Annotated in this window: 52 protein-coding genes (2 of these 52 only partly in view); 15 read left to right on the plus strand and 37 right to left on the minus strand. The window is 62.9% G+C overall.

What is annotated here, in order from left to right; translation table 11 throughout:
* The 4 genes in view from ATY77_RS31705 to ATY77_RS31720 are tightly spaced (at most 38 nt apart) and all read left to right on the plus strand, a layout consistent with a single transcriptional unit that may run on beyond the window.
* Positions 1-1251, plus strand: the 3' portion of a protein-coding gene (locus tag ATY77_RS31705) for an LLM class flavin-dependent oxidoreductase (RefSeq protein ID WP_088690367.1). It extends 102 nt beyond the left edge of the window; the window shows 1251 of its 1353 coding nt (coding positions 103-1353); its start codon lies beyond the left edge, outside the window; the stop codon is at positions 1249-1251.
* Between the two features lie 10 nt (positions 1252-1261).
* On the plus strand, positions 1262-2113 hold the full coding sequence (locus ATY77_RS31710) for an ABC transporter permease (protein ID WP_088690368.1): 852 nt from the start codon (positions 1262-1264) through the stop codon (positions 2111-2113).
* 38 nt (positions 2114-2151) lie between these two features.
* Positions 2152-3135: an ABC transporter substrate-binding protein gene (locus ATY77_RS31715; protein ID WP_088690369.1), complete on the plus strand. Its 984-nt coding sequence runs from the start codon at positions 2152-2154 to the stop codon at positions 3133-3135.
* 9 nt (positions 3136-3144) lie between these two features.
* A complete protein-coding gene (locus ATY77_RS31720) occupies positions 3145-3915 on the plus strand; it encodes an ABC transporter ATP-binding protein (RefSeq protein ID WP_088690477.1) in 771 nt (256 codons plus the stop codon).
* Positions 3916-3939: 24 nt separating this feature from the next.
* Here ATY77_RS31720 and ATY77_RS31725 read toward each other — a convergent pair whose 3' ends face one another.
* The 3 genes from ATY77_RS31725 to ATY77_RS31735 all read right to left on the minus strand — a co-directional run bounded on the left by ATY77_RS31725 (position 3940) and on the right by ATY77_RS31735 (position 6510).
* Positions 3940-4362 carry a type II toxin-antitoxin system VapC family toxin gene (locus tag ATY77_RS31725; protein ID WP_088690370.1) on the minus strand — a complete coding sequence of 141 codons (423 nt, stop codon included), beginning with the start codon at positions 4360-4362 and terminating at the stop codon, positions 3940-3942.
* The gene (locus ATY77_RS31730) at positions 4359-4625 is read right to left on the minus strand and encodes a type II toxin-antitoxin system Phd/YefM family antitoxin (protein ID WP_064826046.1); all 267 of its coding nucleotides are present in this window, start codon (positions 4623-4625) and stop codon (positions 4359-4361) included. Before ATY77_RS31730 ends, ATY77_RS31725 begins: the two co-directional genes overlap by 4 nt.
* Positions 4626-4698: 73 nt before the next feature.
* A complete protein-coding gene (locus tag ATY77_RS31735) occupies positions 4699-6510 on the minus strand; it encodes a chloride channel protein (protein ID WP_088690371.1) in 1812 nt (603 codons plus the stop codon).
* A gap of 210 nt (positions 6511-6720) precedes the next feature.
* Between ATY77_RS31735 and ATY77_RS31740 the strand changes: the two genes are divergently transcribed.
* Positions 6721-7158 carry a MarR family transcriptional regulator gene (locus ATY77_RS31740; RefSeq protein ID WP_088690372.1) on the plus strand — a complete coding sequence of 146 codons (438 nt, stop codon included), beginning with the start codon at positions 6721-6723 and terminating at the stop codon, positions 7156-7158.
* 21 nt (positions 7159-7179) lie between these two features.
* Here ATY77_RS31740 and ATY77_RS31745 read toward each other — a convergent pair whose 3' ends face one another.
* The 8 genes from ATY77_RS31745 to ATY77_RS31780 form a co-directional block, all read right to left on the minus strand.
* A complete protein-coding gene (locus tag ATY77_RS31745; RefSeq protein ID WP_088690373.1) occupies positions 7180-7968 on the minus strand; it encodes an ABC transporter ATP-binding protein in 789 nt (262 codons plus the stop codon).
* Entirely contained in the window at positions 7965-9017 is a 1053-nt protein-coding gene (locus tag ATY77_RS31750) for an iron ABC transporter permease (RefSeq protein WP_088690374.1), read from the minus strand. The genes ATY77_RS31745 and ATY77_RS31750 overlap by 4 nt, the downstream gene beginning before the upstream one ends.
* A 69-nt stretch (positions 9018-9086) precedes the next feature.
* Positions 9087-10205: an ABC transporter substrate-binding protein gene (locus ATY77_RS31755; protein ID WP_088690375.1), complete on the minus strand. Its 1119-nt coding sequence runs from the start codon at positions 10203-10205 to the stop codon at positions 9087-9089.
* 112 nt (positions 10206-10317) lie between these two features.
* Positions 10318-11226 (minus strand): homocysteine S-methyltransferase family protein, encoded by a 909-nt coding sequence (locus ATY77_RS31760; protein WP_088690376.1) that lies wholly within the window; start codon positions 11224-11226, stop codon positions 10318-10320.
* Positions 11227-11301: 75 nt separating this feature from the next.
* Entirely contained in the window at positions 11302-11991 is a 690-nt protein-coding gene (locus tag ATY77_RS31765; RefSeq protein ID WP_088690377.1) for an ABC transporter permease, read from the minus strand.
* 13 nt (positions 11992-12004) lie between these two features.
* On the minus strand, positions 12005-12730 hold the full coding sequence (locus ATY77_RS31770; protein ID WP_088690378.1) for an ABC transporter permease subunit: 726 nt from the start codon (positions 12728-12730) through the stop codon (positions 12005-12007).
* A 12-nt stretch (positions 12731-12742) separates the two neighbouring features.
* Positions 12743-13516: a transporter substrate-binding domain-containing protein gene (locus ATY77_RS31775; protein ID WP_088690379.1), complete on the minus strand. Its 774-nt coding sequence runs from the start codon at positions 13514-13516 to the stop codon at positions 12743-12745.
* Between the two features lie 41 nt (positions 13517-13557).
* Positions 13558-14337 carry an ATP-binding cassette domain-containing protein gene (locus ATY77_RS31780; RefSeq protein ID WP_088690380.1) on the minus strand — a complete coding sequence of 260 codons (780 nt, stop codon included), beginning with the start codon at positions 14335-14337 and terminating at the stop codon, positions 13558-13560.
* 161 nt (positions 14338-14498) lie between these two features.
* Between ATY77_RS31780 and ATY77_RS31785 the strand changes: the two genes are divergently transcribed.
* The 5 genes from ATY77_RS31785 to mctP all read left to right on the plus strand — a co-directional run bounded on the left by ATY77_RS31785 (position 14499) and on the right by mctP (position 19013).
* The gene (locus tag ATY77_RS31785; RefSeq protein ID WP_088690381.1) at positions 14499-14963 is read left to right on the plus strand and encodes an Lrp/AsnC family transcriptional regulator; all 465 of its coding nucleotides are present in this window, start codon (positions 14499-14501) and stop codon (positions 14961-14963) included.
* Between the two features lie 86 nt (positions 14964-15049).
* Positions 15050-16435, plus strand: a complete 1386-nt coding sequence (locus ATY77_RS31790) for a cache domain-containing protein (protein WP_088690382.1) — start codon at positions 15050-15052, stop codon at positions 16433-16435.
* Complete coding sequence (locus ATY77_RS31795) at positions 16432-17103, plus strand: response regulator transcription factor (protein ID WP_088690383.1); 672 nt, start codon at positions 16432-16434, stop codon at positions 17101-17103. Before ATY77_RS31790 ends, ATY77_RS31795 begins: the two co-directional genes overlap by 4 nt.
* Positions 17104-17350: 247 nt before the next feature.
* Positions 17351-17548 carry a DUF3311 domain-containing protein gene (locus tag ATY77_RS31800; protein ID WP_007539443.1) on the plus strand — a complete coding sequence of 66 codons (198 nt, stop codon included), beginning with the start codon at positions 17351-17353 and terminating at the stop codon, positions 17546-17548.
* A complete protein-coding gene (mctP, locus tag ATY77_RS31805; protein WP_088690384.1) occupies positions 17538-19013 on the plus strand; it encodes a sodium:solute symporter family monocarboxylate transporter in 1476 nt (491 codons plus the stop codon). The genes ATY77_RS31800 and mctP overlap by 11 nt, the downstream gene beginning before the upstream one ends.
* A 77-nt stretch (positions 19014-19090) precedes the next feature.
* Here the strand turns inward: mctP and ATY77_RS31810 are convergent, their stop codons facing one another.
* The 13 genes from ATY77_RS31810 to ATY77_RS31870 all read right to left on the minus strand — a co-directional run bounded on the left by ATY77_RS31810 (position 19091) and on the right by ATY77_RS31870 (position 33652).
* A complete protein-coding gene (locus tag ATY77_RS31810; RefSeq protein WP_088690385.1) occupies positions 19091-21064 on the minus strand; it encodes a methyl-accepting chemotaxis protein in 1974 nt (657 codons plus the stop codon).
* Between the two features lie 667 nt (positions 21065-21731).
* Entirely contained in the window at positions 21732-22802 is a 1071-nt protein-coding gene (locus ATY77_RS31815) for an LLM class flavin-dependent oxidoreductase (protein ID WP_088690386.1), read from the minus strand.
* A 58-nt stretch (positions 22803-22860) separates the two neighbouring features.
* Positions 22861-24228 (minus strand): LLM class flavin-dependent oxidoreductase, encoded by a 1368-nt coding sequence (locus tag ATY77_RS31820; protein WP_088690387.1) that lies wholly within the window; start codon positions 24226-24228, stop codon positions 22861-22863.
* Between the two features lie 21 nt (positions 24229-24249).
* Complete coding sequence (locus tag ATY77_RS31825) at positions 24250-24999, minus strand: ABC transporter ATP-binding protein (RefSeq protein WP_088690388.1); 750 nt, start codon at positions 24997-24999, stop codon at positions 24250-24252.
* Entirely contained in the window at positions 24975-25883 is a 909-nt protein-coding gene (locus ATY77_RS31830) for an ABC transporter permease (RefSeq protein WP_088690389.1), read from the minus strand. The genes ATY77_RS31825 and ATY77_RS31830 overlap by 25 nt, the downstream gene beginning before the upstream one ends.
* Positions 25884-25916: 33 nt before the next feature.
* Complete coding sequence (locus tag ATY77_RS31835; protein ID WP_088690390.1) at positions 25917-26942, minus strand: ABC transporter substrate-binding protein; 1026 nt, start codon at positions 26940-26942, stop codon at positions 25917-25919.
* A 256-nt stretch (positions 26943-27198) separates the two neighbouring features.
* Positions 27199-27537: a hypothetical protein gene (locus tag ATY77_RS31840; RefSeq protein WP_088673909.1), complete on the minus strand. Its 339-nt coding sequence runs from the start codon at positions 27535-27537 to the stop codon at positions 27199-27201.
* A gap of 88 nt (positions 27538-27625) precedes the next feature.
* Positions 27626-28726 (minus strand): substrate-binding domain-containing protein, encoded by a 1101-nt coding sequence (locus tag ATY77_RS31845; RefSeq protein WP_088690391.1) that lies wholly within the window; start codon positions 28724-28726, stop codon positions 27626-27628.
* A gap of 48 nt (positions 28727-28774) precedes the next feature.
* Complete coding sequence (locus ATY77_RS31850; RefSeq protein ID WP_088673907.1) at positions 28775-29815, minus strand: ABC transporter permease; 1041 nt, start codon at positions 29813-29815, stop codon at positions 28775-28777.
* 18 nt (positions 29816-29833) lie between these two features.
* Complete coding sequence (locus tag ATY77_RS31855; RefSeq protein ID WP_088690392.1) at positions 29834-31330, minus strand: sugar ABC transporter ATP-binding protein; 1497 nt, start codon at positions 31328-31330, stop codon at positions 29834-29836.
* A 106-nt stretch (positions 31331-31436) separates the two neighbouring features.
* The gene (locus tag ATY77_RS31860; RefSeq protein WP_088690393.1) at positions 31437-32330 is read right to left on the minus strand and encodes an NAD(P)-dependent oxidoreductase; all 894 of its coding nucleotides are present in this window, start codon (positions 32328-32330) and stop codon (positions 31437-31439) included.
* Positions 32320-32874 carry a gluconokinase gene (locus ATY77_RS31865; protein WP_088673904.1) on the minus strand — a complete coding sequence of 185 codons (555 nt, stop codon included), beginning with the start codon at positions 32872-32874 and terminating at the stop codon, positions 32320-32322. The genes ATY77_RS31860 and ATY77_RS31865 overlap by 11 nt, the downstream gene beginning before the upstream one ends.
* 13 nt (positions 32875-32887) lie before the next feature.
* Positions 32888-33652, minus strand: a complete 765-nt coding sequence (locus ATY77_RS31870; protein ID WP_088690394.1) for an SDR family oxidoreductase — start codon at positions 33650-33652, stop codon at positions 32888-32890.
* A 135-nt stretch (positions 33653-33787) separates the two neighbouring features.
* Between ATY77_RS31870 and ATY77_RS31875 the strand changes: the two genes are divergently transcribed.
* Positions 33788-34729, plus strand: coding sequence for a 2-hydroxyacid dehydrogenase (locus ATY77_RS31875; protein WP_088690395.1), 942 nt, complete (start codon positions 33788-33790; stop codon positions 34727-34729).
* An 8-nt stretch (positions 34730-34737) separates the two neighbouring features.
* Entirely contained in the window at positions 34738-35769 is a 1032-nt protein-coding gene (locus ATY77_RS31880; RefSeq protein ID WP_088690396.1) for an L-idonate 5-dehydrogenase, read from the plus strand.
* A gap of 12 nt (positions 35770-35781) precedes the next feature.
* Here the strand turns inward: ATY77_RS31880 and ATY77_RS31885 are convergent, their stop codons facing one another.
* Positions 35782-36849: a LacI family DNA-binding transcriptional regulator gene (locus ATY77_RS31885; protein WP_088690397.1), complete on the minus strand. Its 1068-nt coding sequence runs from the start codon at positions 36847-36849 to the stop codon at positions 35782-35784.
* Between the two features lie 180 nt (positions 36850-37029).
* Between ATY77_RS31885 and ATY77_RS31890 the strand changes: the two genes are divergently transcribed.
* Positions 37030-37956, plus strand: a complete 927-nt coding sequence (locus ATY77_RS31890; protein ID WP_088690398.1) for an SMP-30/gluconolactonase/LRE family protein — start codon at positions 37030-37032, stop codon at positions 37954-37956.
* A 253-nt stretch (positions 37957-38209) separates the two neighbouring features.
* Here ATY77_RS31890 and ATY77_RS31895 read toward each other — a convergent pair whose 3' ends face one another.
* Positions 38210-40306: a VWA domain-containing protein gene (locus tag ATY77_RS31895; RefSeq protein ID WP_088690399.1), complete on the minus strand. Its 2097-nt coding sequence runs from the start codon at positions 40304-40306 to the stop codon at positions 38210-38212.
* The gene (locus ATY77_RS31900) at positions 40303-40827 is read right to left on the minus strand and encodes an RNA polymerase sigma factor (RefSeq protein WP_088690400.1); all 525 of its coding nucleotides are present in this window, start codon (positions 40825-40827) and stop codon (positions 40303-40305) included. The genes ATY77_RS31895 and ATY77_RS31900 overlap by 4 nt, the downstream gene beginning before the upstream one ends.
* Before the next feature lie 257 nt (positions 40828-41084).
* Here ATY77_RS31900 and ATY77_RS31905 point away from each other — a divergent pair, with 257 nt between their 5' ends.
* Positions 41085-41993 carry an alpha/beta hydrolase gene (locus ATY77_RS31905; protein ID WP_088690401.1) on the plus strand — a complete coding sequence of 303 codons (909 nt, stop codon included), beginning with the start codon at positions 41085-41087 and terminating at the stop codon, positions 41991-41993.
* A 3-nt stretch (positions 41994-41996) separates the two neighbouring features.
* Here the strand turns inward: ATY77_RS31905 and ATY77_RS31910 are convergent, their stop codons facing one another.
* The 10 genes from ATY77_RS31910 to ATY77_RS31955 form a co-directional block, all read right to left on the minus strand.
* Positions 41997-44000: a CocE/NonD family hydrolase gene (locus ATY77_RS31910; RefSeq protein WP_088690478.1), complete on the minus strand. Its 2004-nt coding sequence runs from the start codon at positions 43998-44000 to the stop codon at positions 41997-41999.
* 11 nt (positions 44001-44011) lie between these two features.
* Positions 44012-45643 (minus strand): ABC transporter ATP-binding protein, encoded by a 1632-nt coding sequence (locus ATY77_RS31915; protein WP_088690402.1) that lies wholly within the window; start codon positions 45641-45643, stop codon positions 44012-44014.
* The gene (locus ATY77_RS31920; protein ID WP_088690403.1) at positions 45636-46463 is read right to left on the minus strand and encodes an ABC transporter permease; all 828 of its coding nucleotides are present in this window, start codon (positions 46461-46463) and stop codon (positions 45636-45638) included. The genes ATY77_RS31915 and ATY77_RS31920 overlap by 8 nt, the downstream gene beginning before the upstream one ends.
* Positions 46460-47467: an ABC transporter permease gene (locus ATY77_RS31925; RefSeq protein ID WP_088690404.1), complete on the minus strand. Its 1008-nt coding sequence runs from the start codon at positions 47465-47467 to the stop codon at positions 46460-46462. The genes ATY77_RS31920 and ATY77_RS31925 overlap by 4 nt, the downstream gene beginning before the upstream one ends.
* A 95-nt stretch (positions 47468-47562) precedes the next feature.
* Positions 47563-49152 (minus strand): ABC transporter substrate-binding protein, encoded by a 1590-nt coding sequence (locus ATY77_RS31930; RefSeq protein ID WP_088690405.1) that lies wholly within the window; start codon positions 49150-49152, stop codon positions 47563-47565.
* A 118-nt stretch (positions 49153-49270) separates the two neighbouring features.
* On the minus strand, positions 49271-50053 hold the full coding sequence (locus tag ATY77_RS31935; protein ID WP_088690406.1) for a carnitinyl-CoA dehydratase: 783 nt from the start codon (positions 50051-50053) through the stop codon (positions 49271-49273).
* 7 nt (positions 50054-50060) lie between these two features.
* Entirely contained in the window at positions 50061-52115 is a 2055-nt protein-coding gene (locus ATY77_RS31940; protein ID WP_088690407.1) for an acetate--CoA ligase family protein, read from the minus strand.
* Positions 52116-52119: 4 nt separating this feature from the next.
* The gene (locus tag ATY77_RS31945) at positions 52120-53280 is read right to left on the minus strand and encodes an acyl-CoA dehydrogenase family protein (protein WP_088690408.1); all 1161 of its coding nucleotides are present in this window, start codon (positions 53278-53280) and stop codon (positions 52120-52122) included.
* Between the two features lie 11 nt (positions 53281-53291).
* A complete protein-coding gene (locus ATY77_RS31950; RefSeq protein ID WP_088690409.1) occupies positions 53292-54782 on the minus strand; it encodes a carnitine 3-dehydrogenase in 1491 nt (496 codons plus the stop codon).
* Between the two features lie 7 nt (positions 54783-54789).
* Positions 54790-55692: a 3-keto-5-aminohexanoate cleavage protein gene (locus tag ATY77_RS31955; RefSeq protein ID WP_088690410.1), complete on the minus strand. Its 903-nt coding sequence runs from the start codon at positions 55690-55692 to the stop codon at positions 54790-54792.
* A 106-nt stretch (positions 55693-55798) separates the two neighbouring features.
* Between ATY77_RS31955 and ATY77_RS31960 the strand changes: the two genes are divergently transcribed.
* Positions 55799-56601: the 5' portion of a GlxA family transcriptional regulator gene (locus ATY77_RS31960; protein WP_088690480.1), read on the plus strand. It continues 187 nt past the right edge of the window; the window shows 803 of its 990 coding nt (coding positions 1-803); the start codon lies at positions 55799-55801; its stop codon lies off the right edge, out of view.

The raw sequence follows: 56601 nt of genomic DNA on the forward strand, positions 1-56601 counted from the left end.
GAGTTCCACAAGCAGCTTGCCTTGACGGCCGAGCGCGGGCTCTTCGACGCCTATTTCCTGGCCGACGGCCTGGCTGTCGGTTTCGGCGGAGCGCGCGAAGGCGGTAACGCCCGGGTGGCCGGCTTCGAACCGGTGACGCTGTTCTCGGCCCTGGCACCTCTGACAACCCATCTCGGCTTTATCGCCACGTCCTCGACCACCTATGAGGAGCCTTACACGACCGCCCGCAAGTTCGCCTCGCTGGATTTGATCTCGGGCGGCCGCGCCGGCTGGAACGTCGTGACGACGACGGGCGACCTCACGGCGCAGAACTTCAACCGCGAAACGCAGCTGCCGCATGCCGAGCGCTATCGCCGCGCCGCCGAACATGTCGACGTCGTCCGCAAACTCTGGGAGAGCTTCGAGGACGACGCGTTCATCCGCGACAAGGAGAGCGGCGTGTTCTTCGATCCGGCGAAGCTGCACGATACCGACCATCGCGGCGAGCACTTCAGCGTGCGCGGCCCGCTCAACATCTCGCGCTCGCCGCAGGGCCATCCCGTCATCGTGCAGGCCGGCCAGTCCGAAGACGGGCGCGGGCTCGCCGCCGCGACGGCCGAGGTCATCTTCACCGCCCACCAGCACATCGAAACCGCCCAGGAATTCTATCGGGACATCAAGGCGCGCGCCCGTGGGCTCGGCCGCAATCCCGATCACATCTTGGTCATGCCCGGCGTCTCCGCCTTCGTCGGCAGGACCGAAGCCGAGGCGCGCGAGAAGTACGACCGTCTGACCTCGCTCATCCTTGAAGAGGACGGGATCGGCCTTCTCAACGGCCTGACCGGCGGCACGCTCGACCTGCATGGTTACGATCTCGACGGGCCGCTTCCGCCCGCACCGCCGACGGAAGGCATGAAGAGCCGCCAGGCGCTGATCCGCCAGATCGCCGACGAGAACAACTTCACCATCCGTCAGCTCTATCAGTGGATCGCATCGGCCCGCGGTCACTACACCATCGTCGGCACCGCCGAACAGATCGCCGATACGCTGCAAACATGGTTCGAAAACGAAGCGGCCGACGGCTTCAACATTCTGCCGCCGTGGCTTCCGACGGCACTCGACGATTTCGTCGATCTGGTCATTCCGGAACTGCAGCGCCGCGGCCTGTTCCGTACCGCTTATGAGGGCAGGACGCTGCGGGAAAATCTCGGCCTGCCTTTCCCGAGCAATCGATGGGCTGCCGGGCGCGCAGCTCTTCAGGCAGCAGAGTGAGGAGCGATCCATGGCCTATGAAATCAACCAGACTCTCCCGAGAAGCTTCGGCCGCCTGAAGAGCGGCGAAAGCAATACGCCCACTTTCGCGTCGCATCTGCGCGGCGTGCTCGCATCGCTTTTGCCGCGCTACGGCCTGCTCATCGCCTTCCTCGTGCTCTGGCAGGTGTCGAGCACCAGGGGCTGGGTCAGTCCCGCCGTCTTCCCGCCCTTGAACGTGATCCTCTCGGCTCTCTGGACCAACCTTGCCAACGGCGCGCTGCTCGATGACATCGCCATCAGCCTGCAGCGATCGGGAACAGCTTTCGCCTTTGCCGTCGTGGTCGGCATTCCGCTCGGCCTGTTCATGGGCCAGTTTCGCGCCGTCGAGCAGGCGCTCGACCCGATCCTGCAACTCTTCCGCCAGACCTCGGCGCTGGCGCTCTACCCGGTCTTCATCCTGCTGCTCGGCCTCGGCGAAACGTCCAAGATCTTCGTCATCTTCTGGGCGACGCTGTTTCCAGTGCTGCTCTCCACCATCGGCGGCGTCAAGGAAGTGGATCGGAAGCTCATCGAGATGGCGCGCACCTATGGCGCCGGACCGCTGACTGTCTTCCGCCGCGTCATCCTGCCGGCCTCGGTGCCTGCAATCTTCGTCGGTCTGCGTCTCTCGGCCACAACTGCGCTTCTGCTGCTGATCGCCGCCGAGATGATCGGCGCCAACAAGGGCATCGGCTTCCAGGTCATGAATGCCCAGTACAATTTCCAGATCCCGCTGATGTTTGCGGCAATCCTTCTGCTTGCCCTCCTCGGCCTTGCCGCGAACGGGCTTTTGGTTCTCCTGCAGCGCCGCCTCTGCCGCTGGTCGCAGCCGAACGCCTGATCTCTTCCTCCGATTTTTCTTTTCCGAAAGGACATCCCATGACATTCCATCCCCGCAACCTTCTCCTGCCGGCCGTGATCGCGCTCGGTCTCGCCACTCCGGCCGCGGCCGCCGACGCCGTGAAGATGCGCTACCTCGCGAGCCAGGGCGGCCTTGCCGCCCATGAGCTCGCCGAAGAGCTCGGCTATTTCAAAGACACCGGCATCACGTTTGAGAATGTCGGCTATGCCCAGGGCGGCCCGGCCTCTCTCATCGCTCTCGCATCCGGGGACGTGGAGATCGGCAGCGCCGCCACATCCGCCGTCTTGAATTCGATCATCGGCGGCAATGATTTCGTTGCCGCCTATCCGTCGAACGGCATCAATAACGAGGTGCAATCGACCTTCTACGTGCTGGAAGACAGCCCGATCAAAAGCATCAAGGACATTGCCGGCAAGAGCATCGCGGTCAACACGCTCGGCGCCCATCTCGATTACACCATCCGCGAAGCCCTGCATTCCGTCGACCTTCCGAGCGACTCCGCCAACCAGGTCGTCGTTCCCGGTCCGCAGCTCGAGCAGGTGCTGCGCTCCAAGCAGGTCGATATCGCCGCCTTCGGCTACTGGCAGACGACCTTCGAGGGCGCGGCGCTCAAGAACGGCGGCCTGCGTGCGGTCTTCGACGATACAGACGTGCTCGGCGACATCGCCGGCGGCTTCGTGGTCCTGCGCCGTGACTTCATTCAGCAGCACCCCGAGGCTGCGAAGATCTTCGTCGAGCAGTCGGCCCGCGCCCTCGATTATGCCCGCGAACATCCCGAGGAAACCAAGAAAATCCTGGCTAAGGCCCTGGCCGAACGCGGCGAGAACCCTGATATCGCTCAATATTTCCGCGGATACGGCGTGCGCGCCGGCGGTCTGCCTGTTGAGCGCGACATCCAGTTCTGGATCGATGTCCTGGTTCGCGAAGGCAAGCTGAAGCAAGGCCAGCTGGCGGCCAAGGACATCATTTTCGCGACCGACACCAAGCCGGCCAGCAACTGAGGAACTATGATGAGCGTCGCCCCAGACATCCGCCGCGGGGAGGTGACGATCCGTCACCTCTCGAAATCCTACAAGCTGAACGGCAGCCACCTGCAGGTTCTTAGGGATATCAATCTGCACATCCGCTCCGGCGAAAGCCTCGCCATCGTCGGCGCCAGCGGTTCGGGCAAGACGACCTTGCTGCGGGTTCTGGCCGGTCTCGAAGAGTCGGATACAGGAGAAGTACAGGTCGACGGCAAGACGATACGCGGCGTCGGCGCAGAACGCGCCGTCATCTTCCAGGAGCCGCGCCTTCTTCCCTGGCTTGACGTCCTCGACAACGTCGCCTTCGGACTGGAAACGCGGGGACTATCCCGCGAGCAGGCGAGGGGACGCGCGCGCCACTACGTCAAGCTCGTGGGCCTGCAGCAATTCGAGACGGCCTATCCCCGGCAGCTCTCGGGAGGCATGGCGCAGCGTGTCGGCATCGCACGGGCGCTTGCCGTTCAGCCCGAGATCCTGCTGCTCGACGAACCGCTCGGCGCGCTCGATGCGATGACCAAGATCGGCATGCAGCAGGAACTCGCCCGGATCTGGCGCGACGAGGATGTAACGACCATTCTCGTCACGCATGATCTCGAGGAGGCGATCTATCTCGCCGACCGGATCCTGATCCTGCCGCGGGAAAAGGGAGGCGAGCCGCGCCTGATCGACATCGATCTGCCGCGTCCGCGCGACCGCAGCGCACCGGAATTCGTCCGCCACCGCGAGGAGCTGCTGAACCTGTTCGGGCTACATTGAAAGTTGTGACCAGGCCTTCCAGGACTACACGGTCCAGGGATCGACGAGCTCGATCCCGAACCCCTCGAAATCTCTGGTGTTGCGGGTAGCCAGGGTGAGATCGTAAGCAATTGCGGTTGCAGCGATCAGGCCGTCCATCGACGACAGACCGCGGCCGCTCCGTTTCGCGCGGCCCATGAGATCGCCCCAGGACAAGGCAACCGGCTCGTCCACCGGGATGATGCGGCCCTCGAAGCGTTGCGGCAGGTCCCGAGCAAGCCATTCGCCCAGCGCGTCGCGTTTCCGCCCGTTGTCCATCAGGGCAACACCGCGCCGAATCTCCGCGATCGACACAATGCTGATGAAGGAGCGATCCTCGTCGAGCTGATCCAGCCACGCCAAGACGCGCATGTCTGGGTTCGGCTTCGTCACCTCCGACAGGATGTTGGTGTCCAGCAGAAGCCTCACAGTTCGGGATCACGCGGTTCGTCGCGTTGACGCTCAAGATCCAGATCAGCGCCGCGCAGCGGCGAACTCATCAGAAATTCGACAAGCGTACCCTTGCGCGCAGTCTTGCGCTGCCATTCCTCGGCGGAGACGACGACGACGCTCGGCTTGCCATTCCGGGTAATCGTCTGCGGCGCGGATTGGGCGCGTTCGATAACCTCGGAAAGCTTCGCCTTTGCGCTGGCGACGGTCCAGCTTTCATCGCCTTGTCGCGAGGGCTGCATGCTCAACTCCTGACTAGAATAACCATGATGACTATATAAGCCACGGCCGGAGAAGTGGCAAGCGGCATGGCTATCACGGTTTGCTTCTCGCTCCCGCGGTCAGATAGGGCCGCCGGTCCAGTTCCGCGGATCGCAAGGAACTGCGCAGCCGCAGCAGATCCTTGCGGGCGATCAGGCCGCACAGTCTGCCCGATGCCGGATCGACGATCGGGATACGGCCGTTGTCCGTCGACAGCATCAGGTCGGCGATGAAGGCGACGGTATCGTCAGGATGCCCGACGGGAACGGAATCATCCGTAACGGTTTCGCCAAGCGTCTGGGCGGCGAGGTCGGGCTTGCCCTGCCAGAGCAAGGCATCGGCCCGCGAGACGATGCCGGCCAGTTTGCCCTGAGCATCGACCAGCGGATAGATCCGGTGCGTCTTCTGCTGCGAGGCGAAGAAATCGCAGGCCTCTCCGACCGTCATGGTGACCGGAAGCGTATCGACCTCGCTGATCATGATTTCCCTTGCCCGGGAAAGCTCGAACGGATCGACGCCGTATTCGCGGGTGATATGCTGCCCGCGCCGCGCGATCTTCTCGGTGAGGATCGAGCGGCGCAACAGCAGCACTGTGACGGCATAGGCGACCACCGTTGCGGCGAGCAGGGGAACGAGTGTGCTGACGTCGCCGGTGATCTCCATCGCGAAGAAGGTGCCGGTGAGCGGCGCGCGCATGGTGCCGCCCATCATCGCCGCCATTCCAAGCAGCGCCCAGAAGCCCGGATCGTTGCCAGGCATGACCAGCCCGACCAGCCATCCGAGGGCGCCGCCGAAGATCAGGAGCGGCGCGAGCACGCCGCCCGAGGTGCCCGACGACAGCGCAAACAGCCAGATTACAGTCTTGACAAGCAGGATAGACAGGACCGCCGGGGCGAGCAGCCGGTTGTTGAGCAGGCCGTCGATGATGTCGTAGCCGACGCCCATCGCCCTGGGTTCGATCAGGCCGCCGAGGCCGATAACGAGACCGCCGAGCATCGGCCACCACATCCAGTGGATCGGCAGTGCCTCGAACAGGTCTTCGATCCGGTAGAGCAGCGTCGTCAACAGTCCGGATTGTAGCCCCGATAAAATGCCCATCGCCGCACAGGCGAAAATCCCCCACCAAGGCAAATCAACCTGGAAATGGGTCGGGAACAGCGGACCGGTGCCGAAGAGCAGCGGGCGCCAGCAGATCGACACGCAGGCGGCAACGGCGACGGGAATGAAGCTGCGCGGCTTCCATTCGAACAACAGCAGTTCGACGGCCAGCATGACGGCGGCGATCGGCGAGCCGAAGATCGCCGTCATGCCGGCGGCAGCACCCGCGACGAGCAGCGTCTTCCGCTCGGCCGCACTCATGTGAAAGAATTGCGCAAAGAGCGAACCGATCGCCCCGCCGGTCATGATGATCGGCCCCTCGGCGCCGAACGGCCCGCCCGTTCCGATCGAGATTGCCGACGACAGCGGTTTCAACACAGCGACTTTCGGCGACATCCGGCTACCGCCGATCAGAATGGCCTCGATCGCTTCCGGAATGCCGTGGCCGCGGATCTTCTCCGATCCGAAGCGGGCCATCAGCCCGATGGCAAGCCCGCCGAGCGGCGGTATCAATACCACCCACAGCGAGCGCGGCACGGCAGCCAGAGAGGCGGGCTCGATGCCGATCTCTCCGAACCAGACGACATTCGTCACAAGCGAGATCAGGCTGACCAGACACCAGGCCGCGAAGGCGCCTGACGTGCCGACGATGACGGCCATTCCGACAAGAAGGAGGACCCGCCTGTCGGTGGTGAAATCCCCGGCCTCGCGCCGGGAAAGGCCGCCGGTGAAATCGTGCGGCCGGTTGCTTGGTTGATGCTGCGCCATGGAAGCCTCTGCTACGCGGAAGTGGGTATGCTTGAGCGGCGTCAATATATCGTGATACGATATAAATCAATGGACGAACGCAAGAAGGTGAAAATATCTCAGGAGGCGCCTCACTTGACCGGCTGGCGGCTGCCCATCTATGCGAGATCGTGGAACAGTCCGCGCGCGCAAGCCACAGCCGCTACGCGCAGGCGGCAAAGGAGAATGAGTTTGAAGAAATCCGCGCCGCCGCTGAGACAGGAGGACTACGAGGCCCTTGCCGATCTTCGATTTGCGCTCCGCCAGTTCATGGATTTCAGCGCCTCGGCCGCCCAATCGGAAGGCCTGCCTCCGCAGCAGCACCAGGCTCTGCTGGCGATCAAGGGACAACGCGGCGGCGAGGCGATGACGATCGGCATGCTGGCCGAGCGGCTGATCATCGCGCCGCATACGGCGACCGAACTCGTCGGGCGGCTGTCGGATGCCGGGCTGGTCGAACGCCATGCCGATCCGGTCGACAGGCGCCGCCAGACGATCCTCCTGACCGAGAAAGCGGACGACCTTCTGACGAGGCTAAGCGCCGTCCATCTCTCGGAAATCAGGGTGATGGCGCCGAAGCTGATCGAGCTTCTTCTCGAGCTTCAAAAGACGGCGCTCAAGGACGAATGAAGACGCCTTAGCGGCGGAGACCTACAAACTCTCGGCGACCAGCGGCTGAATGACGGGTTGGCCGCGCCGGTCGCGCAGCACCTCGACATCCACACCGTAAGTCTGCGCGATGAGGCCCGGCGTGACGATCGATTGCGGATGGCCGCTCGCTTTCATCGTGCCGTTTGCGATCACCAGCAGATTGTCGGCATATTGGCAGGCCAGATTGAGATCATGCAGCACCACCATCGTGACCCAGCCATTGGCGCGCGTTTCCCGGCGCACCAGATCGAGCAGCGCAAGCTGATGCTTCAAATCAAGCGCGCTGACCGGCTCGTCCAGCAGCATGACTTTCGGCTCGCGCATCAGCACCTGGGCAAACAGCGCCATCTGCCTTTGCCCGCCGCTCAGCGAAGCGATGTCGCGGCCGGCGAGATGGGCGATGCCGGTCTGTGAAAGCCGCGTCATGGCCATATCGAGCGTCTCATCGTCGATATGCAGCGAGAGGCGGCCAAGCCGGCCGAGAACCACGACTTCGAGAACGGTGAGCGCAATATCCGTGGCGGTGTCCTGCGGCATATAGGCGAAGCTCTCGCGCCACGATTTCAGTGCCCGCGCGCCTGTGCGTCCGGCGGAAAGACTGTCCCCGCCGAGCGCGACCCTGCCTTCGGCGAGCGGCAGGTCGCCGAAGAGGGCCCGCAGAAGCGTGGTCTTGCCCGTGCCGTTGGGACCGATGACGGCGTGGATCTTGCCGGCCTCCAGGCAGGTGTCGATACCGGAAACGATCCTCTGCCCGCCGCGCTCGATGGCGATGTTTTCAAGGCGGATCATGCGCCGGCTTTCTTCGGCGAAAAGATCAGCCACAGCAGGAACGGCACACCGACGATGGCGGTGACGATGCCGACGGGAAACAGTGCGCCCGGTATGATCGACTTCGAGACGACCGAGGCAGCCGACAGCATCAGCGCACCGCTGACGACAGACATCGGCAGGAAGAAGCGCTGGTCCTCGCCGACCGTCATGCGGGCGATGTGCGGCGCCACAAGGCCGATGAAGCCGATCACGCCGACGAAGCTGGTCGCCGTAGCGGTCATGACCGCAACGATGACGAGGACCTTCATGCGAAGCAGCCGGACGTTGACGCCGAGGCTCGCGGCCCGCATTTCGCCCATGCGCAAGGCCGCCAGTTTCCAGGAGTCCGCCATCAGCAAGGCGCAACAGATGAATGTCACCGCTGCGGTCAAACCAAGCGTCGGCCAGGTCGCTTTCGTCAGGCTGCCGAACAGCCAGAACAATATCTGCTGCGACAGCTCCGGCGAGGAGAGGAACTGGATGAGCGACAGAAGTGACTGGAAGAGGAACAGAAGGGCGATGCCGCCGAGAATGATGGTTTCGGCCGTCATGCGGCGCATCGAAGCGAGCGTGAAGAGAAAGAGCGCCGCCAGCATGGAGAAGACGAAAGCGCCGAGCGGCACGGCGATCATCGCATCGAGCCCGAAGCCGCCGAGCGCCAGGACGAGGGCTGCCCCGAACCCTGCAGCCGCCGCCATGCCGAGCGTATAGGGGCTCGCCATCGGGTTGTTCAGAAGCGTCTGCATCTGCGCGCCTCCGGCCCCAAGTGCTGCGCCGACCGCAAGCGCCATCAGCGCCATCGGCAGGCGCAGGCCGCGAACGATGGCGTCAGTCATGGCCGCCCGCTCGCCGAGCCCTGTCAGCGAGCGCACCACTTCGGCCGGCGACAGCAGCGACGGACCCGTCGCAATATCGAGAACGAGGCATACCGCCATCAGGAGCACGAAAATCAGAAGGTTGCGCCAGCGCCTGCGCTCACGCAGCCTGTGCGCGCCGATCGCTTCGGCATTGCTGGCGGTTACTGTCATGGGAAACCCTGTCTCGACGGGAAACGAGCGCCATGGCTATGGCGCCCGCAGAAGATAGACGGATCGAAATCAGCCTTTGACGGCGATGGCGAAGGTGCCTTCCGGAACCACCGGCAGATACTTCTTGTAGTAGCCGAGGTAGTCGGCGACGGGATCAACGTCCTTGAACTGCTCGGGATAGAGCTGCTTGGCGATATACTGCACCATGGCGAAATCCGAGAGCGTGCGGGACGCGCCCTGATAGACGCCGAAGAGATGGCCGTCCTTGACCGCCGGCAATTCGCTCCAGCCCTGGCGGGTTTCGAACGCCTTGAGCTTTTCGCGGGCCTCGTCGGCCTTCACACCCTGGCCCATCGGCAGGGCGGTCTCGCTCTTGTTGTTCTCGCGGCCGGAAATGAAGATGGCATCGGGCTTGGATGCCAGGACCTGCTCCGGATTGATCGGACCCCACCATTCGACGAAGGGCGCTGCGATATTGTCGCCGCCGGCGGCCGTGGACATGGCGCCCCACATGTTCTTGCCGTAGGTGAAGGAATATTCGGCCGGTCCCTTGTTGCCGAATTCGACATAGACCTTCGGCTTCGGCTTGCCCGATGCGGCGACGCGATCGGCAATGTCCTTCAGCGCGCCGGCGTAGAAATCGGCGATCTCCTTGCCGCGGGCGTCCTCGCCGGTCAGTTCCCCGAACAGCACGGTCGAGGCGACATGGCGCTCGACGGTCTGGGCGTTGTAGTCGACGACGACGACAGGAATTCCCTGTTCTTCGAGCCGATGGGCGTCCTGGCCGAGCGCCTGGTACTGCCAGTCGGCGAGGATGACCAGATCGGGATTGAGGCTCAGCACCTTCTCGATGGAAAAGGTCTGCGCTTCCACTTCGCCAACATCGGCGATGTCGCCGAGCGAGGGGCGGTGGGCAAGGTGCATCTTCCAGTTCGCGGGAACCCAGCCTTCCCATGCCTCGCGGGAAATGCCGACGACGGAATCATAGGCCTTCTCGCCGCCGACGGCCATGTAGTCTTCGAAATAGAAGCCGAGCACCACGCGCTTGGCCGGAAGATCGACCTTCACCTGGCGGCCGATCACATCGGTGATCGTCTTTTGCTCTGCCATGGCGGACGGGGCGAAGAAAATAGCGGAAACAGAAATAAGCGAGGCAGCCAGCCAGCTGGCCACGGATCTAGAATTCATGACGACCTTCCATGCGTTAAATACAGCGCCGGGTTATAAAAAGGTGATTAAATAAATCAAGTTATTTATTACCTGTCCCTTTCATCGTGAAAACATCGATTTCTTCAGCGTTTCAGCCTGAAAGCGTATTCCTGAGGCGATGGATATGGGCGGCGCCGATGCCGCAGCAGCCGCCGATGATCGTCGCACCGGATTCGGCCCAGGAGCAGGCAAAGCGAGAATAGACATCGCCGTTCAGATCGTCGCGGGTTTCGTGCAGACCTTCATTAGCCGCCGATTCACCTTGTTCCCCCTCGAAGGCATTGGCATAGACGCCGATTTCGATCTGAGCGTCCGCTTTGCGGAACACGCGCGCTGCCGTCTCCACGGCGCCCCGCATGACCTCGGGCTTGCTGCAATTGAACAGGAAGGCTTCCGCACCTGACGAAACCGCCCAGGACGCCGCGTCCTCGACACTTTCGCCGGAGCGAAGCCTCAGCTCGGCGCTTTTTATGTCGGCCTCGTCATCCGCCAAGGTGAACGAGATCCAGAACGGCTTGCCGGATGCCGCCACCGCATTGCGCACGGCTTCACCCTCGGCGATCAGGCTCAAGGTCTCGCCGAGCCATATATCTACGAAGGGCGCAAGGTTATCGACCAGGACCTCGAGATAATCCTGCACCCGGTCAGGCTGAAAATTCTGCGGCTCGTAGGAGCCGAAGATCGGCGGCAGCGAGCCGGCGACCAGCACCTTGCGGTCCGTGACGGCATCGGCCGCCTCGCGCGCCAGGCGGCCGGCGAGACGGATCAGCGCAGCGCCCTCCTGCTGGAAGCGGTCTTCGCCGATGTGGAAGGGCACGAGCGCATAGCTGTTCGTCGTGATGACCTCGGAGCCGGCGGCGATGAATTCCTTGTGGACCTCGCGCACGATGTCAGGCGAATTCATCAGCGCCAGCGCCGACCATTCCGGCTGCTTCAATTCGGCGCCCAGCCGCAGCAACTCGCGGCTCATGCCGCCATCGAGAATTCGCGTTGTGCTCATGAGGTAATCTCCATTCATGCTGTCGCGCCGTCACCGGCGGCGGGCTTTAAAAACAAAGTGGGAGTTTCTTCCCGCCTAGCGGCGAACCGGCACCTGCGCTTCGAGACCTCGAAAGACGCGGGCGATCACCGCGGTCAGGGCGAGATAGAAGAAAGTGACGACGAGCAGGGGTTCGTAGACGAGCAGCGTGTCCTGGCGAACCTTGTTCGCCACGGCATAGAGGTCCATCACCGTCACCGTGAAGGCGAGCGGCGTCGCCTTCAGCTGCATGACGATCTCTCCGGCAATGGTCGGCAGGGCGATGCGGATGGCACGCGGCAGCCAGATGCGGCGGGTCAGCTTCCAAGGCGACAGGCCAAAGGCCCGCCCGGCTTCGAGCTCACCCTTGGGAACGGCGAGCAGCGCACCGCGCAGCACCTCCGCTTCATAGGCCGCGTAATTCAGCGTGAAGCTGACGGCGGCGAAGAAGAAGCCCTCGCGCAGGATCGGCCAGAACAGGCTCTGGCGGATGCCGGGAACCATGGGCAGCAGCGAGCCGACGCCGTAATAGAGAAGCCACAACTGGATCAGCAGCGGCGTGCCGCGGAAGAAGGTGCAATAGCCGCGAGCGAGAAGCCGGGTCAGCCTCCCGCCGCTGACCTGCGCGAAGGCGAGGCCGATGGCGATGACGAAGCCGAACGTCACCGAAATGACCAGCAGCGCAACGGTCTGCCAGGCGCCCGTCAGAAGCAGCGGCCAGTAGGAAGAGATCCAGGTGAAGCTCATGGGCGCACTTTCTTCAGGCAAGACGCGGCTGGCCGCGCCGCACCCGTGCTTCGATCAGCTTGAAGACGACATTGGAAGCGAGCGTGATGGCGAGATAGAGAAGGGCCGAAGCGAGGAAAAAGACGAAATAATGTTTGGTGCTTGCGCCGGCGAGGCGGGTGGCGAGCGCCAGTTCCTGATAGCCGACGACCGCGACCAGCGCGCTGTCCTTGGTGACCGACATCCACAGATTGGCAAGCCCCGGCAGCGCGTTCGGCAACAGCGCCGGCAGGAGGATGCGGCGGAATCGCAGTACCGGTCCCATGCCGAAAGCCTTGGCAGCCTCGATCTGGCCCGAGGGAATGGCGAGGATCGCGCCGCGAAGCACTTCCGTCATATAGGCGCCCTGCACGAAGCCCAGCACGGCGACGGCCGCAACAAAGCCGTTCACTTCGACCGGCGGCAGCTCCATCGCAGCCAAGAGCCGGTTGAGGCCATCGGTGCCGGCATAATAGAGCCCCACGATCAGGATCAGCTCAGGAACAGCACGGATCACAGTGGTATAGAGATCGAGCAGCAGGCGGAGCACGCGATTGCCCGAAAGCTTCCCGAGCGCGCCGCCGGTGCCGAGCAAAATTCCGACCGCGAAGGCGCAGGCCGAGATGGCGACCGTGGAGACCGCACCTGCCAAAAGAACGCCGCCCCATCCCGGAGGATAGGGGGCTAGCAGGTCGAGAATGCCTTGCTGCGCGGTCGCCATCGCCGGGATTGCTTACTTCGCGCCGTAGATGTCGAAGTCGAAGTATTTCTTGGTGATGGCGTCATACTGGCCGTTGGCGCGAACTGCAGCGATCGCCGCATTCAGCTTGGCTTTCAGCTCCGTATCCTCCTTGCGCAGGCCGCCGGAAACGCCGGCTCCGAGAATCTCCTTGTCGTCGGCGACATCGCCCATCTTGGCGCAGCAATCTTTGCCGCCGTCGCTTTTGAGGAAAGCGTCGAGCGCCAGAGAATCGCCGAAGACGTAATCGATGCGGCCGGAGGCCAGATCCTGGAACGCCTCGTCGAGCGTCTGGTAGGTCTTTTCGTCGGCAGCCTCGGCGAAGTATTTCTTGTAATATTCCGACTGGATCGTCGACACCTGGATGCCGATCGTCTTGCCCTTCACGTCTTCGGCGGTGGCGCCCGGCTTCTGGTCCTTGGGACCGATCAGGGTGCTCGGCGTGTTGTAATATTTGTCGGTGAAATCGATCACCTTCGAGCGTTCCGCCGTGTTCGACATCGACGACCAGATCACGTCGAACTTCTTGCTCTGGAGAGCCGGGATGAGACCATCCCAGGAAATGTCGACGATCGAGCACTTCTCCTTCATTTCTGCGCAGACGGCGTTCATCAGGTCGATTTCCCATCCGTGCCACTCGCCCGAGGCATCCTTGGCGAAGAAGGGCGGATAGGATTCGTTCATGACGCCGAAGCGGACTTCGGCCTGAGCCGTGACGGCGGAAAGCGCAAGGGCGGCGCCGGCAAAAAGCATGGGAAGCAGTTTCATTCGCGGGATTCTCCTGGTTCGTGTGTTGTCGATGATATGCATCAGTGGGCGCTGAGACCGGTGAACTCCCGGCAGCGGGCGCTGACAGGCGCCCCGAAGACTTGCTCGGGCGGGCCTTCCTCCTCGATCCGGCCCTGATGCAGGAAGAGGACGCGGCTGGAGACATCGCGGGCGAAGCGCATTTCGTGGGTGACGATCAGCATGGTCCGGCCTTCCTCTGCGAGATCGCGGATCACTTTGAGCACCTCGCCGACCAGTTCCGGATCGAGCGCCGATGTCGGCTCGTCGAACAGCATGACGGCGGGATCGATGCAGAGCGCCCGTGCGATCGCCGCGCGCTGCTGCTGGCCGCCGGAGAGGAAGGCGGGATAGGCATCGCGCTTGTCGAAGAGCCCGACCTTGTGGAGCAGGGCTTCGGCCTTTTCGATCGCCTCCCGGCGAGGAATGCCCATGACATGCACCGGCGCCTCGATGACGTTTTCCAGCACGGTGCGATGGGCCCAGAGATTGAAGCTCTGAAAGACCATCCCAAGTCCGGTCCGCAGCCGTTCGATCTGCCGCCAGCTCTGCGGCTGCAGCCGCCCGCCGCGGCCTGGTTTCAGCGCGATCTCCTCGCCGTTCACGGCAATGCGGCCGTGATCGGGCGTTTCCAGAAAATTGATGCATCTGAGGAAGGTGCTCTTGCCAGAACCCGACGAGCCGATAATGGAGATGACGTCGGACTTGTGAGCCTCGGTCGAGATACCCTTGAGAACCTGTTGCGAGCCGAAGCTTTTATGGAGATCTTCGACGCGAAGAGCAGGAAAGGGGTGATCCGACATGCGTGGTTCCGGCTGAACTTGAGCTGCGAAGGATAATGATTAATTGCGCGGTTTTTTCGCGCAATTTCCATCTCTTTTGCATTTTCTATGCAAAATAATCTTTCTCACGCGGCGAACACGGCAGAATGCGGCCGCACGGAGAGCTTGAAGTGGACAGGACAATGGAACAACTGGATCGTTTTGACCGCGACATTCTCGATATTGTTCAGCGCGACTGCCAGCTGAAGGCCGAAGCGATTGCCGAGCGCATCGGCCTGTCGGTCTCGGCCGTTCAGCGGCGGTTGAAGCGGCTGCGCGAGGAGGGGATCATCAAGGCCGAGGTCGCCGTGGTCGACCGCAAGGCGACGGGAACGTCGATGGTGTTTATCGTCGGCATGGAGATCGAGCGGGACAATTACGACGCGCTGGCGAAGTTTCGCGTCTGGGCGGAGAAGCAGGATCATATCCAGCAGGTCTATTACGTCACAGGCGCTGTCGACCTGATCGCGATCGTCACCGCCCGCGACGTCGAACACTATGACGACATCGCCGCTTTGATCATGGCCGAAAATCCGCAGATCCGCCGCATGCATACGAATGTCGTGCTGCGCGACGTCAAGCTCGGCCTGTTAGTGCCGCTGGAATAGCGCCGGCCGGCCGGCACCGACAAGCCGCTGGACTCGCCTTCGGCAAAGCGCATAATTCCGGGCGCAAATTCTCGGGAGGAAGATCGTTGACGTTACGACACCAGATCATCGCATTGGCGATCGTCCCGCTCGTCATCTCGATCCTCGCGATCACCACCTTCATCACCTGGCAATCGGCAAATCTCGCCAAGAACAGCATCGATACGTTCGAGCAGAACATGCTGAAGACGAGGGAAGCCGAGATCCTCAACCTGACCAATCTGGCGCTGTCGGCCATCCAGACGATCTATGACAAGGCCGGTCCCGACGACGAAGCCGCCAAGCGGCAGGTGGCCGACATTCTCACCTCGCTCGACTATGGCAAAGACGGCTATTTTTTCGTCTATGATTATGACGGCAACAATATCGTCCATCCGCGCCAAAGCTTCCGGCATGGGCAAAATTGGCTCGACCTCACGGATCCCGATGGCGACAAGGTGATTGCCGAGCTGATCGCCACGGCAAAGGCGGGCGGCGGCCTGCACCAGTACAAATGGCAGAAACCTTCCACCGGACAGATCGCCGACAAGCTCTCCTTCGTCGTCAGCCTCGACAAATGGCACTGGGTGGTGGGAACCGGCGTCTATCTGGACGACGTTTTCGCCCAGAGTGCGGCCGCCAATGCGGTGATGCGGGCCAACATCAGACGAACCTTCGTCATCGTCGCGCTGATCGCCGTGCCCGCCGTGCTCGTCGTTTTCACGACCTGCATGCTGCTGACTTTCCATGAACGCCGCATGGCCGACAGCCGGCTCAAGGAGCTGACGCAGCGCGTGATCGACACCCAGGAAGAGGAGCGCACGCGGCTGGCGCGCGAGCTGCATGACGGCATCTCCCAAACCCTTCTCGGCGTGCGTTATGCGATGGACCTCGCCGGCCGCAAGGTCAGGACCAATGCCGACGAAGCGGCGCAGACCATCGAGCGCGGCGTCGAGGCGCTGAACGGCGCCATCAAGGAAATAAGGCTGCTCTCGCACGATCTTCGACCCCGCGTGCTCGACGATCTCGGCCTGACGGCTGCACTGGAGGCGCTCTGCCATCACTTTGCCGAACGGACCGGGATCGAGACGAAGATCGACGCCTCGGGCTTTACGGGCATGATGAAGGCGGAAGCCAGCACTGCCCTTTATCGCGTCGCCCAGGAGGCCTTCAACAATGTCGAGCGGCACGCTGGCGCCTCGAAGCTCTCGGTCAAGCTCTGGAGCGACGGCGGCCGCGCCCGCATGACCATCTCCGACAACGGCACCGGCTTCGACGGCGCCAATGACGGCGGATCCGGCAGCTCGGGTCTCGGCCTGCGCAACATGCAGGAGCGGATGGCGCACTTCCGGGGCCTGCTGCTCATCGACAGCAGCGAGGCCGGCACGACGCTGACGGCGATGATGCCGAGATCGGCCAATCTGCCGTCCGGCAAGCAGGCGGAAGCCGCATGAACGAACGCGCCAAAATCAGCGTCCTGCTGATCGACAACCATCCGCTGGTCTTGGACGGACTGAAGGCCGTGCTCGAAACCTTCGATCATATCGAGGTTGCAGGCACCGCCGGGCTTGCGCAAACCGGTCTCGACATCGCACGGCAGATCCGGCCGCAGGTGGTGCTGATGGACATCAACATGCCGAAGCTCAGCGGCATCGATGCGATCGAATTGTTCCGGAACGAGCTTCCGCAGACCCGCGTCGTTATGCTCTCGATGCATGACAGCCGCGAGTATATTTCCTCCTCGGTTATGCATGGCGCCGCCGGCTACGTCCTCAAGGACGTCTCGACGGATGAGATCGTCTGCGCCATCGAAACCGTCGCGAACGGAGGCACCTATTTCTCCTCCGGCGTCTTCGACGCTCTGATGGGCGACCGCGCGGAGGAGGGGAGCGATCCGCTGACGCCGCGCGAACGCGATATCCTCGGGCAGATCGTTGCCGGTAGGAGCAACCGCGAGATCGCCGAAGTGCTCGGGATAAGCGCCGCCACGGCGGAAACCCACCGCAAGAACCTGAAGAAAAAGCTCGGCATCGCCACCACGGCAGGCCTCATCCGCTATGCGCTCGACCATGGCATCGTCTCGAAAATCGAAGCAAATCCCCACCTACCCACTTCTGGGTAGGCCCCGGTATTTCGGCTGTGCGCCCATCTTGTGGGGATAAAACCGACGCCCTAGGACTCCATTCGCGGCTTGCCAAGTGTCAAGCCGTTGGGAGGAATTCACATGCGTTACATCAGCTTCCGATTGGCCGGAAAAGCTCGAGCGACCCGAACGGGGCCTGCTGCCGCCGCCGGCTGACAGACCTGCCTTCCACGCCGACAACTGGAACATGGCGACCGCAATTGCGGCGCCTGAAAGGTACTCCGACATGGAAAAACCACGTAGCAAGGCAGCGCTGTGGCTGCTGATCATTCCCTACATCGGCCTGCTCTGGCCGCCATTCTACAATCTCCGGGAGCCGTCGCTTTTCGGCTTTCCCTTCTTCTACTGGTATCAGCTTCTCTGGGTGCCGATCACGGCGACGCTGACCTGGATTGCCTACCGGAGCGTTCGCCATGACGACTGACATCAACGGCACGGCGCTTGCCGTCTTCATCTTCTTCTTCGCCCTCGTCACCGTCATGGGCTTCGTCGCCAGCCGCTGGCGCAAACCCGAGACGCTCGCCCATATCGATGAATGGGGCCTTGGCGGCCGCAACTTCGGCACCTGGATCACCTGGTTCCTCGTCGGCGGCGATTTCTATACCGCCTACACCGTCATCGCCGTACCGGCGCTGGTCTATACGGTCGGCGCCTATGGCTTCTTCGCGCTGCCCTATACGATCGTCGTCTATCCCTTCGTCTTCATGGTCATGCCGATCCTGTGGAAACGCGCCAAGGATTTCGGCTATGTCACGGCCGCCGACGTCGTTCATGGCCAATACGGATCGCGCGGACTCGAACTCGCCGTCGCGGCGACGGGCGTCATCGCCACCATGCCTTACATCGCCCTCCAGCTCGTCGGCATGACGGCGGTGCTGAAGGCGCTCGGGCTGCACGGCGAACTGCCGCTTGCGATCGCCTTCATCGTGCTGGCGCTCTACACCTATTCGGCGGGCCTGCGCGCCCCGGCTCTGATCGCCTTCGTCAAGGACATCATGATCTATATCGTGGTGATCGCAGCCGTTGCACTCATCCCCTCGAAGCTCGGCGGCTATGCCAATGTCTTCGCCTCGGCCGATGCGGCCTTCCAGGCCAAGGGCTCCGGCAACCTGCTGCTCGGCGGCAACCAGTATGTCGCCTATGCCACGCTTGCGCTCGGTTCGGCGCTCGCCGCCTTCATGTATCCGCATACGCTGACGGGCATCTTCGCCTCCAACAGCGGCAAGACGATCCGCAAGAATGCGATCATGCTGCCCGCCTATACGCTGCTGCTCGGCCTTCTGGCTCTGCTCGGCTACATGGGCCATGCCGCCAACCTGAAGCTCGACAGCGCCAATGACGTCGTTCCCACGCTGTTCAAGACGCTGTTTTCGGGCTGGTTCTCGGGCTTCGCCTTCGCTGCGATCGCGATCGGCGCGCTGGTGCCGGCGGCGGTGATGAGCATCGGTGCGGCCAATCTCTTCACCCGCAACTTCTGGAAGGCCTATGTCGATCCGAAGGTCAGCGATGCGGGCGAGGCGAAGGTCGCGAAGGTGACGTCGCTGGTGGTGAAGGTCGGCGCGCTGCTCGTCATCATCTTCCTGCCGACGCAGTTCGCCCTCGACCTGCAGCTGCTCGGCGGCATCTGGATCCTGCAGACGCTTCCGGCCCTGGTCTTCGGTCTCTACACCAACTGGTTCCGCGCACCCGGGCTGCTTGCCGGCTGGTTCGTCGGCTTCTGCGGCGGCACCTACCTCGTCTGGGATGCCGGCTGGAAGCCGCTGCATATGATCAGCCTCGGCGGCGAGCCTTTCACCGTCTATACCGGCCTGCTGGCTCTGGCGGCAAACATCGCCGTCGCGGTCGTCGTCAACGCCCTGCTTCCCGCCAGGGCTCCGGCTCGGGCGTAGGATGAAAATGCGAAGGGCAGCAAACGCTGCCCTTCCTCATTCCAAATTATGGCAGGGGCGCAAGAGCGCTCCGGCGATCAGAATTCTTCCCAATCACCGGCCAATGCCGTGTTCCCCTGGACCGCCGCGCCGCCCTGGAACGACTTGCCGATCTTCGCGATCATCTGCCGAGCCGGCGAGACGACGGGTTGAGCGTGCTGCGCCGCTGCGGCCGGCTGCGTCATGCGCCTCGATGCTACCGCGCCGCCGATGTTGAACTGGCTGAGCAACTGGAACAGCGCATCGGCTTCCTTGGCAAGGTTATGAGCGGCGGCTGTGGCTTCTTCCACCATGGCGGCGTTCTGCTGCGTGCCCTGATCCATTTTGTTGACGGCGGCATTGATCTCTTTCAAGCCCGTCGCCTGTTCCTGCGAAGCGCCGACGATGGCGCCGACATTGCCGTCGACCTGCTGCACCTGCGTCGCAATCTCCTGCAGGGCCTTTCCGGTCTCGCCGACCAGGGCGACGCCGCTCTTCACGTGGCCGTTCGAAGCGTTGATCAGTTCCTTGATTTCCTTTGCCGCCTTGGCGGAACGCTGCGCCAATTCGCGCACTTCCTGGGCAACGACGGCAAAGCCCTTGCCGGCTTCACCGGCGCGGGCGGCTTCGACGCCGGCATTCAGCGCCAAGAGGTTGGTCTGGAAGGCGATCTCGTCGATCACGCCGATGATGCTGCCGATCTCGGTGGCGGAGGATTCGATCTTGCCCATGGCGTCGACCGCATCGCGAACGACGCTGCCCGAGCGTTCCGCATTGTCCTTGGTCTTGCGAACGAGCTGCCCGGCTTCCTGGGCCCTGTGGCTGGAGTCGGCGACGGTGGTCGTAATCTCTTCCAGGGCAGCGGCGGTTTCCTCGACGGAAGCGGCCTGCTGCTCGGTCCGCTTGGCAAGATCGTCCGAGGCCGACCGGATCTCCTGTGCGCCGGCCGCGATGGCGCTGGCGTTCTGGGAAACCTTCTGCATGGCGGCACGAAGCTTTTCGACAGCGGCGTTGAAATCGGCACGGAGCTTTTCCAGGGACGGAATGAAGGGCGTGTCGATCTGCTGCGTGAGGTCGCCGTCTGCCAGCGCCTGCAAGGCATCGCCGAGCCGGCCGACGGCCTGGTCCGTTTGCTCGGCAAGGGTGCGGCGTTCGTCGGCATCCTGCTCGAGCCGGTGCCGCTCCGCGACAGCCCGCTTGCTTTCCGCATCGGCTTCCCGTTCCGCCTTTGCCGAAATCGCGTCGCGCAAGCCGGCCACGGCGCGCGCAAGCTTACCGATCTCGTCGCCGCGCGCTTCGAGGCGACGATCGCCGTCGAGATTGCCTTCCGCCATCGCCTTCAGCGAAAGCTGGAGTTTTGCCAGCGGGCCGACGATCGTGCGGGATGTAATGGCGGCAGCGATGACGGAAAGAAGAGCTGCGATGCCGAGCGCGGTCAGCGCTATCGGCTTGAAGCCGCTCGCCGTGCTGCGAACCTCGCCGCCGATCGATTTGTTCAGCGCTTCCTGATAGTCGATGAATTTGTTGATGGCGCCGAGCCACTCAACGAAGGCCGGTCGGGCCTGTTCGAGCAGGATCTTGCGGGCCGCTTCGCCGTCGCCCTTCTCCTCCAGCGCGATGATCTCCGCGACCAGAGGATTGGTTTTCGCCTGAATGCCGCCAATCTCGTTCAGTATGGTTTTTTCCTGATCCGTCGCACCTGCCGGAGATGCAACCATGTCGGCCATGCGCTTTTCATTCTCGGCATAAGTGGCCGCCAGCTTTTCGATCAGCGCCACGGCCGCCTTGCGTTCGTCCGCCGAGGTCACCAGGGTCACGTCGCGGATGGCGATCGCCCGATCGTGCACGCTGCCGCGATAGTTGATGGCAAACCGCTGCTTGACGCTGTTGACGTCGTTGATCGTTTCAAGATTGCTGTTGATCTGCGCAACCTCCACCGCCGAATAGATGGTCAGGCCGGCCATCAGCAGAACCAGGAAGCTGAAGCCGAGGGTGAGACGCACCGCGATCCCGAAACTCTTAATGCTGTTCATTGGCACTCTCCATCGTTGGCGAGGTTTGTCAAAAGTGGCTGGGACGCCAGGATCGCTCGTCACATCTCATTCAAGCGTGCGGCCTCGATCCGTACTCCCGAATGCGTCCGGCCGCGGCTCTTCGCGCCGGACATGCCACTTCGCATGCACACTGCGCATTTATCCGGGAGCGGCCAAAGCCGATGCCTCGAGACGCGGAAGCGCGCGTGAAAGTAACACCGTCAATTTCATGCAAGATTTCGGATGCCTGGCCCGCCATCATGGCGTAGGTGACGATCCTGAGAACGTCGTTCCGATATCCTAAAAAATTTAAGGGAATATATTTTAGAGAGTGTAAACGGAGGCTGCCGAGCGCCAATATGCTGCGCTTTTCGTATATTTTATCCGCATTTTTTGGGCGGACGCCACGTGAAAAGAGTATGCCAAGTTGTTTCGCAGAAACGGTCGATATCTGCTGTTGTAGATCCGAAGCTCAACTCTTTCGGTGTCTTGTACTCGGGCAATGATCTGACGCACGACGAACGGAAATTGCGAATCACTTGGGATGCACTGCAGCGGCGTGGACGATGCTTGGCGCCGTCTCTACGTCGCCAACAATTCCGGCCGCAGCCAATGCGCTGCAGCGACCTGACATCCTGTGCTCTTGGCACATTGCCCGCCTGCGGCGTCAGCCACGCAGCAGCGGCAGAAGCCGATCGCCCTGGCGCTTGATCTCGGAGAGGTAAGGCGTATCCGAAAGCACGAAATGCGTGATGCCGAGATCCTGGTATTTGCGCAGCGAGCGGGCGACATCTTCCGCAGAACCGACCAGCCAGGTAGTGCCGGCACCGCCGCCGCCGAATTTGCCCGGCGCGGTATAGAGATTGTCGTCGAGCACGTCGCCGCGCTCATGAAGAGCGAGCAGCCGCTGCTGGCCGACGGCGAGCGCGCGCTGGTGATCGTGCCAGCCGTCACCCTTGCTCTTCGCCATCTCGGCGACCTTCGCCTCGGCGTCGGCCCAGGCCTCATCCGTGGTGTCCCGAACCAGTGTCGTTATCCGCAGCCCGAATTCCAGCGGAGGCAGATCGCGATCGAGCTGCCTGCTCAGCGCTTTCAGGCGGTCGATCCGCTCGCGGACGCCTTCGAGCGGCTCGCCCCAGAAAAGCTGGACATCGGCCTCGGAGGCCGCCACTCTTTCAGCCGCTTCTGAAGCGCCGCCAAAATAGAATTTGGGATGGCGGCGGCTGCCGCGAGCCTCAATGCGCGGGACTACAGTAGAGTCGGCGAGCCGGAAATGATCGCCGGCGAAGGTGACGTTTTCTTCGGTCCACAATCGTCGGACCAGCCGCATGAACTCCCTGGTCCTGCTATAGCGATGCGCCTGGTCGCCCTCGCTGTCACCATAGGCGCCGAGATTGTCCTTGCCCGAGACGATGTTGATCCGCACCCGGCCGCTGCTGAGATGGTCGAGCGTCGCCGCGGCGGAAGCGAAATTCGCCGGCCGCCAATAGCCCGGGCGGATCGCAATCAGCGGCTCGAAGGTCGTGGTCCGCGCCGCGAGCGAAGCCGCGACGGTGAATGTATCTGGCCGGCCCCAGCCAGTGCCGATGAGCGCGCCCTTCCAGCCATGCCCCTCCAGCGCCTTTGCATGGCTGGTCAAGGTATCGAGGCTGTTGTGGTTTTCGACGGCGGAATCGCCGCGATGGCCGGGTCTGACGTCGTTCGGGATATACCAGAGAAATTCGGACGGATTGCTCATGCGACGCTGCAGTTTTCCTTGATTGGGAATGGGAGGCCAGGGAAAGGCCTCCCGAAGATCAGACCGCGGCCTGCGCCTGCTGCGCCCGAAGGGCAAAGCCGTTCGGCGGGCGCCGGAGGCCGAGATTCTCCCGCAGCGTCGTGCCTTCATATTCGTGGCGGAACAGGCCGCGCTTGCGCAGGATCGGAACGACCTGATCGACGAAATCGGTCAGCGCCGTGGGCAGGATCGGCGGCATGATGTTGAAGGCGTCGGCCGCACCATTCTCGAACCATGTCTGCATCGCATCGGCGACCTGCTCAGGTGTGCCGACCACGGTGCGATGGCCGCGCGCGGTGGCGACCGCCAGGTAGAACTGGCGCAAAGTCAGATTGTTGCGTGACACCAGGTCGGAAACCAGCTTGAGGCGGCTCTTGTTGAGTTCCGTATCCTCGGGCAGGGGAGGAGCGAGATCATCCAGCGAGTAGCCGGAAAGATCGACACCCCTGTAGTGGCGGCCAAGGATATTCCAGGCGATTGAGGGATGGACGAGCGACTGAATATACTCGTAGTTCGCCTGGGCTTCCGCTTCCGTCCCGCCGAGGACCGGGAATATGCCGGGACTGATCAGCAGATCGTCCGGCCGCCGCCCGTAGCGGGCGAGCCGCCCCTTGACGTCGGAATAGAATTCCTGCGCATCCTCGAGCGTCTGGTTGGCGGTAAAGATCATTTCAGCCGTGCGGGCGGCCAGCTCGCGCCCTGGTTCCGAAGCGCCCGCCTGCACGATGACCGGATAACCCTGAACGGGGCGACCGACATTGAGCGGACCGGTCACCGAGAAGAACTTGCCCTTGTGATCGACGAGATGCACCTTGTCGGGATCGAGATAGACCCCGCTCTGCTTGTCGCGGATGAAGGCATCGTCCTCGTAGGAATCCCACAGGCCTTTGACCAGATCGACGAATTCCTCGGCCCGCTCATAGCGGTCGGCATGGGCGGGATGACCGGCGACCGAAAAATTCTTCGAGACATCCGCGCCCGTCGTGACGACGTTCCAGGCCGCCCGGCCCTTCGAGATATAATCGAGCGACGCGAAGCGGCGGGCGAGAAGATATGGGTCCTCGTAGGTGGTCGATGCCGTGGCGACGAAGCCGATATGTTCGGTGACCTGCGAGAGGGCGGCCCAGAGGGTCAGGGGCTCGAAATGTGCGCCCTGGGCGGTTCGGCGAACCGCCTCCAGATCCTTGGCACGCTCCCATCCGGCCGGACTGTCGGCAACGAAGACGAGATCGAATTTGCCTTGCTCGGCGGTCCGCGCAAGCTCCCGGTAATGATCGATGTTGAGGCCGGCATCGGCCTGCGCATCCGGATGGCGCCAGGCGGCGATATGATGGCCTGTCGCCATGATGAACGCGCCAAGCCGCATTTGCCTTTTCGATGTGCTCATTGGCTTAAATCCCTCGCTGATTCAGGCTGCCTTGCGGCTGGGGATGTCGACCCCGAGCCGGCGGAGAAGATGGATCCGGAAATCCGCGAAGCGCGGATCGCCATGATCGCGCGGCGTCGGCAGATCGATCTTGAGATCCTCGACGAGACGGCCTTCATCGAGGACCAGGATCCGGTCGGCCAGCGAGATCGCCTCATCGACATCGTGCGTAACCAGCAGCACCGCCGGACGGTGCCGTGCGCAGAGCTCCCGCAGCAGATCGTGCATCTTGAGCCGTGTCAGGGCGTCGAGCGCGCCGAAGGGTTCATCCGCAAGAAGCAGGGCAGGCTCCCGCACCAGGGAGCGGGCAAGCGCAACCCTCTGCTGCTCGCCGCCGGAAAGCTGGTTCGGCCACGCGCTCTCCCGCTCGTTGAGGCCGACTTCCGCCAGGGCTTTCCTTCCTGCTTGTTGACCGGCAGCGCCATGCAGGCCAAGCGTGACGTTCTCGATGACGTTGCGCCATGGCAGCAGGCGGGCGTCCTGGAAGACCACCGAGAGGTTTTCCGGCGTCTCCAGCCTGCCGGTTCCCTCGACTCCGTGATCGAGGCCGGCAAGCGCTCTGAGGAAGGTGCTCTTGCCGGAGCCGCTGCGCCCCAGAAGGGCAACGAATTCGCCTCTCTCAATATCGAGATCCACGCCGTCGAGGATCGTCTTGGCCGCGAACCGGCGGACGAGGCTCCGCACATGCACGGTCTTGGCCTCGGGGATTAATTTGCCAGGGTGCGGCGCCATGAGAGAGCCCTCCGTTCGATGAGGCGGACGAGACCGTCCGAAACGAGGCCGAGCAGCACATAGACCACAAGACCGACGAGAATGACGTCTGTCTGCCCGTAATTGCGGGCGAGATCGATCATGTAGCCGAGCCCGCTGGTGGCGTTGATCTGCTCGACCACGACAAGGGAAACCCAGCAGAGGGTGACGGCAAACCGCAGTCCCAGGAGGAAGCCGGGCAAGGCGCCGGGCAGAACCACCTGAAGGATGAAGTCCTTCTGGCTCATGCGCAGCGTCTCGGCGAGTTCGACATAACGGCTGTCGATACTGCGCAGCGCATTGTGGGTGTGGATGTAGGTCGGCACGGTGACGGCGAGCACGATGGTCGTGACCTTCATGCTCTCGCCGATGCCGAACCATAGGATCAGCAAGGGGATCAGGGCGAGTGTCGGTATGGCCCGCTTGATCTGGACAGGCCCGTCGATGAGGGCTTCGCCGATCCGGGAAAGACCGGCGATCACGGCCAGCACCGTGCCGACCAGCAATCCGATGCCGAGGCCGAGCATGGCCCGCGTCGCCGACGTCACGAAATTATCCTGCAGGCGACCCTGCTCGATGAGCCTGACGAAGGCCTCGGCGACCGTCCACGGCGCCGACAGGATGCGCGGGTCGATCCATCCGAGAGCGGAGCCGGCGACCCAGGCCGAGACCAGCAAGGCCGGCCCGATCTGCAAGCCGAAAGGTATGGCCGGCCCAGGGCCAAGCCTGCGCCGGACGCGAGGGCCGGTCGGTCCGGCAATGGTCGCCGGGCCGGCCGGTTTGGCCGCGCGTGAACTCGAATGCGCAATTCTGCCGGCGGATGGCCGCGATGGTTTCGCCTCATCCGCATCCCAAATGGTTGCCATGCTGTGGATCTCCTCCTGGATGGATGTGGAAAATTACAGGCTCCTCGCCAAAGCCGCGGCGCCGAGCTTTTCGAAGCGATTGTCGAAGATCTGCTCGACGTCGAAAGGTTTGTAGCCAAGCTCGTCCGCCAGCAGGTTGATCGTTTCCTGGTGGCGCTTCTTCACTTCGCTCCAATCGCCGGGCACGATTTGCTCACCGGTCAGCTTGACGAGGTATTCCCCGTCCTCCCGGCTGAGGCCCTGCTGGGCGACGTAGTATCCCTTGATCCAAGGTTCCGGGTTCCGGTTCACCCATTCTGTGGCGCGGGCCCAGAGGCCGACATATTCGGCCAGAGCCGCCGCCTTGGCGGGGTCGTCCAGAACCCATTGCGGCGCATAGAGATGGCTCGGATCGTCCCGCAGCCCATGCTCCAGGAGGGTCGCCCCGTCGGCTCCGTATTGGCCGATGTAACGCCTGATGTAGACGCCGCCGAGCGGTGCGATATCGACCTGTTTGCTCGCCAGGGCCTTGGGATAGACATCGCCGGTGCTCGGCAGCTCGACAAGGGTGACGTCGCCGCTCTTCAGGCCAGCCGAGTGAAGGGCACGCAGGACAAGAGTGCCCTGAGCCTGGCCCGGGCTGAAGGCGATGCGTTTGCCGCGGAAATCCGCAAGAGTTTTAACGTCGACGCCCGGCGCGATGCCGAAGCGGTAGATCGGATTGGCGATCGGGTCGCGGCGTTCGCGATAGGCGATGTTGCGGACAGGCAGGTTGTTCCAGTTGGCGAAGATCGAGGGGATCTCGGCCACCGATCCGACATCGAGCGCATGGGCACGAAATGCTTCCGAGGTCTGCGGCCCGCCGCTGATATTGGCCCATTTCACTTCGAATGTCAGTTCTTTGTCGAGGCCGGAGAACTCGAATGCTTTCTGGGTGACCGGATCGCCGATCGTCAGCACCGTGCCCGGCGGCACCTTGGGAAGGAGCGGCGCGTCCGCCTGGGCAGTAGCCGGATTGTGGATGGCGCCGAACCCAAGCAGACTGAACAATGCGATTTTGAATGTCTTTGCCAATGTCATCGTCGATCTTCCCGTTTGGATTTCTGGTTGCAGGAACGATGCGGGGCAGGATGGGGCATAATCTACTAAATCAGTAGACTATTTCCTCTAATATTGTGGTCGCTGGTGAAAAAATTTCCCGGGAACTCCCGGGGTGGAGGACCTTCGCGTCCGCCGGGCGATCAAGCGCACGGACAAAAAAGACGCCCCGGACATTCGTCCAGGGCGTTTCTGGCAGGTTTTGGTTTAATCGGTTTTGCCGCCGGGATCGGCTACATCAGGCAATTTGCGGCGGGTATTCGCTGGCCGAGAAGACGTGATGGTGCACCTTGCCCGTGAAGAGCTTCAGCAGTTCCCCTGTCACCTCGCGGCTCTCGGAGCGCACATTGGAGCGCAACGCAGTGTCCACCGCCTTCATGTCGGGATAACGAATGGCGAGCGCCATGGCATAGACCGGGGCGCCTTCGTCGCGTTCCATTCCATCAAGCACGCGGACTTCTTCGGCGCCTGGAAATTGAGTCCATAGCGGGACGAGCCGTCGCCTCACGAAATCGCGGAACTCCTCTTCTCGGCCGGGATGGATTTCGCCTTCAAACAAAGCGTAACGAATGATCATAGGTTCTCTTTTCCAAAACTCGCGGAGCTGGATTGATGGTGATGCGGGGGAAGGAGGGCGTATCGGCCGATACGCCCTTGCGAAGGACTTATTTGCCCCAGATTTTCTTGTATTGGTCGCGATAGCCGTTGTCGGGATCGAAGCTGTTCTTCGGTCCACCGTCGAATTCGACATTCGCACTGGTCACGACATGGAGCGGCGACACATAGCCGGACCACGGAGCGCCGGCGAAAGCGCGGTTCAATTCGTCGACGAGCTGCCAGCCCTGGAGATTGAGCGGCTCGGCGACGGTAACGGCCTGGTACTGCTTGGCGCGAATGCGCTGATAGGCGCTTTCCGAACCATCGCCGGCCGCGACGTTCACCGGCTTTCCGTCACCGGCAATGCCGGCCGAGGCGAGCGACGGTCCCATGAAGTCGTAATAGAGGTCGTTGATCGCGAGAGAATGCGTCCACTTGGCGCCATACTTCTGCAGCAGCGACGTGGTCAGCTGCGGCATGCGCTGGGAGGTTTCGGCGATCGGCGTATCGACATATTCGAGCACCGTGCCGCCGAGATCTTCGATCTCCTTCTTCATGCGGTCGGCCTTGGCAATGGCGATGGCATAGGTGGAGTCGGTGAAGATGATGACGCCGGGCTTGCCGCCGGCGTCGGCGAAGGCCCAATCCGCGGCAGACTTCGAGACTTCCATCGCATCGGTGGTGACATTGGCGAACACGCCGACATCGGCAACCGGACCGACGGCCGACGCCGCATGCCAGGAAACCATCGGAATGCCGGCCGCCTTGGCCGCTTCCATCGCCGGCTTCTGCTCGACGGCGTCGAAACCGTTGATGATGATGCCGTCAGGCTTCAGCGCCATGGCCTGGCCGAAAGCCGCGGTCCGCCCACCGATCGAGCCGGCGCCGTCGAGCACCTTGACCGTCCAGCCGAGCGCGCCTGCCGCTTCCTGAACGCCATTGGCCACGCCGAGGATGCCCCCGTTCTTCATATCGCCGGCAAGGACGACGATGTTCTTGCCTTCAGCGCCCTTGGGGCCGCTCGTCGGGCCGTCCCAGGCGCTTACTTTGGAGGCATATTTGTCGACCACGGCCTTGGCGTCGGCCATGGAATCGGCCAATGCCGGCGTGCCGAGCATTAGGACGGCGACGGTTGCGACCGTTGCCTGCAATAAATTCCTGCGCTTCATGTTCACTCCTCTTGTTTATTGTTTTGAAATGCCGGCGAGCCGGCATCCTCATTTGGACGCGGGCGTGATCCTCCTCACGGCCCCGCGCTTGCGCTGGGCGTAGCCTGCTATACCGATGGCGATCAGCAGGGTTACGCCATTGAACAGCGGTTCGACGAAGAACGACCCGCCGAATTGCTGAATTCCCGATATCCCGACCGCCAGGATAATGACGCCGATCAGGGTGCCCCAGACGTTCACCCGGCCCGGCTTGATCGTCGTCGATCCCAGGAATGCGCCGACGAGTGCGGGCAGGAGATATTCGAGGCCGACGCTTGCCTGGCCGATGCGCAGCTTGGAGGCGAGAAGGACGCCCGTCAGAGCCGCGAGCAGGCCGGAGGTGATGAATGCGCCCATCACGAATTTGCGGACCGGGATGCCATTGAGGGCGGCAGCCTTGGGATTGGCGCCGATGGCGTAGAGATAACGGCCGATCGGCAGATATTCGAGAACGATCCACATGCAGATTGCGATCAGGAGAACGTAGAAGCCGGTGATGGGCAGGCCGAAGAGCATGGTGCCGTTCAGCGCATAGAAACCCTCAGGCAGCACGCCGACCACCTGCCGGCCGCCGGTGTGCCAAAGCGCAAGCGCGTAGAGAACCGTTCCGGTGCCGAGCGTGGCGATGAAGCTGTCGATCTTGGCAACCTCGACCAGCAGGCCGTTGATGAAGCCGGTGAGAACGCCGAGCGCCAGCACGATGATGACGGCGACCGGCCAGGGCAGGCCATAGACCGTCTGCAGGCTGATGGCGAGAACGTGCCAGAGCACGATACCGTAACCCACGGTCAGGTCGATGCGGCCCGATGCCATCGGGATCATTGCGGCGAGCGACAGAAGCGCGATGATCGCCTTGTCGGAGACGATCGAGCGGACGTTCAAAACGGTCGGAAACGTATCCGGCAGCATGATCGAGAAGAGCAGGATCAGGCCGAGGGTCAGGATCACCAGCCCGTAAACCGGGATCAGGCGTCCGATCTTCTGGCCGGTGGAAAGGCCGGCCATTTCGCTCTTGGTCGGCTCCAGCGCGGTGGATTCAATGGATTGCATGGCTGTTCTCCCGATGGCTCAAGCGGCTTCCGATGCCGAGGCGGCGGTGATGACCGCCTCCGTCGTCAGGGCGCTTCCAGTCAGTTCGCTGACGATTTTGCCGCGCGAGAAAACCAGCGCGCGGTGGCAGATATGGGCGATTTCCTCGAAATCCGTCGAGACCACGACGACTGCGAGCCCCGCTTCCAGCGCCTGCGTGATCAGGCGGTAGATTTCAGCACGCGCGCCGATGTCGACGCCGGCGGTCGGATCTTCCGCGATCAGCAGCTTACGGCCGGTCGCCAGCCAGCGGCCGACGACCACTTTCTGCTGGTTGCCGCCGGACAAGGCCTCCACCGGCAGATCCGGATCGTTCGGCCTGAGGCCGACGGATTGGCCGATCGCATGGGCGAGGTCGGCTTCGTCGCGCGGAGACAGGAAGGAAAACAGCCCGCGTCCGACGGCGCCAGGATTGATGTATGTGTTTTCCCGAATGGAAAGCGAGAGCGCCACCGACTCTTCCGTCCGGTCGCGGGCGATCAGTCCGATGCCTGATGCCATTGCCCGCAGAGGGCTCGAAAGATCAGGCGCCCTATCATGCAGCAGAACCGTGCCGCCGAACGGCTCGCAGCCGAACAAGGCCCGGCCGATGCGCTCCTGCCCGGCGCCGCGCAATCCGGCAAGACCGAGGAGCTCGCCCTCGCGGATATCGAAGGATATCGGGCTCGTGCCGGCACAGACGAGATCGCGCACCTTGACGATCGCTTTGCCGGGCTTGATCTCGGTCTTGGAAAAGAGACTGTCGCCGCTGCGGCCGATGATCATCGACACCAGTTCGTCGGGGGTGGTTTCGCTGACGGGCTTCTGCCCGACCATGCGCCCGTCGCGCAGGACGGCGACCCGATCGGCGATGCGGAAAATTTCGTCAAGCCGGTGGGAGACGTAGATCATGCCAACGCCGCGCTCCTTCAGGGGGCGGATCGCATCGAACAGCCGGTCGACCTCATCGGCGGGCAGGCTCGCCGTCGGCTCGTCGAGGACGAGAACGTCGGCTTCGACGGCCAGCGCGCGGGCAATGGCGACAAGCGATTTCTCCGTGCGCGACAGCGCCGACACCCGGGTCGTGGGATCGAAATCGCAGCCGACGAGCTTCAAGGCTTCCTTGGCCCGCGCCTGCGTCCTCTTCCAATCGATCAGACCGCTTCGCATCGAGAAGCCCTGCGACAGGCCCATATTCTCGCCAACCGTCATCCATTCGATCAGACCGAGATCCTGGTGGATGAAGGCGACCGGCTGCCGCTCGTTCGGCTTCGGCGGACGATGGTGGTAGCTGTGGCCGCGGAAGAGAATGTCGCCGGCATCCGGCTTGTAGATGCCGGCAAGGGTCTTGATCAGCGTCGATTTCCCGGCGCCGTTTTCGCCGAGCAGCGCAAGGATCTCTCCCTCGCGCAGATCGATCGATACGTCACGCAATGCCTGCGTGCCGCCGAAGCTCTTGGTGATCGATTGGAACTCCAGCAGTCTCTTGGCTTCCACTGTGGCTCCTCCCAAAGCTGCAGCTGTCGTCGTAGAATTATGTTATCGATAACATTCGCGAGTAGTCAAGCGGAAAGTGACAAGCTCGAACACCTCGATGAAGCCGTCAGTCGGCGCGAAGTCCGTCGAGAAGGCGCATCATCTCGGCGGAATCTTTCGGCCCCAGGCCGGCGGCGCAGAGCAGGCGATGGATTTCGACCACCGCGCCCGTCATCGGCAGCGGCGTCTTCGTCTTCAGCGCGAAGGCCTGAAGCGAATCCAGATCCTTCAGCATGTTGTCGATCCTGCCCGTCGGCGAGAAATCGCGGGCGGCGAATTTCGCCATGAATTCCTGCAATATCCGGCTGTCCGCCCTGCCGCCGGCAAGGGCGGCCGGAATTGCCGAGGGATCGACGCCGCCGGCTTCGGCGAGTTTGACCGCTTCCGCGACCGCCTGGAACAGCACGGCACAAAACAGCTGATTGATCAGCTTCGTGGTTTGCCCGGCGCCGGATGCGCCCATCAGCGTGTAATTGGCGGCAAGATGCCGCATCACCACGCGCGCCCGTTCGAAATCTTCCGGGCTGCCGCCGGCCATGATCGTCAGCTTTCCGCCGAGCGCGCCGGGCACGCCGCCGGAAAGCGGGCAATCCACCCACGCCATTCCCGTTTCCTTCCGCAGCCGCGTCGCCATGTCGGCCGTCTCGGCGGGATCGATGGAGGACATGTCGATCAGCAGCTTGTCGGCATTTGCCGCCGCCGCAACACCCTTCTCGCCGAAAACGACGGCGCGGACGATGCTGGCGTGATTGAGACTGAGCACGCAGAATTGCGAAGCCGAGACCGCCGCCTCCACGGAAGCGGCCGCGCGAGCCCCCTTGGCTTCCAGCGCCGCGACCTTTTCTGCATCGAGATCGAAGACGGTGACTTTGTGTCCGGTCTCGATCAGGCGCGTGATAATCGCCGTGCCCATGATGCCCGCACCGACGACGGCGACATCTGCTCTGTAATCATCCCGCATGAAATCCTCCCTTGACTGCAACGCCCCTCAGCTCCTCACAAGCCAGCGCCACCATATCATCCAAAGCCATATCGATCGTCACCGTCACCACACCGGGCTCACCGGTCGGCGGCTCCAGCGTCTGCAGCTGGCTGTCGAGCAGCGACGCCGGCATGAAGTGGCCCTGACGCGCCTGCATCCGCGATAGCAGCAGATCACGCGTCCCCTCCAGGAAAACGAAGGCCAGGCGCCCGTCTGCCGCCTGCCTCAGCCTGTCGCGATAGCTTCTCTTCAGCGCCGAGCACGAAATCACCAATCCCTGCGACGCGTTTTGCGCGGTCTTTATCTCATCGCCGATCCGGTCGAGCCAAGGCAGGCGGTCGGCGTCGGTGAGCGGCATGCCCTCGGCCATCTTCGCGACATTGCGAGCGGGATGGAGCTGGTCGCCTTCCAGAAACGCCAGCCCGTATTGCCCGGCGATACGCTCTCCGACCGAGGATTTGCCGCAGCCGCTCACGCCCATGACGACAATAGCCAGAGGCGGCGCCTTTCTTTCAAGGTCCATCGTCTCGCCTCCCCTAGAGGCAGGTCGTGATGCCGCCGTCGACATAGAGCGTGTGGCCGTTGATGAAGGACGAGCCGCGCCCCGACAGGAAGACGGCAGCGCCGACCAACTCCTCGACATTGCCCCAGCGCCCGGCCGGTGTGCGCTTTTCGAGCCAGGAAGAGAATTCGGGATTGTCGACCAGCGCCTGATTGAGCGGTGTCTTGAAATAACCCGGCGCAATCGCGTTGATCTGCAGGCCGTGCTTGGCCCAATCGGCGCACATGCCGCGCGTCAGATTGCGCACCGCGCCCTTTGTCGCCGTATAGGGGGCGATGCCGGGACGGGCGAGCTCGCTTTGAACGGAGGCGATGTTGATGATCTTGCCCTGACCGCGGGCGATCATGGCCTTGGCCGCCGCCTGGCCGACGTAAAAGACGCTCGAAATATTGGTGGTCAGCAGCAGTTCCCATTTGTCCGCCGGGAAATCCTCCAGCGGCGTGCGAAACTGCATGCCGGCATTGTTGATCAGAATGTCGAGCGGCCCGATATCGGCCTCGACCGCGGCGATCCCTTGCGCCGCGGCGTCCTTGCTGGTCACGTCGAAGATGGCTGCATGGGCTGACAGGCCTTGAGCCTTGAGGCTTTCGACCGCGCGCTGCACGGTCTCGGGCGTGCGGCCGTTGATGACGACCTCGGCGCCATGCTGCGCCAGACCCTCGGCCAGCGCATAGCCGATCCCCTGGCTCGAGCCGGTGATCAGGGCAAGCCGCCCGGTCAGATCAAACAGGTTCTTCATGCAGATAACTCCTCCAGTCTCGCTGCGGGCGACGGCTCATGCTGCCGCGTCCGGGTGAAACTTACTTGACATCCCTTTTTCGGATTATATGTTATCGATAACATAATCAACTGCCAAAATGCGGGATGAGACGGAATGCCTGAAGTAGAAATCTTGATGGCCGGAGCATATCCGGAATGGGACATGGTGGATCTGGAGACGAAGTATCGCATCCATCGCCTGTGGGAAGCGGCCGATCGCCAGGAACTGATCGCAAGGGTCGGCGGCAATATCCGCGCCATCGCGACGCGTGGCGAACTCGGCGCGTCCGCCGAGCTGATGAAGCAATTGCCGAAGCTGGAGATCGTCTCGTGCTACGGTGTCGGCACCGATGCCATCGATCTCTCCTATGCCCGCGCCAACAGCATTCGCGTCACCAATACCCCTGACGTGCTGACCGAAGACGTCGCCGATATCGCCATCGGGCTGCTGCTTGCCACGGCGCGGCAGATTCCGCAGGCCGACACCTTCGTGCGCACCGGCCAGTGGGGCAATGTTCCGATGCCGCTGGTAACGCGCGTCGCCGGCAAGAAGGTCGGGATTGTCGGTATGGGCCGCATCGGCAAGGCGATCGCCAAGCGGGCTGCCGCTTTCGGCTGCGATATTTCCTATTTCACCCGCAACGAACACAAGGACGTCGCCTACGCCTATCAGCCTGATCTGATCGCGCTTGCCGGCTGGGCGGACTTCCTGATCGTCATCGTCCCCGGAGGGGAAGCGACCATGAAGATCATCAACGCGCCCGTGCTGAAGGCACTCGGCCCCAACGGCATGCTGATCAATGTGTCGCGCGGGACGACCGTCGATGAAGAGGCGCTGATCGCCGCGCTTCAAAACCGCACCATTCAGGCCGCAGGCCTTGACGTCTTCCTGAACGAGCCCAAGATCGACGCGCGCTTCCTGACGCTGCCGAATGTCGTGCTGCAGCCCCATCACGGCTCCGGCACCATCGAGACCCGCAAGGCCATGGGCCAGCTGGTCCGAGACAATCTCGCCGCGCATTTTGCAGGGCGCGCGCTCCCAACTCCTGTCGTGTGAGGTCCGATATGAAAGCCATCGTCATTCATGCCGCCAAGGATCTCAGGGTCGAGGAGCGCGAGCCGGAGATTGCGGGCGCGGGGCAGGTGGAGATATCAATCGAAGCCGGCGGCATCTGCGGTTCCGACCTGCATTATTACAATCATGGCGGCTTCGGCACCGTTCGCCTGCGCGAACCGATGATCCTCGGCCACGAGATCGCCGGCACAGTCAAGGCGCTGGGCGCCGGTGTGAGCGACCTTACTGTCGGAGACCGCGTGGCGGTGTCCCCGAGCCGGCCGTGCAACCAATGCCAATATTGCTTGAAGGGCCAGCAGAACCATTGCCTCAACATGCGCTTTTACGGCAGCGCCATGCCGATGCCGCATATTCAGGGCGGCTTTCGCCAGCGGTTGGTGGCGGAGCGGTGGCAATGCCACAAGGTCGCTGAGGGCATCTCGATTCATGAGGCCGCTTTCGCCGAACCCTTCGCGGTGACGCTGCATGCGGCAAGCCGCGCCGGATCGCTGCTGGGCAAGCGGGTGCTCGTCACCGGCTGCGGCCCGATCGGCATGCTGGCGATCGTTGCGGCGCGCGTTCTCGGCGCCCGCGAGATCGTCGCGACCGACGTGACCGACAGCGTTCTCGCCATCGCCCGCACCAGCGGCGCGGATCGCACGATCAACGTCGCCACCAATGCTGCCGACCTTGCGGCCTACGGCGCCGACAAGGGATATTTCGACGTCATGTTCGAGGCATCAGGCAACGAAAGGGCGGTGCGCGCCGGCCTGGAGGTGCTGAGGCCCCGCGCCGTTCTCGTGCAGCTCGGCCTTGGCGGCGACGTCTCCATTCCGCAAAACATGATCGTCGCCAAGGAAATCGAGATGCGCGGGACATTCCGTTTCCACGAGGAATTCGCGCTTGCCGTCGAACTGATCAATGCGCGCCGTGTCGATCTGAAACCGCTGCTGACAGGTGTCTTCGGGATCGACGAGGCCGTCGCCGCTTTCGAACTGGCAAGCGACCGCAGCAAGTCCATGAAGGTGCAGATCGCCTTCTGACGGCGTCGCCGGCTATGTGCCGCCGCGGTTCGTGCTTTCGCGTAAGACCACCTTGTAGCCTGTCAATGTGATCTCATCGCCCATCGAGCCGCCGCCATGCACTGCATCCAGCAGGCGCACGGCGGCCTGCTGGCCGATGCCGTAACAGTCGACATTGATGGTGGTGATGCTGGGATGACAGATCGACGAGATCTCGTAATCGCCGAAGCCGGCAATGGCGATATCTACAGGCACGTTCATTCCCCTGCGCTTGCATTCCATGATCGCGCCGAAGGCGGAAAGGTCGGAGACGCAGAGAACGACTTCGGTGTCTGGCCAGCGCTCCAGGAGGCTGACGACCGCCTGGCCGCCCTGTTCCATGGTGATCGGCGGCACGCCGAAGGAAATCACCCGGCCAGGCCCCAGGCCGAGTTCCTCGACCGTCTTCAGGAAACCGCTTCGCCGCTGGCTGCCGCGCGTATCGCGCGCCGTCGTTCCGCCGATATAGCCGAACCTGCGATAGCCCTGGTTCGCCAGCGCCCGCACCAGCAGGGACATCGCCTCGCTGTTGGAAAAGCCGACGACGTGGTTGATCGGCTCTTCCGGAATCTCCCAGGTCTCGACCACCGGAATGCCGGCCTTATCGAGCATGCGCCGGGCGCGGTCCGTGTGCGAACCGCCGGTGAGGATGATGCCTTCGGGGCGCCGGCGCAGCATCGCCTCGATCAGTCTTTCCTCTTTCTCCGCCGAATAATCGGTATAGCCGAGCAGAAGCTGAAGGCCGGTATTCTCCAACGCGTCGGTGATGCCCCGCGCAGTATCGGAGAAATTCGAATTGTTGATCGAGGGCACGAGGGCGGCGATGAAGCCGCTGCGCCTCGAGGAAAGACTGCCGGCGGAGAGATCGAGCACGTAACCCAGCGCATCGACGGCTTCCATGATGCGCTTCCGGGTTTCTTCGGAAACGCTCGCATCCTGCCGGAAGGCGCGTGAGACGGTCATGGCCGATACGCCGACATATTTGGCGACCTCAGCCATCGTCAGCTTCTGGGCGTCAGCTGCCTTGACACGTTTGTCTTTTGGCTCATCCTCGTTTTTCACTGGGCTCCGCTTTCAAAACAGCTTCCGAGTTGGGCAACTCAGGACACGATAAAGTTATCGCTATCATCGCACAATCGATATTATTGCAGGAATGCAGCCTTCCACAATTGGTCGGCCCCTGTACGATGGCTGCAAAACAGGACAGAATGGTAGCGATAACAATCCGGAAAAGGGAGCATCATGTTCGGCGAAATTGAGGGTACGGGGTTCGAGGTTCTCGATCCGCGCTTTGAAAGCTGTTTCGTCGGCCATGCGCGCGTCGAGCGGCTGTGGACAGGCGGCCGCTGGCTGGAGGGACCGGCCTGGTTTGCCGCCGGACGTTATCTGGTTTTCTCGGATATCCCGAACAACCGGATGATGCGCTACGACGATACCAGCGGACATACATCGATCTTCCGCTCGCCCAGCAACAATTGCAACGGCAACACGGTCGACAATCAGGGCCGGCTCGTCACCTGCGAGCATCTGACACGCCGCGTCACCCGGACGGAGTTTAACGGCAAGATTAGTGTGCTGGCCGACAGGGTTGCCGGCAAACGGCTCAATTCGCCGAACGACGTCACCGTCAAATCCGATGGCACCATCTGGTTCACCGATCCGAGCTACGGCATTCTCCACGACTATGAGGGCGATTACGGCGACGAGGAAATCGGCGGATGCCATGTCTACCGGCACGATCCGGCGACAGGTGCGACCGGTCGGATGACCGCCGATTTCGTCAAACCGAACGGCCTGGCTTTCTCGCCTGACGAAACGATGCTCTATGTTGCCGATACCGGAGGAACGCATCAACCCGGCGGTCCGCGCCATATACGAAAGCTCGCCGTGTCCGATGACGGCAAGCTCACCGATCTCGGCGTTTTCGCCGAATGCACCGCAGGCTTTTTCGACGGTTTTCGCGTCGACCGGAAGGGCCGGATATGGACGAGCGCCGGCGACGGCGTCCACTGCTATGATCCGGATGGCACCTTGCTCGGCAAGATCCACATTCCCGAGATCGTCTCCAACGTGGCCTTCGGCGGAGAGAAATTGAACCGCCTCTTCATCACCGCAACCACGTCGCTCTACGCCGTCTATCTCACGGCCAACGGCTCGAGACTGGGATAATCGCTGAGCCGCCTGTCGGGCGGCCTCGGTTTGTTGACAAACTCTCCTCCGTCATGCTCGGCCTTGTGCCGAGCATCTGACCACAATAATTTTTCGACAGAAAACCGTTTATTTTCAGCTACTTGATTGGAAGGGCGTAGATCCTCGGCACAAGGCCGAGGATGACGTCGCGGGTTTTGCAGAGGTTTGCCCGCAAGCCTGAGGCCGCCTTTTCAGGCGGCCTGCGTTTTACCAGCGCATGCGCGTTTCTTCTCTATTGCTGGCTGAGGCTGTCCGCCAAACGAACGAGGCCGAGAAAGTCGGATCTGTAGCCGAAGGGATCGGTCCCCCGCGATGCCGCAGCGAGATCGACAATCGCCTGATAGGAATAGGCATCGAGGGCGGGAACGCGGCTCAGTTTCTGGCCGAAGGCGGCAACGGCGACCGAGAAGCGGACGTCCTGCGGCGCGGCGTCGGCGCTGGCGACCGTGTTGGCGTCGCCGACGGGCGTGGTGATGAGGGCGCTCTTGTTTTCGCCCGGCCGCTTGTAGCGCATCTTGACGAAGGCAAGCTCGCCCTGATGCGCGCTATCGGACGTCTCGGCCGGCGCCTTGCTGGCCGCGCCGTAACGCAGGTCGTCATTCATGACCGCGGGGCTTCCCTTCGGCGTGATCTCATAGATTGCCGTGACGCTGTGGCCGGAACCGATATCGCCGGCATCGACACGGTCATTGTTGAAATCCTCACGCTTGAGGGCGCGCGTCTCATAACCGATCAGCCGGTATTCGGCGATCCGTTGCGGGTTGAACTCGACCTGGAATTTGACGTCCTTGGCGATCGGAAACAGCGTCGATCCGGCTTCTTCGACCAGTGTCTTCTGCGCCTCCGCCAGGGTGTCGATATAGGCGGCGCTGCCATTGCCGTTCTGTGCGAGCGTCTGCATCAGGGAATCGTTGAGATTGCCGCGCCCGAAACCGAGAACGGTGAGGAAGATGCCGTCCTTGCGTTTCTCCTCAACGATGCGCTTCAGATCCTCGTCGCTCGACGGGCCGACATTGAAGTCGCCGTCCGTCGCCAGCATCACCCGGTTGACGCCGTCCTTGACGAAGGCCTTTTTGGCAAGATCGTAGGCCGCCTCGATACCCTCGGCGCCGCCGGTCGAGCCTCCAGCCTCCAGCCTGTCGATTGCCGAGAGGATCTTCGATTTCTCCACCACCCGCGTCGGCTCGAGCACCGTGCCGGCATTGCCGGCATAAGTGACGATCGACACGGTGTCGTCGGCCTTCAGCCTGTTGACCAGCAGCCGGAAGGCGCTCTTCAGCAGCGGCAGCTTGTCCGGTTCGTCCATCGAGCCCGAGACGTCGATCAGAAAGACGAGATTGGCGTGCGGCGCGGTCGCCGGCGCGATGTCATAGCCCTTGATCGCCACATGCATCAGTTCCGTGTCGTGATTCCACGGCGTCGGCATCACCGTCACCGTCGCCTTGAAGGGCTGGTCGGCATTCTCGGGACGCGGCCAGTCGTAAGGGAAATAATTGATCATTTCCTCGACGCGCACCGATTGCGGATCGGGCATCGCCCCGCCGGTCAGCGACCGGCGGACGAAGGAGTAGGAGGCGCTGTCGACATCGGCGGAGAAGGTCGAGACCGGATCGGTCGCGACACTCTTGATCGGATTTGCCGCAGCATTGGCAAAACGCTCGCGATTGGGATCGAGCTGGATCTGGACACGTCCGCCCGCCGGCGGGACAGGCGAGGGGGCGACGGCCATCGGTTCGGCCAATTGCTGCTGAGGGGCGCCAGGAGCAGCCGGCATGGCGGAACTTTTCGACCTGTTCGTCAGACCGGCAATCTCGCCGGCATCGAATTCAGCACGCAGCTCCGCAGCCGACTTTGCAGCCTGCGGCTGCTTGTCCTGCAAAACTTGAGCGCTATCAGCCGCCGACGATTGCGCCGGACGATTCTCTTCGGTCGGCGCTTCGGAAAGCTTCGGCGCGGGCGCGACGGGTTCGGCCGGCCGGCCAGTCGGTTTCGGCATTTCATTTTTCGAAAGAGTACCGGCGACCCTTTCCTGATCGACGATCGGTTGGTTGCGGGTCAGCTCGAAGGTGAGATAACCGGCGGCGGGAATGACGAGCAGCGTCGCGAGGGCTGAACCGGCGAGGAATTTCTTATTCACAGCAGGGCTCCATATCCAGTTGATGATGGAGCTTGGACGCCAGCCCTGCGCATTTCCTTGGGCTGTGGCTGCATTATTTTCGGCTTCGTCGAAGGCCTGCATCGCCGCGGCAAGGGCGCGCGAGCGCGCTTCCGGATCGGCGTCCGGCGGTGTCAGGTGGGAGAGCTTTTCGAGTTCCTTGTCCAAGATCATACCTCTTCCTTGCCGAGCATGGCCTTCAGCCTCTTGCGCGCTTCGTGCACTTGCCAGGAGACGGTCGTTTCCGAGCAGCCCATGACGTCGGCGGCGGCGGAATGGCTGAGGCCCTCGCCATAGACGAGCAGCACGGCGTCGCATTGCCTTTCCGGCAAAGCGCGCACCGCCGCCCATAATTCGCTCGACATCTCGTCATCGTTTCCGCCTGGCGGATCCTGCTGCGGTTCGGCGGCATAGGCGCGGAATGTCTGCTCCTCCCGCGCACGCTTGCGCCTATGGTCGCGGGCGGCATTGAGCGTCAGCGTATAGAGCCACGTCCTGAAGCGGCTGGCGCCGCGAAAGCCGCGAATGGCGGCACCGAGCTTGACGCAGACCTCCTGGGCGATGTCATCCGCATCGGTGGAACTGCCCGACCACCGCCACGCCGTCGCATGGACGAAATCATAATGGCGCGAGACCAGTTGACCAAAGGCCTCCCGGTCACCGCGCTGCGCCCGTTCTATGAGCTCCGCATCCAATGCGCACCTACCCCCAAGCTATCAAGCAAGATGCTATTTCGGGATTGAGACGTTTCTCCGATGGCGTTCCTTGGGTCGACAGCAAAAAAATTTTTGTTCGAACACCGGCAATATCTCCGGCGCGGCTTAAAAATAATGAAGCATCACGACATCCACGAGTCGCGGCCAGACAGATCGCCTCCGTCCCGAAGGCGCATGATGCGGGCAGAGTCGGCCAAGGGCATGGATCTGCATGTCCCAAATCGAAAGGACCTTCCATGTCCGCTCCATCGCCTGCCCCTACCGAAAAAGGCATCCTGCAGTTTCTCGAAATTTGCGATAGCTTTTATCCCACTCATGCCGTCGAAGCCTCCGTCGAGCAGCAGCGAAACTGGTACGACGCCCTCTGCGCGCGCTTCGATCGCCCGCTGCCTCCCGACATGATCTTTGCCGATGGCATGGTCCAGCGTATCCCGATCCGGCGCTATCGTCCGCGGAAAATCAGCACGCGCAGCATTCTTCTTTATCTTCACGGCGGCGGCTTCGTCGTCGGTTCGCTGGAGAGCCACCATGCGATCTGCGCCGAGATCGCCGATGCTGCCGGCGCGGAACTCGTTTCGGTCGATTACCGGCTGGCCCCCGAATATCGCTGGCCGGCGCAGACGGATGACGGTTTCGCCGTGCTGAAACATCTGCTTGCCGCCAGCAACAAAGTCGTCCTGATCGGCGACAGCGCCGGCGGCAACCTTGCGGCGGGTCTTGTCCTGCGGGCACACGACGAGGAACTGTCGGGCATCGTCGGCCAGGTCCTGATCTATCCGGTGCTCGGTGGGGATCTCGATGCCGGCTCCTATGTCGAAATGGCCGAGGCCCCCGGCCTGACGACGGCTGATGTCGCCTATTACCGCCAGATCCTGCAAGCGCCGACAGGCAATCCCATCGCCGAACCGCTCAGTGCCTCATCGCTTGCCGGGCTCCCCCCGGCCTTCATCACGGTCGCACATTTCGATCCGCTCCGCGACGACGGCCGGCATTATGCCGCCCGGCTCGTGGAAGCGGGCGTCGAAGTAGGGTTCCGGGAGGAACCGCAAATGGTGCATGCCTGGCTGCGCGCCCGCCACATGAGCGATGGCGCACGTGACGGCTTTCGCGCCGTCTGCGAGGCGGTCAGGCGTTTCGCGGCCTGACGGTCACATCAGGTCGCGGGGGATCCGCTTTTCCGAAAAGACCTTTTCGAAGATCTGCACGTCATCCTCGAAAGCCGTGACGACGGCACTGACAATCCAGTCGGTCGCCGTGCAGGCAATCCGTGCGGTGGCGACGGTGCGGACGAACCAGCCGGGTCGGCGCATGTCGCAGGTCCAGGTCGACGTACCCATCATCGACAGCGGATCATCCGGCGAAATCGACCAGACCTCCTCGCGCAATTGCCGTGTCGAAAGGCCAGTCTCGGGGTGCTCGTAGAGCCCGGTATCCTCGTGGATGCGATACTCCGTCCGGTTGGCAGAGAGGTCGCGGACGACCTGCCGCTTCGTCGTGGCGGGCGAGTGCTCGATGTATTTCGGCAGCGGATCGGGATTGGCCGGCTCCGCGATTTCGATCCTCTCGTGTTCGCCGAGCATCGGCAGACCCAGGCCGAGCGAGGCGATATCGATGTCCACCCCATCGTCCTCAGGCGGCGGCAGGATCATCGGCCAATAGGCGGTGGAAAGCGAAAGGCGGATGCGGTGGCCCTTGCGGAAACGGTAGCCGCAGGCGTCGAGCACGAGACGGATCGACACTGTCTCGCCTGGCACCGGCGGCTCAGGGTCGGCATTGCCGTCGCGGTGGGTGAGATTGACGACGCCGAAGGCGACCCGCATCGCCGTGCCGTCGGGATGGACATCGATGAGCCGGGCGCAGAGATTGCCGCCTGTTGTCCGGGAGCGCAGCCCAAGTGTCAGCACGGGCCGGCCGAGATAGTCCTGGTCTCCGGCAAGTGGCATCGTATCGAAGACCAGCGAACCGGCGTCGTCACCGCGCTGATCGATCGCCATTTCGGCGTCGGGCTTCAAAGTGAAATATTCGCCCGAAGCCGTGCCGGTATCGAGGGGAGACCTGAGATAGACGGAATGCTCCGGCGCATGCGGGATCGGCATGCCTTCCGTCAGCTTGCCGAACTGCTCGACGTAAAAGCACTGCATCCGCGGCGGCGGCCAGACGTTTCTGGCGACCCAGAAACCCGGATCGCTGTCGCGCCGCGGGGCGGGGCGGATGGCATCGAGAATATAGGCGCGGGTCTGCGGCAGTCTGTCGATGCCATTGTCCTCGCCCCGCAGCCATTTGTTCCACCAGGCGATCGCCTCGCCATGGAAATCGACGCGCGGTTTCGGCCAGGCGAAGTGCGGATATTTGTGCACCCAGGGACCGATCAGCGCCTTCGCCTTTTCCCCCAGGCCCTCGACCGCCATCAGCGGCGTGTTGCGGTAGCCATCCGCCCAACCGGCAATGACAAGTGCCGGAATCTCGACGCTGGAAAAATCCTCCGAGATCGAGCCGTGACGCCAGAACTCGTCGCGCCGCTGGTGCGCCAGCCATTCCTCCATGAAAAAAGGTTCGCCTGCCAGGCGTTCCAGCCACATCTCCTTCCAGTCTTCACCGACAAGCGCCGGATCGGGCGGGCGTGACTGATAGCCGAGCATGGTCGCGGCCCATGAGAGCTGGGCGGAGAGATGGCAGCCGTTCTTGTAATGGATATCGTCGTTGTAGCGGTCGACGGTCGAGGCGATCGAGATGACTGCCTTCAGCGCCGGCGGACGCAATGCGGCGACCTGCAGGCTATTGAAACCGCCCCAGGAGATGCCCATCATCCCGACCGAGCCGTTCGACCAGGGCTGCGCGGCGATCCAGGCAATCAGGTCGCAGGCGTCGGCAAGCTCGCGCTCGGTATATTCGCCGTCGATGACACCGTCGGATTCGCCGGATCCGCGAATATCGACGCGCACGCCGGCAATGCCAGCGGCGGCGAAGACCGGATAGGTCGACTCGTCCCGGAGGCTGGTTCCGTCCCGCTTGCGATAGGGCAGAAATTCGAAGACGGCGGGAACGGGATCTTCAACCGCCCCATCCGGCATCCAGATGCGGGCGGCAAGCCGTGTCCCATCCTTCAGCGTGATCCATTCGTTCTCAATGGTGGTGAAGCCGCGCGAAGCCATGTTCATTCCTTTCAGTGACCGGCGCTTTCCATGCGCCGCGTGGCAAGCACCCGTTCCAGCCAGCCGATCTCCATCTCCGGCACGGATTTCAGAAGCAGATCCGTGTAGTCGTCGAAGGGCGGCGACAGCGCCTTCGATTTCGGGCCGAAGCGCACCAGCTTGCCGCGATGCATCACCGCCACGCTGTCGGCAATCGCCCGGACGATCGCGATGTCGTGGGTGATGAAGATATAGGAAAGCTGCTCTTCCTCCTGCAGTCGCAGGAGCAATTTCAAAATGCCTTCCGCCACCAGCGGATCGAGCGCCGAAGTCGGCTCGTCGCAGAGGATGAGTTCGGGCTTGGCGGCAAGAGCTCTGGCGATCGCCACGCGCTGCTTCTGGCCGCCCGACAGTTCGGCCGGGTAACGATCGATGAAGCCGTTGCCCATCTCGATTTGGTCGAGCAGCTCCTTCACCCTCGCCGTCTTCTCAGCACCCCTCAGCCCATAATAGAAGGTCAGTGGCCGGCCGATGATGTCACGCACCGTCTGCCGCGGGTTCATCGCCGTGTCGGCCATCTGGTAGATCAGCTGGATGCGCCTCAGATCGTCGTTCGGTCGGTTCTTCAGATCGGGCACCAGCGGCTTGCCGTCGAAGACGATGCGTCCGCTGCCCGGCGGCAGGAGGCCGGTAATGGCGCGCGCCAGGCTCGATTTTCCGGAGCCGGATTCGCCAACGACGGCAAGCGTCTGCCCCTTTGGCACATGCAGCGAGACATCGTGCAGCACCTTGAAGCCGTTGGAATATTCGGCGCTGACATTCTCCACCTTGAGAAGGGCCGAGGCCTGGTCGGCGGCTTCGCCGCGATAGGCCTGCCTGACATTGACCAGCGCCCGAGTGTAATCCTCGCGCGGCGCTTCGATGATTTGCTGGACACTGCCATACTCCACCTGCCTGCCGTGGCGCAGGACCATGATGTCATCGGAGATCTGGGCGACGACGGCGAGGTCGTGGGTGATGTAGAGCGCGGCGGTGTGCGTCTCCTCGATCGCATGTTTGATCGCCGCCAGCACGTCGATCTGCGTGGTGACGTCGAGCGCCGTGGTCGGCTCGTCGAAAACGATGAGCTCGGGGTTGGAGCAGAGCGCCATCGCCGTCATTGCACGCTGCAGCTGGCCGCCGGAGACCTGATGGGCGAAGCGCTCGCCGAAGGTTTCCGGATTGGGCAGGCCGAGGACGCGGAACAGATAGAGCGCCCGTTTGCGCGCCTCGTCCTTGCTCATCAATCCATGCTTGACCGACGCCTCGATCACCTGATCACCGAGCCGGTGTGCCGGATTGAAGGCGGCTGCCGCCGACTGCGCGACATAGCAGACCCGCGCACCGCGGATTTTCCTCACACCGTTCTTGCCGAGCGTCAGGATATCGGCGCCGTCGAGCCGCACTTCGCCGCCGGTGATTTCGGCGCCGCCACGGCCATAGGCCAGCGCCGAAAGGCCGATCGTCGATTTGCCGGCGCCCGATTCCCCGATCAGCCCAAGGACCTTGCCCTTCTGGAGGTCGAAGGAGACGCCATCGACGATGGTCACGCGCTTCGGCGGCTCGCCCGGCGGATAGCTGGTCGCCTCGATCTTCAGATTGCGGACGGAAAGAAGCTCAGGCATCGCCGCGCCCTCCCTTGAGGCTGGATGTGCGTTTCAGGAGCCAGTCGACGACGAGGTTGACGCAAATGGCCAGCGTCGCAATCGCGGTGCCCGGCACCAGGGCTGCGGAGATGCCGAAGATGATGCCGTCCTTGTTGTCCTTGACCATCCCGCCCCAATCGGCGGCCGGCGGCTGGATGCCGAGGCCGAGAAAGGAGAGGGTGGAGAGGAAGAGGATCGAGAAGGCGAAGCGCAAGCCGAATTCGGCCAGCAGCGGCGACAGCGTGTTCGGCAGGATCTCGCGGAAGATGATCCAGAGCTTGCCTTCGCCGCGCAGCTTCGCCGCCTCGACGAATTCCATCACCGCCACATCGAGCGCCACGGCGCGGCCGAGACGATAGACGCGGGTGGAATCCAGGATCGCCATGACGAGGATCAGGACAACCATATTCTGCGGCAGGACCGCGAGCACCACGAGCGCGAAGATCAGCGTCGGGATCGACATCATTAGATCGTTGAAGCGCGAAAAGACCGTGTCGACGATGCCGCGCGAGACAGCCGCCGTGAAGCTCAGGATGACGCCGAGCGAGAAGGAGATGATGGTGGCGGCGGAGGCGACGAGCAACGTCGTGCGCGCGCCGAAAATCAGGCGCGAGAGGATGTCGCGGCCGAGATTGTCGAGGCCGAAGACATATTTATCGTCAGGCAGTTGCCAGACGTCGCCGACGACCTGGGTCTCGCCGTAGGGCGCGATCCAGGGCGCGAAGATCGCGAAGATGAAGGCGATGGCGATGCCTGTTATGCCGATCCAGGCGGTGATGGGGATGTCTCTTGCTCTCATCTCGGATGCCTCAGCCGGGGATTGGCGACGATCGCGAGGATATCGGCCATCATGTTGAGGAAGATGTAGACGGCCGCAAAGATCAGGCCGCAGGCCTGCACGACGGGCATGTCGCGCACGGTCACCGCATCGACCATATATTGCCCCATGCCGGGATAGACGAACACGACTTCGACGACCACGACGCCGACGACGAGGTAGGCGAGGTTCAGGGCGACGACATTGATGATCGGTGCGAGCGCATTCGGAGCGGCGTGCTTGACGATCGAACGGAAGGCGCTGAGGCCCTTCAGCTCCGCTGTCTCCATATAGGCCGAGGACATGACGGAAAGGATCGCTGCCCGCGTCATGCGCATCATGTGGGCGAGCACGACGAGCACAAGGGTCGCCGTCGGCAGCGCGATCGCGTTCAATCGCTCGACGAAGCCCATGCTGTCATAGACTGTCGCCGGAAAGGTGGCCATGCCGAACTTCACCGCGAAAAACAGGATCAGCAGGTAGCCGATGAAGAATTCCGGCAGGGAGATTGCCGCCAGCGAAATCACGTTGATGATCTTGTCAGGCATGCGGTTGCGGAAGTGCACCGAGACCATGCCGAGACCGATGGCGAGCGGCACTGAAATCAACGCCGCGAAACCCGCCAGGAACAGCGAATTGCCGAGACGTTTGCCGATCTGCTCGCTGACCGAATTCTTGCTGGCCCAGGAGGTGCCGAAATCCCCCTGGACGGCACTGCCGAGCCACTCGATGTAGCGTGTCGTCACCGGGCGATCGAGCCCGAGATCCTGGCGAATATTGGCGACGGCTTGCGGCGTCGCCGACTGGCCGAGATAGGTGGTGGCAAAATCGCCGGGCAGAGCTTCCAGGCCGCCGAAGATCAGGATGGAAACGGCAAAAAGCAAAACGATGCTGAGCACGAGGCGCTCGAGGATGAGGGCAAGCAGCGGGAAACGCTGCCGGAACCGGAGGCCGGGCAGGATATTGCTTGGGGCAGGATTGGTCATGGCGAAGGCCTAGCGCTGAAACGTCGGGAGGACCGCGGGTTTGATCCCACGGTCCCGGTTTCGTTGGAGGTCGGAAGGGCGTGTGCCCTTTGCCGCTAGGCGTCCAGCCAGACGCGGGTTGCGACGTAGCCGTTCGACATGTCGTTGCCGATGTCGTGAACATAGCCCTTCACCTGCTTGGTCGAAGCGTTCACGAAGTCGTTGAACATTGGCAGGATCAGCCCACCCTCGTCGCGCACCATCATGGCCATGGAGCGATACATATCCTTGCGCTTGGCTTCATCAAGCTCGGAGCGGGCCTCCAGCAGGAGCTTGTCGAAGTCGGGGCGCTTGAAGCGGGTGTCGTTCCAGTCCGCCGTCGAGAGATAGGCGGTGGAATACATCTGGTCCTGCGTCGGCCGGCCGCCCCAATAAGAGGTCGAGAAGGGCTGGACGTTCCAGACATTGGTCCAGTAGCCGTCGCCCGGCTCGCGCTTGACCTCGATCTCGATCCCGGCCTTCTTGCAGCTTTCCTGATAGAGGACGGCCGCATCGACGCCGCCGGGGAAGGCGACTTCCGAGGTGCGCAGAAGAACCGAGCCGCTATGACCCGACTTCTTGTAGTGGAAGGCCGCCTTGTCGGGATCGTAGACGCGCTGCTCGATGCCCTCGGGGAAGAGCGCATAGGTGGCGTTGATCGGAAAGTCGTTGCCGACCTTGCCGTAGCCGCCGAGGATCTTTTCCACCATGGTCTCGCGGTCCATGGCGTATTTCAGCGCCAGCCGCAGGTCGTTATTGTCGAACGGCGCCTTGTCGCAGTGCATGATGAAGACGTAGTGGCCGCGGCCGGCGGTCGAGAGGATCTCGACATTGGGGGCGCGTTTCAAGAGGTTGACCGTCTTCGGATCGACGCGGTTGATATAGTGCACCTGGCCAGACGACAGCGCCGCGATGCGGGCGGTTGCGTCGTTCATACCGATGATCTCGATCGAATCGACATAGCCGCGGTCGGTACGCCAGTCTTCCTTGTTCTTCTCGAAAGTGGCGCGAACGCCGGGTTCGAAGCTCGTGAGCTTGTAAGGGCCGGTGCCGATCGAGGCGAGGGGATCGTCGACGCCCCCATTCGGCTGGATGACCAGATGGTAGTCCGACAGCAGCAGCGGCATGTCGGCATTGCCTTCGCTGAGCGTCAGGACGAGGTTGCCGCCGTCGGCCTTGATCTCCTTGATCGAGCCGAGAACGCCGAGCGCACCGGATTCGGACTTCGCATCCGTATGGCGCTTCAGCGTCGCAACGACGTCGTCGATCGTCAGCTCCTTGCCGTCATGGAACTTGACGCCCTTGCGGATCTTGAAGGTCCAGGTCACCGCATCCTTCGACGGCTCCCAGGATTCGGCAAGCGCCGGCACGGCCGCACCCGTCAGCGGGTCTGACTCAACCAGCATGTCGCCCCAGCAGCGGCCGACGCAGAACATGAACTGCGACAGGAATTTCGCCGGGTCCTTGGAATCGGTTGCGGCACCGCCTTCGAGGCCGAGCTTGAGGTGGCCGCCGCGCTTCGGTTCGGCGGCTTCGGCGCTTTCGGTGAAGAGCTTGTCGGCGACGGCAAGCGTGATGCCGGCCGCCATGGCGCGTCCCATGAATTCGCGGCGGCTGAGCCCGCCCGCGGTGACGCGACTTGCAAGATATTTCGTATAGTCGTTCATTCCCCAGTTCCTTCTTTATGGTGCGTTGACAGAACTTCCGGGCAGGATCGCAGGCGGTTTCCTCTCCGCCTCCGGTGCCCGCATCATGCGGGAAAATGCTGCGGTTGCCGCCGCCTCGTTACTTTCCTTTCCAAATCGGGTTTCGCTTCTCGGCGAAGGCGCGGGCGCCTTCCAATTGGTCTTCGCTCGAATAGAGCCTGTCGACCGTCGCAAACTGCCGCTTGGTGATCTTGTTCATGGCAGTCTGGAACGTCGAACCCTCCGCTTCGCGTACGATTTCCTTGATCGCCGCATAGACGAGCGGCGGCCCGCTTTCGAGCAGGCGGGCGAGCTCCCAGGCTCTCGCCATCAGCCGGTCGGCCGGCAAGACCTCATTGACGAAGCCCCAGCGATGCGCCTCGTGCACATCGAGCCAGCGTCCGGTCAAAAGCATGTCCATGGCGATGTGGTAGGGAATGCGTTTCGGCAGCTTGATCGACGCCGCGTCGGCAACCGTGCCCGAGCGGATTTCAGGCAGGGCGAATGTCGCATGCTCGGCGGCGAGGATCAGATCGGCCGAAAGCGCGATCTCCAATCCGCCGCCACAACAGATGCCGTTGACCGCACAAATGACCGGCTTGTTGAGATCGCGCAGCTCCTGCAATCCGCCGAAGCCGCCCACGCCGTAATCGCCGTCGATCGCATCGCCTGACGCAGCCGCCTTCAGGTCCCATCCGGCACAGAAGAACTTTTCGCCCCCACCCGTCACGATGGCGACGCGCAACTCGGGATCGTCGCGGAAATCGCGGAAGATCAATCCCATGACACGACTGGTCGCAAGGTCGATGGCGTTCGCCTTCGGCCGGTCGATGACGACTTCCAGAACGCCGCCGTCACGTCGTGTGCGAATAGGATCGCTCAAACCTACGCTACCTCCTTCGCCGTATGAGAGCATCAACTGCGGCCACACCGCGCCCTTCGGGAAGAACCATCAAGGGATTAAGGTCCAGTTCCTCCAGGCGCACCGCATTCGTTACGACATATTCTGCCGTAGCTGCGACAGCATCGACGGCAGCTTGGAGATCGCCCCTCGGCCGGCCGCGATAGCCATTGATCAATTTCGCAATCTTGAGACGCGAAATCGCCGCATGAATCTCGGCTTTCGTCGCCGGAAGCGGCAGGATGACGGAATCCTCAAGCAATTCCACGAAAACTCCACCCGCTCCCAATGTCAGCGACAATCCGAAGACGGGATCGCGGGTAGCGCCGACGATGAGCTCTGCGACCGAGGGATCGACCATCTTCTCGACGAGATAACCGGCATCGCAGGCCATGGCCGCCGCCGCATCCGATACGGCCTCCGCATTCCTGAGATTGAGCACGACAGCCCCTGCCTCGGTCTTGTGGGCTATGCCGAGGCCCTTGAGAACGACCGGGAAGCCGAGCCGTTCGGCCTGCTCGGCGGCTTCGCGAGAAGAAAAGGCCTGCAGCCCTCGGGGAACGGGAAGGCCGCAGGCAGAAAGTTCCATCTTTGCATCAGCTTCGGTCAGTGTTTCGATCTCGCCCTCCATAGGCCGCACATCGAGCAGCGGCGCGGGCGGCGGGCGATCCCAGGCTCGACCGATGCCGGCGGCGACTTCCGCTGCGGTGACCGCTTCATCGATGCCTGAGAAGGCGATGATACCGTTTGCCATCAGACGATCGGCGACTGGCTCCGGCATATTCTCGGGAAGGGTCGCAAGAACGCCGGCCAATGCGCCGGTCGCGGCAGCCGCGGCGATGACCGCGTCCACCGTTGTCGTCCACTCGGATGCATCGCATCGGTCGCCGCGAGGGAAGTCCAGCACCACCAGATTGAGCGCGCAGCCGCCCTCGAACATGGCGCTGAAGGCTTCCGTCTGGCGCGCGGCGTCACCCCAGACGAAGGTGTGGTAGTCGAGCGGATTGGACAGCGCCACCATCTCGCCGAGCACCTGCCGCAGACGCGGCAATTGCTGCGGCTGCAGTGCCGGAAACTCCACATTGCGGCTGACCGCGGCATCCGCCATCAGCGAGGCCTCGCCACCGGAGCAGCTCATGGACGAGATCGAATGGCTGGCGAGCGGACCGGCGATATGCAGGAGCTTCAAGGTTTCGAGCAGCGCCGGCAAGCTCTGGACACGGCCGAGGCCGAAGCGGGCGAGCACGGCATCCGCCACCGCATCGCTGCCGGCGAGCGATGCCGTGTGTGACACCGCCGCATGTCTTGCCTGCTCTGATCGGCCGACCTTCAGCACGACAACGGGCTTCCGTGAACGCCGAGCAATGGCGGCAAGACGTTCGAGCGCTGCAAGATCGCCAAACCCTTCGACGTGGAGGCCGATCGCCGTCACACGCGGATCGTTCATCAGCGCGCAGGCGACATCGGCAAGCGGTGTCTGCGCCTGGTTGCCTGCCGTAACCACATAGGCGATCGGCAGGCCGCGAGTCTGCATGGTCAGGTTGATGGCGATATTGGAGGATTGCGTGAGGATCGCGACACCCCGTTCGATCCGCTGCATGCCGTGCTGGTCGGGCCATAACAGAGCGCCATCGAGGCCGTTGATCAGCCCATAGCAGTTCGGCCCGAGGATCGGCATGTCACCGGCCGCCTCTACGAGAGCCTTCTGCAGTTCGGCGCCATCGGCCAGTTCCGCCGTCGCCTCGCTGAATCCAGATGCATAACAGACCGCCCCGCCGGCGCCGGCGCGCGAAAGGCCGCGCACGATGTCGATGGTCAGCGCTCGGTTGACGCCGACAAAGGCAGCGTCCGGTGCGGCGGGCAGATCGGAAAGCGAGCGGTAGCAGGGCCGCCCGAGCACCTCGTCCAATTTGGGATGAACGGGCCAGATCTCACCGGCAAAGCCCATTCGGTCGCATTGCTCGATCACCCGGCGCGCCTCACGGCCGCCGAAGACGGCGATCGTTTGCGGTCTGAGCAGGCGGTCGAGCGGGCTGGATGTCATCGGCTCATGCTCCCAAAGGCCGAAGCAGGTCGCGGCTGATGATATGCCGCTGGATTTCCGAGGTGCCGTCCCAGATGCGCTCGACGCGCGCATCGCGCCAGAAACGAGCAAGCGGCAGGTCATCCATCAGGCCCATGCCGCCGTAGATCTGGATCGCCTCATCCGTCACGCGCGCCAGCATTTCGGAGGCATAGAGCTTGGCAGAGGCAATCTGCCGGTCGGCAGAAAGGCCGGCATCGAGCCGCCAGGCGGCTGCAAGCGTCAGCCACTCGGCCGCGTCGATCTCGGTGATCATATCGGCGAGCTTGAACGACACGCCCTGATTGGCGCCGATCGGCTTGCCGAACTGCTTGCGTTCGGCGGCATAGGGCAAGGCCATCTCGAAGACGCGCCGCGCCCGGCCGACGCAGGTGGCGGCAACCGTCAGCCGCGTGCCGTAGAGCCATTGATTGGCGATATCGAAGCCACGATGCACCTCGCCCAGCACCTGGGATTCGGGGACCCGGCAATCGGTGAAGCTCAAGGTGCAGTTATGGTAGCCGCGATGCGAGACGGAATCATAGCCTTTCAGGATCTCGAACCCAGGCGTGCCGCGATCGACGAGGAAGGCCGTGATCTTCTTCTTGATGCCCTTCGGCGTTTCCTCCTCGCCTGTCGCGGCAAAGACGATGACGAAATCAGCGACATCGGCATGCGAGATGAAATGCTTCGTGCCGTTCAGCACGAAGTCGCCGCCGTCGCGGCGGGCAGCACACTTCATGCCGCGCATGTCGGAACCGGCATCCGGCTCGGTGATGGCAAGCGCATCGATCTTCTCGCCGCGCACCGCCGGCAGCAAATAGCGCTCGCGCTGCTCGCCCTCGCAGGCCATCAGAATGCCGGAGGGCCGGCCGAAGAAGACCGTCAGGCCGAGCGAGCCACGACCGAGCTCCCGCTCCACCAGCGTGAAGGTGACGTGGTCGAGGCCGGCGCCGCCGACCTCCTCGGAAAAATTGCAGGCGTAAAAGCCGAGATCGATGCATTTGCGCTGGATCTCGCGCCCGAGTTCCGGCGGGACGATGCCGGTCCGCTCGACCGCGTTCTCATGCGGATAGATTTCGGTCTCGACGAAAGCGCGAACCGTCTCGACGATCATTTCCTGTTCTTCGCTGAGACCAAAATCCATGCCGATCCTCCTCACCGCCTCTGGCCGACGTGGCGGCCGGCGCCTTCGGGCAGCGCCAGTTCCGCATGGGCCGCAGCAATCGCCTTCACTCTGTCGAGCACCACGGCCGGCGCCGCCACCGCCTTGCCCGCCTTGCTGTCGACATGCAGCAGCATCTGCTCGGCGGTTGCGATGACCTCGGCCGTCGCCGTGTCGTGCAGGGTGTGGAACACATGCAGCCGCTTCTCGTCGGCGCTCAGGATCTGGCAGGCCGAATGGATCGACTGCCCGAGTTTCGCCTCGCCGAGATGGCGGATATGGCTTTCCACCGTGTAATAGCTGTGCCCCGCCTCGACATAGGCAAGATCGACGCCGACGAGACGCAGCAGCGCGTCGGACGTATCACCGAAGACCTGCAGATAGCGGTGCTCGGTCATATGGCCGTTATAATCGACCCAGGCCGGGCTCACCTTGGTTTCGACAAGCCGCAGCGGCTGCGAAGGATCGGCGGGCATTGTCTCGCCGCCGCCTTCTGCCCAGAGCGATTGCTCGAAATCCTTGAGCAGCTTGCCGGCGCCCCAGCCTTTGCCGCCATCGCCGCCCTTCAGCGCCTGAAGGATGCCGACGAGATTCTCGTCGCGGATGCGCTCAAGCTGGCGGATCGAAAGGCCCGCCGCCTGTTCGTCGGATTGCCGGCCGATCTTTTCGATCAGCGCATCGTCGAGATCGACGACATCGGTGAGCTTGGTCCAGGGCCAGGCAAGGCAGGGACCGAACTGGGCGAGGAAGTGGCGCATGCCGGCCTCGCCGCCGGCGATGCGGTAGGTCTGGAACAGGCCCATCTGCGCCCAGCGCAGGCCGAAGGAGTAGCGGATGACGTCGTCGAGCGTCTCGACCGTGCAGATATCGTCGTGGATGAGCCAGAGAGCCTCGCGCCAGAGCGCTTCGAGCAGCCGGTCGCCGACGAAGGCCTCAATCTCCTTGGCGATATGGACGCCCTTCATGCCGACCGGCGGCAATCTTTCCATCGCCGCCCGGATGGTTGCGGCCGAAGTCTTCTCCCCACCGACGATCTCGACGAGCGGCAGCAGATAGACCGGGTTATAGGGGTGGGCGACGAAGAGCCGCTCCGGATGCTTCATGTCGCGCTGCAGATCGCTCGGCAGCAGACCCGAGGTGGAAGAGCCGATCAGGGCATCCGGGCGCGCAGCCGCGTCGATCTCTGTCAGGACGCGGCGCTTGAGATCGAGCCTTTCCGGCACGCTTTCCTGGATCCAGTCGGCGTCGGTGACGGCTTCCGCCAGCGTCGGGCAGAAGCGGAGCCTGCCGGGCGGCGGCAGCGGTGCGCCGGTCATCATGGCATAGGCTCTTTCGGCATTGGCGATCACCTCGCCGACGATGCGGCCTGCTTCCGGATGCGGGTCGAACACATCGACGTCGATGCCGGCGAGCAGGAAACGGGCGATCCATCCGCCGCCAATGACGCCGCCGCCGATACAGGCCGCCTTGCTGATCTTGGTCATGATATCCTCAGCGCTTCGTCAGCTTCAGCTTCTTGCGCACATCTTCCGGTCCGATGATGCGTGCGCCCATGCCTTCCACCACCTGAACCGCCTTTTCGACGAGCTGCGCATTGGTGGCGAGCTGGCCCTTGCCGACGAAGAGGTTGTCCTCAAGGCCGACGCGCACATTGCCGCCGGCCAGAACCGCCGCCGCCGGATAGGCCATGGCGTTGCGGCCGATCGAGAAAGCCGAGAAGGTCCAGCTGTCAGGCACATTGTTGACCATCGCCATGAACGTGTTGAGATCGTCGGGCGCGCCCCATGGAATGCCCATGCAGAGCTGGATCAGCACCGGGTCTTCGATCAGGCCTTCCTCGGCGAGCTGCTTGGCGAACCAGAGATGGCCGGTGTCGAAGGCCTCGATCTCCGGCCGCACGCCGAGATCCGTCATCTTCTTGGCCATCGCCCGCAGTATGGCCGGCGTGTTGGTCATGACATAGTCGCCTAGATTGAAGTTCATCGTGCCGCAGTCGAGCGTGCAGATCTCGGGCAGGCATTCCGCGACATGGCTGACGCGCTCGCTGGCGCCCGCCATATCAGTGCCTTTCGCATTGAGGGGGAGGGGGCTTTCGACGTCCCCGAAGATCAGATCCCCGCCCATGCCGGCCGTCAGATTGAGGACGACGTCGACATCCGCCGAGCGGATGCGGTCGGTGACCTCCCTGTAGAGATCGTTGCGGCGGCTCGCGGCCCCCGTTTCCGGATCGCGGACATGGCAGTGAACAACGGCCGCCCCAGCCTTGGCGGCGTCGATCGCGGAATCCGCGATCTGCTTGGGAGTGATGGGAACATGGCTGGATTTGGAAACCGTATCGCCGGCGCCGGTGACAGCGCAGGTGATGAAGACATCGCGGTTCATCGCTAGAGGCATGTTTTTGTTCTCCCCGTCTTGCCGGGCATTACGCGACAGGACGAGCAGCAATGCTTTGCATTTTCGGAAGCCATCGATACATTATCGGAAACCTTGGGAGGTGGCCTTGCTGCAGCGATCGACGGAACGGCTCGATATCGACCTTCTCGTCCTGCCGGATACGAACCTGATCCTGATCGCATCGGTCATCGAGCCGCTGCGCGGCGCCAACCGCATCGCCGGCAGCGAGCTCTATCGCTGGCGGCTGCTGACGCCGGACGGCGCGCCGGTCCCGACCACCAGCCACATCGCGATCCCGGCCGAAGGCATCTTCCAGGCGACAACCGAGGACAAGCCGCTCTTCGTGCTGGCGAGTTACAACTGGCACCGCAGCGCGACGCCGGCACTCAAGATGCAGCTTTCCCAGGCCGCCCGCTACCGCAGGATCGTTGCCGGCATCGAGTCCGGCACGTGGCTGCTCGCCGAAGCAAGCCTGCTCGACGGACTGCGGGCGACTGTCCATTGGGAGGATTACGAGGATTTCGCGATCGCCTATCCCGACGTGAGGGCCGTCAAGGATCGTTTCGTCATCGACGGCAAGCGGCTGACGACATCGGGTTCGCTCCCGACCGTGGACCTGATGCTGGAGGTGATCCGACATCGGCAGGGTTATTCACTGGCGCTCGAAGTCAGCCGGCTGTTCCGTTATGAGCAGCCTTCCTTCCACGCCGACGAAACGCTTTCGGCCGCTTCGGCGGGGCTGCGCGCGCATGATCCGCGCGTGACGCAGGCGGTGCATCTGATGGAGGAGCATATCGAGCAGCCCCTGATCCTTGCGCGGCTCGCCCGCAGGGTCGGCGTCAGCGCCCGGCATCTGCAGGACCTCTTCCAGCAGAGCATCGGCGCGCCGCCGCATGTGCATTATCTCGC

The organism is Rhizobium sp. R634 (assembly GCF_002211305.1).
Classification (GTDB): Bacteria; Pseudomonadota; Alphaproteobacteria; order Rhizobiales; family Rhizobiaceae; genus Rhizobium.

What these genes read in the sequence shown, in the direction of transcription:
- ATY77_RS31785 (WP_088690381.1), top strand. Translation starts at nt 14,499, where the DNA reads ATGGAACAACTGGATCGTTTTGACCGCGACATTCTCGATATTGTTCAG.
- ATY77_RS31910 (WP_088690478.1), bottom strand. Translation starts at nt 44,000, where the DNA reads ATGGCTTCGCGCGGCTTCACCACCATTGAGAACGAATGGATCACGCTG.
- ATY77_RS31835 (WP_088690390.1), bottom strand. Translation starts at nt 26,942, where the DNA reads ATGACATTGGCAAAGACATTCAAAATCGCATTGTTCAGTCTGCTTGGG.
- ATY77_RS31755 (WP_088690375.1), bottom strand. Translation starts at nt 10,205, where the DNA reads ATGAATTCTAGATCCGTGGCCAGCTGGCTGGCTGCCTCGCTTATTTCT.
- ATY77_RS31735 (WP_088690371.1), bottom strand. Translation starts at nt 6,510, where the DNA reads ATGGCGCAGCATCAACCAAGCAACCGGCCGCACGATTTCACCGGCGGC.
- ATY77_RS31710 (WP_088690368.1), top strand. Translation starts at nt 1,262, where the DNA reads ATGGCCTATGAAATCAACCAGACTCTCCCGAGAAGCTTCGGCCGCCTG.
- ATY77_RS31940 (WP_088690407.1), bottom strand. Translation starts at nt 52,115, where the DNA reads ATGACATCCAGCCCGCTCGACCGCCTGCTCAGACCGCAAACGATCGCC.
- ATY77_RS31925 (WP_088690404.1), bottom strand. Translation starts at nt 47,467, where the DNA reads ATGACCAATCCTGCCCCAAGCAATATCCTGCCCGGCCTCCGGTTCCGG.
- ATY77_RS31825 (WP_088690388.1), bottom strand. Translation starts at nt 24,999, where the DNA reads ATGGCGCCGCACCCTGGCAAATTAATCCCCGAGGCCAAGACCGTGCAT.
- ATY77_RS31760 (WP_088690376.1), bottom strand. Translation starts at nt 11,226, where the DNA reads ATGAGCACAACGCGAATTCTCGATGGCGGCATGAGCCGCGAGTTGCTG.
- ATY77_RS31820 (WP_088690387.1), bottom strand. Translation starts at nt 24,228, where the DNA reads ATGAGCACATCGAAAAGGCAAATGCGGCTTGGCGCGTTCATCATGGCG.
- ATY77_RS31770 (WP_088690378.1), bottom strand. Translation starts at nt 12,730, where the DNA reads ATGGCGACCGCGCAGCAAGGCATTCTCGACCTGCTAGCCCCCTATCCT.
- ATY77_RS31880 (WP_088690396.1), top strand. Translation starts at nt 34,738, where the DNA reads ATGAAAGCCATCGTCATTCATGCCGCCAAGGATCTCAGGGTCGAGGAG.
- ATY77_RS31850 (WP_088673907.1), bottom strand. Translation starts at nt 29,815, where the DNA reads ATGCAATCCATTGAATCCACCGCGCTGGAGCCGACCAAGAGCGAAATG.
- ATY77_RS31955 (WP_088690410.1), bottom strand. Translation starts at nt 55,692, where the DNA reads ATGCCTCTAGCGATGAACCGCGATGTCTTCATCACCTGCGCTGTCACC.
- ATY77_RS31860 (WP_088690393.1), bottom strand. Translation starts at nt 32,330, where the DNA reads ATGCGGGATGATTACAGAGCAGATGTCGCCGTCGTCGGTGCGGGCATC.
- ATY77_RS31730 (WP_064826046.1), bottom strand. Translation starts at nt 4,625, where the DNA reads ATGCAGCCCTCGCGACAAGGCGATGAAAGCTGGACCGTCGCCAGCGCA.
- ATY77_RS31810 (WP_088690385.1), bottom strand. Translation starts at nt 21,064, where the DNA reads ATGAACAGCATTAAGAGTTTCGGGATCGCGGTGCGTCTCACCCTCGGC.
- ATY77_RS31800 (WP_007539443.1), top strand. Translation starts at nt 17,351, where the DNA reads ATGGAAAAACCACGTAGCAAGGCAGCGCTGTGGCTGCTGATCATTCCC.
- ATY77_RS31875 (WP_088690395.1), top strand. Translation starts at nt 33,788, where the DNA reads ATGCCTGAAGTAGAAATCTTGATGGCCGGAGCATATCCGGAATGGGAC.
- mctP (WP_088690384.1), top strand. Translation starts at nt 17,538, where the DNA reads ATGACGACTGACATCAACGGCACGGCGCTTGCCGTCTTCATCTTCTTC.
- ATY77_RS31840 (WP_088673909.1), bottom strand. Translation starts at nt 27,537, where the DNA reads ATGATCATTCGTTACGCTTTGTTTGAAGGCGAAATCCATCCCGGCCGA.
- ATY77_RS31745 (WP_088690373.1), bottom strand. Translation starts at nt 7,968, where the DNA reads ATGATCCGCCTTGAAAACATCGCCATCGAGCGCGGCGGGCAGAGGATC.
- ATY77_RS31715 (WP_088690369.1), top strand. Translation starts at nt 2,152, where the DNA reads ATGACATTCCATCCCCGCAACCTTCTCCTGCCGGCCGTGATCGCGCTC.
- ATY77_RS31950 (WP_088690409.1), bottom strand. Translation starts at nt 54,782, where the DNA reads ATGACCAAGATCAGCAAGGCGGCCTGTATCGGCGGCGGCGTCATTGGC.
- ATY77_RS31945 (WP_088690408.1), bottom strand. Translation starts at nt 53,280, where the DNA reads ATGGATTTTGGTCTCAGCGAAGAACAGGAAATGATCGTCGAGACGGTT.
- ATY77_RS31845 (WP_088690391.1), bottom strand. Translation starts at nt 28,726, where the DNA reads ATGAAGCGCAGGAATTTATTGCAGGCAACGGTCGCAACCGTCGCCGTC.
- ATY77_RS31775 (WP_088690379.1), bottom strand. Translation starts at nt 13,516, where the DNA reads ATGAAACTGCTTCCCATGCTTTTTGCCGGCGCCGCCCTTGCGCTTTCC.
- ATY77_RS31920 (WP_088690403.1), bottom strand. Translation starts at nt 46,463, where the DNA reads ATGAGAGCAAGAGACATCCCCATCACCGCCTGGATCGGCATAACAGGC.
- ATY77_RS31780 (WP_088690380.1), bottom strand. Translation starts at nt 14,337, where the DNA reads ATGTCGGATCACCCCTTTCCTGCTCTTCGCGTCGAAGATCTCCATAAA.
- ATY77_RS31815 (WP_088690386.1), bottom strand. Translation starts at nt 22,802, where the DNA reads ATGAGCAATCCGTCCGAATTTCTCTGGTATATCCCGAACGACGTCAGA.
- ATY77_RS31890 (WP_088690398.1), top strand. Translation starts at nt 37,030, where the DNA reads ATGTTCGGCGAAATTGAGGGTACGGGGTTCGAGGTTCTCGATCCGCGC.
- ATY77_RS31870 (WP_088690394.1), bottom strand. Translation starts at nt 33,652, where the DNA reads ATGAAGAACCTGTTTGATCTGACCGGGCGGCTTGCCCTGATCACCGGC.
- ATY77_RS31930 (WP_088690405.1), bottom strand. Translation starts at nt 49,152, where the DNA reads ATGAACGACTATACGAAATATCTTGCAAGTCGCGTCACCGCGGGCGGG.
- ATY77_RS31895 (WP_088690399.1), bottom strand. Translation starts at nt 40,306, where the DNA reads ATGATCTTGGACAAGGAACTCGAAAAGCTCTCCCACCTGACACCGCCG.
- ATY77_RS31720 (WP_088690477.1), top strand. Translation starts at nt 3,145, where the DNA reads ATGAGCGTCGCCCCAGACATCCGCCGCGGGGAGGTGACGATCCGTCAC.
- ATY77_RS31750 (WP_088690374.1), bottom strand. Translation starts at nt 9,017, where the DNA reads ATGACAGTAACCGCCAGCAATGCCGAAGCGATCGGCGCGCACAGGCTG.
- ATY77_RS31865 (WP_088673904.1), bottom strand. Translation starts at nt 32,874, where the DNA reads ATGGACCTTGAAAGAAAGGCGCCGCCTCTGGCTATTGTCGTCATGGGC.
- ATY77_RS31915 (WP_088690402.1), bottom strand. Translation starts at nt 45,643, where the DNA reads ATGCCTGAGCTTCTTTCCGTCCGCAATCTGAAGATCGAGGCGACCAGC.
- ATY77_RS31795 (WP_088690383.1), top strand. Translation starts at nt 16,432, where the DNA reads ATGAACGAACGCGCCAAAATCAGCGTCCTGCTGATCGACAACCATCCG.
- ATY77_RS31830 (WP_088690389.1), bottom strand. Translation starts at nt 25,883, where the DNA reads ATGGCAACCATTTGGGATGCGGATGAGGCGAAACCATCGCGGCCATCC.
- ATY77_RS31905 (WP_088690401.1), top strand. Translation starts at nt 41,085, where the DNA reads ATGTCCGCTCCATCGCCTGCCCCTACCGAAAAAGGCATCCTGCAGTTT.
- ATY77_RS31765 (WP_088690377.1), bottom strand. Translation starts at nt 11,991, where the DNA reads ATGAGCTTCACCTGGATCTCTTCCTACTGGCCGCTGCTTCTGACGGGC.